The sequence below is a fragment of the Variovorax sp. LjRoot130 genome, from assembly GCF_964253755.1.
Classification (GTDB): Bacteria; Pseudomonadota; Gammaproteobacteria; order Burkholderiales; family Burkholderiaceae_C; genus Variovorax.
On sequence record NZ_CAXURM020000001.1, the window covers coordinates 1,742,994 to 1,795,449 of the forward strand.

At 65.9% G+C, this 52,456-nt stretch carries 59 protein-coding genes, 4 tRNA genes and 4 pseudogenes (2 of these 67 only partly in view); 25 read left to right on the forward strand and 42 right to left on the reverse strand.

Annotated features, from left to right (window positions below; genetic code table 11):
- From ACSQ86_RS08775 to ACSQ86_RS08785, 3 genes and pseudogenes are all read right to left on the reverse strand, one after another.
- A protein-coding gene (locus tag ACSQ86_RS08775; protein ID WP_436306276.1) for an OST-HTH/LOTUS domain-containing protein crosses the window boundary here: on the reverse strand, positions 1-10 show its 5' end (the start). 218 nt of this gene lie to the left of the window's left edge; only the first 10 of its 228 coding nucleotides appear in the window; the start codon lies at positions 8-10; its stop codon lies off the left edge, out of view.
- A gap of 84 nt (positions 11-94) precedes the next feature.
- Positions 95-550, reverse strand: a pseudogene (locus ACSQ86_RS08780) (NYN domain-containing protein); the annotation flags it as partial.
- Between the two features lie 107 nt (positions 551-657).
- Positions 658-1,515, reverse strand: coding sequence for an SIR2 family NAD-dependent protein deacylase (locus ACSQ86_RS08785; protein ID WP_436303350.1), 858 nt, complete (start codon positions 1,513-1,515; stop codon positions 658-660).
- A gap of 558 nt (positions 1,516-2,073) precedes the next feature.
- Here ACSQ86_RS08785 and ACSQ86_RS08790 point away from each other — a divergent pair.
- Positions 2,074-2,706: a hypothetical protein gene (locus ACSQ86_RS08790; protein WP_436308769.1), complete on the forward strand. Its 633-nt coding sequence runs from the start codon at positions 2,074-2,076 to the stop codon at positions 2,704-2,706.
- Positions 2,703-3,263, forward strand: coding sequence for a hypothetical protein (locus ACSQ86_RS08795; RefSeq protein ID WP_436308770.1), 561 nt, complete (start codon positions 2,703-2,705; stop codon positions 3,261-3,263). Before ACSQ86_RS08790 ends, ACSQ86_RS08795 begins: the two co-directional genes overlap by 4 nt.
- 112 nt (positions 3,264-3,375) lie before the next feature.
- Here ACSQ86_RS08795 and ACSQ86_RS08800 read toward each other — a convergent pair.
- From ACSQ86_RS08800 to ACSQ86_RS08825, 6 genes are all read right to left on the reverse strand, one after another.
- Positions 3,376-3,451, reverse strand: a tRNA-Thr gene (locus ACSQ86_RS08800).
- 11 nt (positions 3,452-3,462) lie between these two features.
- Positions 3,463-4,476, reverse strand: a complete 1,014-nt coding sequence (locus ACSQ86_RS08805) for a class 1 fructose-bisphosphatase (RefSeq protein ID WP_436303353.1) — start codon at positions 4,474-4,476, stop codon at positions 3,463-3,465.
- Between the two features lie 30 nt (positions 4,477-4,506).
- On the reverse strand, positions 4,507-7,200 hold the full coding sequence (gene pepN / locus ACSQ86_RS08810; RefSeq protein ID WP_436303354.1) for an aminopeptidase N: 2,694 nt from the start codon (positions 7,198-7,200) through the stop codon (positions 4,507-4,509).
- Complete coding sequence (locus ACSQ86_RS08815; protein WP_436303355.1) at positions 7,187-7,873, reverse strand: HAD family hydrolase; 687 nt, start codon at positions 7,871-7,873, stop codon at positions 7,187-7,189. The genes pepN and ACSQ86_RS08815 overlap by 14 nt, the downstream gene beginning before the upstream one ends.
- Positions 7,873-8,977 (reverse strand): peptide chain release factor 2 gene (gene prfB / locus ACSQ86_RS08820; RefSeq protein ID WP_139191607.1). Its coding sequence is split into 2 segments (ribosomal slippage): positions 7,873-8,895 and positions 8,897-8,977, totalling 1,104 coding nucleotides; the frame shifts between segments, so codons are not numbered across the junction. Before prfB ends, ACSQ86_RS08815 begins: the two co-directional genes overlap by 1 nt.
- A 63-nt stretch (positions 8,978-9,040) precedes the next feature.
- The gene (locus tag ACSQ86_RS08825) at positions 9,041-9,955 is read right to left on the reverse strand and encodes an alpha/beta fold hydrolase (protein WP_436303356.1); all 915 of its coding nucleotides are present in this window, start codon (positions 9,953-9,955) and stop codon (positions 9,041-9,043) included.
- 74 nt (positions 9,956-10,029) lie between these two features.
- Between ACSQ86_RS08825 and ACSQ86_RS08830 the strand changes: the two genes are divergently transcribed.
- The 4 genes and pseudogenes from ACSQ86_RS08830 (at position 10,030) to ACSQ86_RS08845 (ending at position 12,277) form a co-directional block, all read left to right on the forward strand.
- Entirely contained in the window at positions 10,030-11,091 is a 1,062-nt protein-coding gene (locus tag ACSQ86_RS08830) for an aldo/keto reductase (protein WP_436303357.1), read from the forward strand.
- 33 nt (positions 11,092-11,124) lie between these two features.
- Positions 11,125-11,256: pseudogene (locus ACSQ86_RS08835) on the forward strand (Cys-tRNA(Pro) deacylase); the annotation flags it as partial.
- Between the two features lie 19 nt (positions 11,257-11,275).
- Positions 11,276-11,917, forward strand: a complete 642-nt coding sequence (plsY, locus tag ACSQ86_RS08840) for a glycerol-3-phosphate 1-O-acyltransferase PlsY (protein WP_093102094.1) — start codon at positions 11,276-11,278, stop codon at positions 11,915-11,917.
- A gap of 6 nt (positions 11,918-11,923) precedes the next feature.
- Positions 11,924-12,277: a RidA family protein gene (locus ACSQ86_RS08845; RefSeq protein ID WP_093102096.1), complete on the forward strand. Its 354-nt coding sequence runs from the start codon at positions 11,924-11,926 to the stop codon at positions 12,275-12,277.
- Here the strand turns inward: ACSQ86_RS08845 and ACSQ86_RS08850 are convergent.
- Together ACSQ86_RS08850 and ACSQ86_RS08855 are read right to left on the reverse strand one after the other, a co-directional pair.
- A complete protein-coding gene (locus ACSQ86_RS08850; RefSeq protein ID WP_093102097.1) occupies positions 12,271-12,912 on the reverse strand; it encodes a retropepsin-like aspartic protease family protein in 642 nt (213 codons plus the stop codon). The genes ACSQ86_RS08845 and ACSQ86_RS08850 overlap by 7 nt on opposite strands.
- A gap of 7 nt (positions 12,913-12,919) precedes the next feature.
- Positions 12,920-13,405 (reverse strand): YajQ family cyclic di-GMP-binding protein, encoded by a 486-nt coding sequence (locus tag ACSQ86_RS08855; protein ID WP_436303359.1) that lies wholly within the window; start codon positions 13,403-13,405, stop codon positions 12,920-12,922.
- A gap of 44 nt (positions 13,406-13,449) precedes the next feature.
- Between ACSQ86_RS08855 and murB the strand changes: the two genes are divergently transcribed.
- Together murB and ACSQ86_RS08865 are read left to right on the forward strand one after the other, a co-directional pair.
- Positions 13,450-14,502: a UDP-N-acetylmuramate dehydrogenase gene (murB, locus tag ACSQ86_RS08860; protein WP_436303360.1), complete on the forward strand. Its 1,053-nt coding sequence runs from the start codon at positions 13,450-13,452 to the stop codon at positions 14,500-14,502.
- Positions 14,499-15,299 carry a glycine-rich domain-containing protein gene (locus ACSQ86_RS08865; RefSeq protein ID WP_436308771.1) on the forward strand — a complete coding sequence of 267 codons (801 nt, stop codon included), beginning with the start codon at positions 14,499-14,501 and terminating at the stop codon, positions 15,297-15,299. Before murB ends, ACSQ86_RS08865 begins: the two co-directional genes overlap by 4 nt.
- Before the next feature lie 19 nt (positions 15,300-15,318).
- Here ACSQ86_RS08865 and argG read toward each other — a convergent pair whose 3' ends face one another.
- From argG to ACSQ86_RS08885, 4 genes are all read right to left on the reverse strand, one after another.
- Positions 15,319-16,656: an argininosuccinate synthase gene (argG, locus tag ACSQ86_RS08870; protein WP_436290761.1), complete on the reverse strand. Its 1,338-nt coding sequence runs from the start codon at positions 16,654-16,656 to the stop codon at positions 15,319-15,321.
- A gap of 14 nt (positions 16,657-16,670) precedes the next feature.
- Positions 16,671-16,994, reverse strand: coding sequence for a pyrimidine/purine nucleoside phosphorylase (locus ACSQ86_RS08875; protein ID WP_436290760.1), 324 nt, complete (start codon positions 16,992-16,994; stop codon positions 16,671-16,673).
- A 72-nt stretch (positions 16,995-17,066) separates the two neighbouring features.
- Positions 17,067-17,633: a hypothetical protein gene (locus ACSQ86_RS08880; protein WP_436308772.1), complete on the reverse strand. Its 567-nt coding sequence runs from the start codon at positions 17,631-17,633 to the stop codon at positions 17,067-17,069.
- 77 nt (positions 17,634-17,710) lie between these two features.
- Entirely contained in the window at positions 17,711-18,067 is a 357-nt protein-coding gene (locus tag ACSQ86_RS08885) for an ArsC family reductase (protein WP_093102662.1), read from the reverse strand.
- 46 nt (positions 18,068-18,113) lie between these two features.
- Here ACSQ86_RS08885 and folC point away from each other — a divergent pair, with 46 nt between their 5' ends.
- The 9 genes from folC to ACSQ86_RS08930 all read left to right on the forward strand — a co-directional run bounded on the left by folC (position 18,114) and on the right by ACSQ86_RS08930 (position 25,344).
- Positions 18,114-19,409 (forward strand): bifunctional tetrahydrofolate synthase/dihydrofolate synthase, encoded by a 1,296-nt coding sequence (gene folC / locus ACSQ86_RS08890; RefSeq protein ID WP_436290759.1) that lies wholly within the window; start codon positions 18,114-18,116, stop codon positions 19,407-19,409.
- A 61-nt stretch (positions 19,410-19,470) separates the two neighbouring features.
- Positions 19,471-20,319, forward strand: a complete 849-nt coding sequence (locus tag ACSQ86_RS08895; protein WP_436308773.1) for an SPOR domain-containing protein — start codon at positions 19,471-19,473, stop codon at positions 20,317-20,319.
- Between the two features lie 7 nt (positions 20,320-20,326).
- Positions 20,327-20,812, forward strand: coding sequence for a CvpA family protein (locus ACSQ86_RS08900; RefSeq protein ID WP_093102111.1), 486 nt, complete (start codon positions 20,327-20,329; stop codon positions 20,810-20,812).
- 12 nt (positions 20,813-20,824) lie between these two features.
- The gene (gene purF / locus ACSQ86_RS08905; RefSeq protein WP_093102112.1) at positions 20,825-22,345 is read left to right on the forward strand and encodes an amidophosphoribosyltransferase; all 1,521 of its coding nucleotides are present in this window, start codon (positions 20,825-20,827) and stop codon (positions 22,343-22,345) included.
- A gap of 15 nt (positions 22,346-22,360) precedes the next feature.
- Positions 22,361-23,575, forward strand: coding sequence for an O-succinylhomoserine sulfhydrylase (locus ACSQ86_RS08910; protein ID WP_436303364.1), 1,215 nt, complete (start codon positions 22,361-22,363; stop codon positions 23,573-23,575).
- Positions 23,572-24,960, forward strand: coding sequence for a glutamate--tRNA ligase (gene gltX, locus ACSQ86_RS08915; protein ID WP_436303365.1), 1,389 nt, complete (start codon positions 23,572-23,574; stop codon positions 24,958-24,960). Before ACSQ86_RS08910 ends, gltX begins: the two co-directional genes overlap by 4 nt.
- A gap of 34 nt (positions 24,961-24,994) precedes the next feature.
- Positions 24,995-25,070 (forward strand) — tRNA-Ala (locus ACSQ86_RS08920).
- Positions 25,071-25,120: 50 nt separating this feature from the next.
- Positions 25,121-25,196: transfer RNA gene (locus ACSQ86_RS08925), tRNA-Glu, on the forward strand.
- Positions 25,197-25,267: 71 nt separating this feature from the next.
- Positions 25,268-25,344 (forward strand) — tRNA-Asp (locus ACSQ86_RS08930).
- Positions 25,345-25,414: 70 nt separating this feature from the next.
- Here ACSQ86_RS08930 and ACSQ86_RS08935 read toward each other — a convergent pair.
- The 4 genes from ACSQ86_RS08935 to ACSQ86_RS08950 form a co-directional block, all read right to left on the reverse strand.
- On the reverse strand, positions 25,415-25,864 hold the full coding sequence (locus ACSQ86_RS08935) for a hypothetical protein (protein WP_436303366.1): 450 nt from the start codon (positions 25,862-25,864) through the stop codon (positions 25,415-25,417).
- 26 nt (positions 25,865-25,890) lie between these two features.
- Complete coding sequence (locus tag ACSQ86_RS08940) at positions 25,891-26,484, reverse strand: DUF4272 domain-containing protein (RefSeq protein WP_436303367.1); 594 nt, start codon at positions 26,482-26,484, stop codon at positions 25,891-25,893.
- On the reverse strand, positions 26,481-26,930 hold the full coding sequence (locus tag ACSQ86_RS08945; RefSeq protein ID WP_436303368.1) for a hypothetical protein: 450 nt from the start codon (positions 26,928-26,930) through the stop codon (positions 26,481-26,483). Before ACSQ86_RS08945 ends, ACSQ86_RS08940 begins: the two co-directional genes overlap by 4 nt.
- Positions 26,931-26,993: 63 nt before the next feature.
- A complete protein-coding gene (locus tag ACSQ86_RS08950; protein WP_436303369.1) occupies positions 26,994-27,611 on the reverse strand; it encodes a DUF1294 domain-containing protein in 618 nt (205 codons plus the stop codon).
- Positions 27,612-27,795: 184 nt separating this feature from the next.
- Between ACSQ86_RS08950 and ACSQ86_RS08955 the strand changes: the two genes are divergently transcribed.
- From ACSQ86_RS08955 to ACSQ86_RS08965, 3 genes are all read left to right on the forward strand, one after another.
- The gene (locus ACSQ86_RS08955; protein ID WP_436303370.1) at positions 27,796-28,356 is read left to right on the forward strand and encodes a hypothetical protein; all 561 of its coding nucleotides are present in this window, start codon (positions 27,796-27,798) and stop codon (positions 28,354-28,356) included.
- A 218-nt stretch (positions 28,357-28,574) separates the two neighbouring features.
- Positions 28,575-29,363: a CHAP domain-containing protein gene (locus ACSQ86_RS08960; RefSeq protein ID WP_436303371.1), complete on the forward strand. Its 789-nt coding sequence runs from the start codon at positions 28,575-28,577 to the stop codon at positions 29,361-29,363.
- 163 nt (positions 29,364-29,526) lie between these two features.
- Entirely contained in the window at positions 29,527-31,161 is a 1,635-nt protein-coding gene (locus ACSQ86_RS08965) for a hypothetical protein (RefSeq protein ID WP_436303372.1), read from the forward strand.
- A gap of 30 nt (positions 31,162-31,191) precedes the next feature.
- Here the strand turns inward: ACSQ86_RS08965 and merR are convergent, their stop codons facing one another.
- The gene (gene merR / locus ACSQ86_RS08970) at positions 31,192-31,596 is read right to left on the reverse strand and encodes an Hg(II)-responsive transcriptional regulator (RefSeq protein ID WP_436303375.1); all 405 of its coding nucleotides are present in this window, start codon (positions 31,594-31,596) and stop codon (positions 31,192-31,194) included.
- A 66-nt stretch (positions 31,597-31,662) separates the two neighbouring features.
- Between merR and merC the strand changes: the two genes are divergently transcribed.
- The gene (merC, locus tag ACSQ86_RS08975) at positions 31,663-32,085 is read left to right on the forward strand and encodes an organomercurial transporter MerC (RefSeq protein WP_093102129.1); all 423 of its coding nucleotides are present in this window, start codon (positions 31,663-31,665) and stop codon (positions 32,083-32,085) included.
- Complete coding sequence (locus ACSQ86_RS08980) at positions 32,082-32,357, forward strand: GDCCVxC domain-containing (seleno)protein (protein WP_436303376.1); 276 nt, start codon at positions 32,082-32,084, stop codon at positions 32,355-32,357. Before merC ends, ACSQ86_RS08980 begins: the two co-directional genes overlap by 4 nt.
- 41 nt (positions 32,358-32,398) lie before the next feature.
- Here ACSQ86_RS08980 and ACSQ86_RS08985 read toward each other — a convergent pair whose 3' ends face one another.
- The 9 genes from ACSQ86_RS08985 to ACSQ86_RS09025 form a co-directional block, all read right to left on the reverse strand.
- A complete protein-coding gene (locus ACSQ86_RS08985; protein WP_436303377.1) occupies positions 32,399-32,860 on the reverse strand; it encodes a methyltransferase family protein in 462 nt (153 codons plus the stop codon).
- Positions 32,847-33,137, reverse strand: a complete 291-nt coding sequence (locus ACSQ86_RS08990; RefSeq protein ID WP_436303378.1) for a hypothetical protein — start codon at positions 33,135-33,137, stop codon at positions 32,847-32,849. Before ACSQ86_RS08990 ends, ACSQ86_RS08985 begins: the two co-directional genes overlap by 14 nt.
- A 76-nt stretch (positions 33,138-33,213) precedes the next feature.
- Complete coding sequence (locus tag ACSQ86_RS08995) at positions 33,214-34,359, reverse strand: glycosyltransferase family 4 protein (protein ID WP_170855460.1); 1,146 nt, start codon at positions 34,357-34,359, stop codon at positions 33,214-33,216.
- Positions 34,360-34,489: 130 nt separating this feature from the next.
- Positions 34,490-35,314 (reverse strand): methyltransferase, TIGR04325 family, encoded by an 825-nt coding sequence (locus tag ACSQ86_RS09000; protein ID WP_093102137.1) that lies wholly within the window; start codon positions 35,312-35,314, stop codon positions 34,490-34,492.
- Positions 35,315-35,365: 51 nt separating this feature from the next.
- On the reverse strand, positions 35,366-35,716 hold the full coding sequence (locus tag ACSQ86_RS09005) for a copper-binding protein (RefSeq protein ID WP_436303379.1): 351 nt from the start codon (positions 35,714-35,716) through the stop codon (positions 35,366-35,368).
- 35 nt (positions 35,717-35,751) lie between these two features.
- Entirely contained in the window at positions 35,752-36,237 is a 486-nt protein-coding gene (locus ACSQ86_RS09010) for a cupredoxin domain-containing protein (RefSeq protein ID WP_436303380.1), read from the reverse strand.
- Between the two features lie 33 nt (positions 36,238-36,270).
- The gene (locus ACSQ86_RS09015) at positions 36,271-37,683 is read right to left on the reverse strand and encodes a multicopper oxidase family protein (protein WP_093102142.1); all 1,413 of its coding nucleotides are present in this window, start codon (positions 37,681-37,683) and stop codon (positions 36,271-36,273) included.
- A gap of 24 nt (positions 37,684-37,707) precedes the next feature.
- Positions 37,708-39,129, reverse strand: coding sequence for a TolC family protein (locus tag ACSQ86_RS09020; protein WP_436303381.1), 1,422 nt, complete (start codon positions 39,127-39,129; stop codon positions 37,708-37,710).
- Positions 39,126-39,446, reverse strand: a complete 321-nt coding sequence (locus tag ACSQ86_RS09025) for a hypothetical protein (protein WP_436308774.1) — start codon at positions 39,444-39,446, stop codon at positions 39,126-39,128. The genes ACSQ86_RS09020 and ACSQ86_RS09025 overlap by 4 nt, the downstream gene beginning before the upstream one ends.
- Positions 39,447-39,694: 248 nt before the next feature.
- Here ACSQ86_RS09025 and ACSQ86_RS09030 point away from each other — a divergent pair, with 248 nt between their 5' ends.
- The gene (locus ACSQ86_RS09030; RefSeq protein ID WP_436303383.1) at positions 39,695-39,982 is read left to right on the forward strand and encodes a hypothetical protein; all 288 of its coding nucleotides are present in this window, start codon (positions 39,695-39,697) and stop codon (positions 39,980-39,982) included.
- Positions 39,983-40,034: 52 nt separating this feature from the next.
- Here the strand turns inward: ACSQ86_RS09030 and ACSQ86_RS09035 are convergent, their stop codons facing one another.
- The 8 genes and pseudogenes from ACSQ86_RS09035 to ACSQ86_RS09070 all read right to left on the reverse strand — a co-directional run bounded on the left by ACSQ86_RS09035 (position 40,035) and on the right by ACSQ86_RS09070 (position 46,208).
- Positions 40,035-40,406 (reverse strand): copper-binding protein, encoded by a 372-nt coding sequence (locus ACSQ86_RS09035; RefSeq protein WP_436303384.1) that lies wholly within the window; start codon positions 40,404-40,406, stop codon positions 40,035-40,037.
- Entirely contained in the window at positions 40,403-40,873 is a 471-nt protein-coding gene (locus ACSQ86_RS09040) for a DUF411 domain-containing protein (RefSeq protein ID WP_436303385.1), read from the reverse strand. The genes ACSQ86_RS09035 and ACSQ86_RS09040 overlap by 4 nt, the downstream gene beginning before the upstream one ends.
- 40 nt (positions 40,874-40,913) lie before the next feature.
- A pseudogene (locus ACSQ86_RS09045) lies at positions 40,914-41,474 on the reverse strand (HAD-IC family P-type ATPase); the annotation flags it as partial.
- Positions 41,475-41,477: 3 nt separating this feature from the next.
- Positions 41,478-41,753 (reverse strand): annotated as a pseudogene (locus ACSQ86_RS09050) (heavy metal-binding domain-containing protein); the annotation flags it as partial.
- A 35-nt stretch (positions 41,754-41,788) separates the two neighbouring features.
- Positions 41,789-42,253 (reverse strand): Cu(I)-responsive transcriptional regulator, encoded by a 465-nt coding sequence (gene cueR, locus ACSQ86_RS09055; protein ID WP_436308775.1) that lies wholly within the window; start codon positions 42,251-42,253, stop codon positions 41,789-41,791.
- Between the two features lie 232 nt (positions 42,254-42,485).
- Positions 42,486-43,406 (reverse strand): F510_1955 family glycosylhydrolase, encoded by a 921-nt coding sequence (locus tag ACSQ86_RS09060; protein ID WP_093102150.1) that lies wholly within the window; start codon positions 43,404-43,406, stop codon positions 42,486-42,488.
- Positions 43,407-43,494: 88 nt separating this feature from the next.
- Complete coding sequence (gene cueR / locus ACSQ86_RS09065; RefSeq protein ID WP_436308776.1) at positions 43,495-43,974, reverse strand: Cu(I)-responsive transcriptional regulator; 480 nt, start codon at positions 43,972-43,974, stop codon at positions 43,495-43,497.
- A complete protein-coding gene (locus ACSQ86_RS09070; RefSeq protein WP_436308777.1) occupies positions 43,974-46,208 on the reverse strand; it encodes a heavy metal translocating P-type ATPase in 2,235 nt (744 codons plus the stop codon). The genes cueR (ACSQ86_RS09065) and ACSQ86_RS09070 overlap by 1 nt, the downstream gene beginning before the upstream one ends.
- Before the next feature lie 296 nt (positions 46,209-46,504).
- On the opposite strand from ACSQ86_RS09070, the gene ACSQ86_RS09075 reads away from it, so the two are divergent.
- The gene (locus ACSQ86_RS09075; RefSeq protein ID WP_436308778.1) at positions 46,505-47,377 is read left to right on the forward strand and encodes a JmjC domain-containing protein; all 873 of its coding nucleotides are present in this window, start codon (positions 46,505-46,507) and stop codon (positions 47,375-47,377) included.
- Positions 47,378-47,452: 75 nt separating this feature from the next.
- Here the strand turns inward: ACSQ86_RS09075 and ACSQ86_RS09080 are convergent, their stop codons facing one another.
- Together ACSQ86_RS09080 and ACSQ86_RS09085 are read right to left on the reverse strand one after the other, a co-directional pair.
- The gene (locus tag ACSQ86_RS09080) at positions 47,453-48,721 is read right to left on the reverse strand and encodes a c-type cytochrome (protein WP_436308779.1); all 1,269 of its coding nucleotides are present in this window, start codon (positions 48,719-48,721) and stop codon (positions 47,453-47,455) included.
- Between the two features lie 2 nt (positions 48,722-48,723).
- On the reverse strand, positions 48,724-49,440 hold the full coding sequence (locus tag ACSQ86_RS09085; protein ID WP_436303395.1) for a c-type cytochrome: 717 nt from the start codon (positions 49,438-49,440) through the stop codon (positions 48,724-48,726).
- 102 nt (positions 49,441-49,542) lie between these two features.
- Between ACSQ86_RS09085 and ACSQ86_RS09090 the strand changes: the two genes are divergently transcribed.
- Positions 49,543-50,193: a DUF1345 domain-containing protein gene (locus ACSQ86_RS09090; protein WP_093102159.1), complete on the forward strand. Its 651-nt coding sequence runs from the start codon at positions 49,543-49,545 to the stop codon at positions 50,191-50,193.
- On the opposite strand, the gene ACSQ86_RS09095 is transcribed toward ACSQ86_RS09090, so the two are convergent.
- The 3 genes in view from ACSQ86_RS09095 to ACSQ86_RS09105 are tightly spaced (each overlapping or abutting the next) and all read right to left on the reverse strand, a layout consistent with a single transcriptional unit that may run on beyond the window.
- A complete protein-coding gene (locus tag ACSQ86_RS09095; RefSeq protein ID WP_436303396.1) occupies positions 50,190-51,146 on the reverse strand; it encodes a DMT family transporter in 957 nt (318 codons plus the stop codon). The two genes, ACSQ86_RS09090 and ACSQ86_RS09095, sit on opposite strands and share 4 nt — an antisense overlap.
- On the reverse strand, positions 51,143-51,640 hold the full coding sequence (locus tag ACSQ86_RS09100; RefSeq protein ID WP_436290736.1) for a methylated-DNA--[protein]-cysteine S-methyltransferase: 498 nt from the start codon (positions 51,638-51,640) through the stop codon (positions 51,143-51,145). The genes ACSQ86_RS09095 and ACSQ86_RS09100 overlap by 4 nt, the downstream gene beginning before the upstream one ends.
- On the reverse strand, positions 51,637-52,456 hold the 3' portion of the coding sequence (locus ACSQ86_RS09105) for a DNA-3-methyladenine glycosylase 2 family protein (protein ID WP_436303398.1). Its footprint extends 716 nt past the window's final position; 820 of the gene's 1,536 nt are visible here — the last part of the coding sequence; its start codon lies off the right edge, out of view; the stop codon is at positions 51,637-51,639. Before ACSQ86_RS09105 ends, ACSQ86_RS09100 begins: the two co-directional genes overlap by 4 nt.

Here is a 52,456-nt window from a genome sequence, read left to right on the forward strand (position 1 = left end):
CAGGATTCACAGGCGGTGCCTCGATCGGCGCCGCTTCATCGGGTTGATCTTCAGGTAACGCAGGCTCTTCGGCCAGGTTCTCGTAGTAGCGGAACTCGTGGCAGCTCTTGGCCCAGTGGCGATTAGTCGACTTGCGCGTGCCCAAGCCGATGAGCGTCCGGCCCGCGGCCTTGATCTTCTGCGCGACCGGCATGAAATCGCTGTCGCCGCCGACGATGATGATCGTGCCGAGGTGCGAGAAGCGGGCGATGTCTTCCGTGGCGTCCAGGCACAGCTTGATGTCTGCGCCGTTCTTGGCGGATGCGCCCGGCGGGAAGAGCTGGATCAACTCGACCGCACTCTGTAGCAGCGCATCACGATAGCGGCCGTAGTACTGCCAGTTGCAGTACGCGCGGTTGATCGCGATGGGGCCGAACGACGATGCCAGTTCGACGATGGCCTGGACATCGATCAGCGGCTCCTGCACCTTGAAGCGAGCGTCCGGTTTGCTGTAGCTGCCCTCGCCGAACTTCGCTTCGCAGAGGCTCGCGTGCAGATTCTCGAAGTCCCAATAGAGGGCGACCGAGCTGTTTTCTTCATTGTCGTTTCATCGGCAACTCCTGGAGGTTGGTTCGTCCGCGTCGTGTGTACGAGGCGGATGCTACTTCGGGCGTTGGACTACAACAGCCAGTCGGCGCCAAGCACGTCGGCGATTGCGTTCAAGCCTTCGACGGCTCCGATGGCCAGCCCCACGTCGTGCGAGCTCCGCACTTCGGGCTCGCGGGGGTTGATGCGAATCAGCCGACCGCCGAACTGCTGGACGACGCGCTGGCTGAAGTAGCGCACCGAAGGGATCGCCGTGCCCGCGCCGATCTCGATCACCACCGGCCGGCTCACCGACGAGAGCCACCGTTCGAGGCGCTCAGCCTGCGCCTGCTCGCGCGCTTCGATCCACCCGTAGTCGCCGAACATCAGCACGTTCGGCCGCGCAAGGCCGCCGCAACGAGGACACACGGGCGGCGCATTGCGCAGCCGACATGCGTATTCGTCCACGTCCGGCGTGAAGCCGTCCGCGCTCCAGATGTCATCGCTGCACGGAGCCAGGCACTGCAGGTGGTGGATGGACCCATGGCATTCGTGGATCAGCGCCGCATCGAAGCCCGCCTTCTGGAACTGCCCGTCGACATTGCTGGTGAAGACGGCGTAGCCGTGAGCCATCTTCTCGCCCCAATGCTTGAGCAGCGCGAAGCCGGCGTGCGGCGTGGTGCGGCGGTACAGGTTCAGGCGATGGCCGTAGAAGCCCCAGGCCAGCGTCGACTGGGCCTCGAACGCGGAGGGTGAGGCAATGCGGTGGAAGTCGATCTGTGCGCGGGCGAGCGCAGGGTAGGCGTTCCAGAAACCGGCCGTGCCGCGGAAGTCGGGAAGGCCGGAGTCGACGCCCATGCCGGCGCCTGCTGCGATGACGAGGGCGCCGGCTCGATCGAGCAAGGCGGCGGCGCGGTCGGCTGGCGTTTCGCTGGGGAAGGGCTGGGTCATCGGTGTTATGACGCGAATGTCCGCGGTCAGCACACGATAGCGGGTCTGCGCGTGAAATGGTCACGAGGCCTATCAACCCTGAGCTTCCACAATCCCACGGGGAGACCAACAGATGAGCGTTGACGCTCGCGGTCGATCGGAGCGGGGACATGAAGAGACTTCTGCTGCTGGCGGCGTTGCTGTCAGCCTTCTGCTGGCCTGCGATTGCTCAGACGCCGGCCATCTTGCTCGAGGCCTGCAATGCGATGGAGCCGGCAAGCAAACGCCTGGAATGTTTGCGCGCGGCGAACGGGGTGCGCTCGGACTCGGGCGGGTCGTACGGCGGTGTGTCCAACAAGTCGCAACCGGCATATGCGGTGCCGCCTCCCGCAGCCCCCAGTCGCTATGCGCCCGCGACCAGTGCGACGACGCGCTCAAGCGAAGGACCGACCTGCTACGTCGGTCCGCGCGGGGGTACTTACACGATCACGGCGAGTGGGCGGAAGAACTACGGTGGGTGCTGAATACCAGCAGAGCATCAGCAGTTGCACTTAGCTGCCACCCTAAGTCGCCTGCACAATGCTGGGCACTTCTGCACTCGCCTACACCGCCATGCCTTTGCCTACCGACTCAGCCGGCACCCCTGTCGCCGACTGCCCGTGGGTCGGCGAGCGGTACGAGGACGGGCACCGAACCCTCGTGCTGGGCGAGTCCTGGTACGGCAGCTTCCCGGAGACCATCGCCACCGACGACGGCTATATACGCGCGTGGCTGGCCGGGGCGCTACCGAAGGGCATCCGGGAAGTCCTCTATCCCCGGCTATCGGGTGCGGTCGGCCCGTCGCGTGCCGAGTTTTGGCATGGCGTCGCCTTTACGAATTTCGTCATCGCGAGTGTTGGACCGACCCGCTCGAACCGGCCGACCGAGGCGATATACGAAGTCGCGAAAGTTCGGCTGGCGCGCGTGCTGGCCGACCTTCGCCCGGCGCGCGTATGGGTGATCGGCAAGGAGCAGTCCACGCACTCGGGCCCTGTCATCGACGAAGCTGGAATTGTCTGGGCATGGGTGCGCTTCCCGCTGTCGGCGCCCGCCATGACGCACCAGGAGTTGGGCGCGAGCTGGGTTGCGCTACAGGCACTTCCCATGGCTCAACACGAGAAAGGCCATACGTCCCTGCGGGCCCGGCTTAAGAATGACGCAGAACGATCATGACGACGCCAGGGATGCGATGCACCTTCTTTCTGTTGGGGAGGCTTATCCACGCCTATGCCCGACTCGATCACTTCATCGGCCTCCAACTTAATTGGCTCGGCGAGTACAGAGGCCAGCCGGTGGCGAAGCTCCTCCGAAAGAACGTTGCCTTTGCTCGACGGCTCAAGTGCCTGCGACAACTTGCGATAGAGACTTGGGGGCACAGCGATCCCAAGGTGGTCGACGAGTTCAAGGCGTGGTTCAAAGAGGTTGAGCGCGTTCAGGGACAAAGGAACAAGTACGCGCATGGACGATGGGGCTACATGCGCATCAACACCGACGAGATCGAGTTCGTGGAGCTGTCTTGGGAGAGCGATCCCGCCAAGATGAAACCTGCGGTCAAGGTCGCCTTGGAGGACTTCAGGCGTCTTGTCGGCGAGGTAGAGCGCCTCACGCATGGCTTTGTGAGCCTGCAGAAAAAGTTCGAATCACGCGTTCGATACAAGAAGGAATGGGAGGACGCCAATCCTGTGGGGTTCAAGGCCTGGGCGGCGTACCAAGCGATGCTTTCCAACTGATCTACGAGCCAGGGTTTGTACAAGCCCCGCCGCTCGAAATCCTCTTAGGTCGGCCGCCCACGGAAAAGGCCTCGTTGCTATCGAGCTGATAGCAACGAGGCCTTATCTGTATTGGTGCCGGAGAGATGAATCGAACACCCGACCTTCTCATTACGAATGAGCTGCTCTACCGACTGAGCTACACCGGCTAAGCCCGCGATTATAGCGGTTCGTGATACCCGGTCAGGCGCTCGACCTCGTTCTTTGACCCCAACACAACAGCCACGCGCTCGTGCAGCTTGGTGGGCTCCAGGTCGAGGATGCGCTTCTTGCCGTTGGTGGCGGCGCCGCCGGCCTGTTCGACCAGCCAGCTCATCGGGTTGGCCTCGTACATGAGGCGCAGCTTGCCGGCCTTCTCGGGCTCGCGCTTGTCCCAGGGGTACATGAAGACGCCGCCGCGCATCAGGATGCGGTGCACGTCGGCCACCATGCTGGCAATCCAGCGCATGTTGAAGTCCTTGCCGCGCGGGCCTTCCTTGCCGGCGAGGCATTCGTCGATGTAGCGCTTCACCGGGGCGTCCCAGTGGCGCATGTTGCTCATGTTGACGGCAAATTCCTTGGTGTCGGCCGGGATCTGGATGTCCTCCTGCGTGAGCATGAAGGAGCCCTGTTCGCGATCGAGCGTGAATATCGCGACGCCGTTGCCCACGGTCAGCACCAGCGTGGTCTGCGGGCCGTAGATGCAGTAGCCGGCGGCCACCTGCCTGCTGCCGGCCTGCAGGAAGTCAGCCTCCTGCACGCCGGGGGTGTCGTCGGGCTTCTTTAGCACGCTGAAGATGGTGCCGATGCTCACGTTGACGTCGATATTGCTCGAGCCGTCGAGGGGGTCGAACAACAGCAGGTACTCGCCCTGGGGATAGCGGTTGGGCACCACGTGGATGCTGTCCATCTCCTCGCTGGCCATGGCGGCGAGGTGGCCGCCCCATTCGTTGGCCTCGATCAGCACCTCGTTGGCGATGATGTCCAGCTTCTTCTGGATCTCGCCCTGCACGTTCTCGCTCTCGGCCGTGCCGAGCACGCCGCCGAGCGCGCCTTTGTTGACGGCCTGGCTGATGGTCTTGCAGGCGCGCGCCACCACTTCGAGCAAGAGGCGCAGCTGGCCGGGGATCAGGCCATCGGCGCGCTGTTGTTCGACCAGGTAGCGGGTGAGGGAGATCTTGTGTTGATGAGCCATGGTTCCGGTGTTTTCTTCTTGACTAGCTGGCTAGCTCGCGAGGGCACGGGTCACGACCTCATGCGTGTCCTTGCTGAGATCGGGCTTGGCGGCCACGCGCACGATGGCCTCGCGCGCCGCGCTGCGGTACGGCTCGGCCAGCTTGCTCCAGCGGTCGAGCGCGCGCGCGAGGCGGGCCGCGACCTGCGGGTTGATGGCGTCGAGCTCGATCACGCGATCGCTCCAGAACACGTAGCCGGCTGCATCGGGGCGGTGCAGCGCGCCGGGGTTGCCGCTGCAGTAGCTGAAGATCACGCTGCGCGCGCGGTTCGGGTTCTTGAGCGAGAAGTCGGGGTGCTTCATGAGCTGCTTGACCAGCGGCAGGATGTCGCCGCCGCGGTCGGGCGCGCCGGCCTGCAGCGAGAACCACTTGTCGATGACCAGCGCCTCGTCCTTGAAGATCGCGTGGAAGCGCGCCAGCGCCGGCGCCGCCAGCGCATGGCCCGAGGAGACCAGGGCGTTGAGGGCGTTGAAGCGGTCGGTCATGTTGCCCGCGTCCTTGAAGCGCTGCAGCGTCTTGCCGGGCCAGACGGTGTCGCCGGAGGCGCGTGTGGCGAGGCACAGGTAGGTGAGGGCGAGGCCCGCCAGCGCGCGGCGGCCCGAGGACACGGGGTCGGGCTGGTAGCCGCCGGTGTCGCGGTTCTGCTCGTAGGCCTGTTCCCAGTCGGCGAAGAGGCCGGCGGCGAGCTGCGTGCGCATGGCTTCGCGCACGGCATGCACGCGCTGCGGATCGACCACTTCCAGCTGCTCGGCGATGTAGGTTTCCGAGGGCAGGGTGAGCACCAGTTCCTTGAAGGCGGCGTCGAGCTTGGGGTCGCGCAGCACGCGGCGCATGGCTTCGAGATACGCCTCGTTCAGCGGCGCTTCGCTGGCACTGACGGCGGGCGTGCCGATCGCGTGGATCGCGGCGCGCAGCGCCAGGCGCTGGCCGGCTTCCCAGCGGTTGAAGGGGTCCGGGTCGTTGGCCAGCAGCGTGAGCAACTGGGCATCGCTGTACTCGTGGTCGAGGATCACCGGCGCGCTGAAGCCGCGCAGGATCGAGGGCACCGGTTCGGCGTCGATGTTGATGAAGGTGAACTGCTCGCCCGGGTGCGTGAGCACCAGGGTGCGCGTGCCCTGCGTGGCGTTCTCTTCGCCCGCCAGCTGCAGCGGCAGCTCGCGGCCGTCGGCGCCGAGGAGGCCGAGGTTCACCGGGATCACGAAGGGGTCCTTGACCGGCTGGCCCGGCGTCGGCGCGCAGCTCTGCAAGAAGCTCAGTGTGTAGCTGCGCGTCGCGGCGTCGTACACGCCGTGGGCCGCGAGGCGCGGCGTGCCGGCCTGGCTGTACCAGCGCTTGAACTGCGGCAAGAGGCGCGCGAGGTCGGAGTCGGGGTTGGCGTCGGCAATGGCCTGCGCGAAGTCGTCGCAGGTCACGGCCTGGCCGTCGTGGCGCTCGAAGTACAGCGTGATGCCGCGCTCGAAGCCCTTGCGGCCGACCAGCGTCTGCATCATGCGCACCACCTCGGCACCCTTCTCGTAGATGGTGACGGTGTAGAAGTTGCTGATCTCGATGTAGCTGTCGGGCCGCACCGGGTGCGCCATCGGACCCGCGTCCTCGGGGAACTGGGCGGTGCGCAGCACGCGCACGTCCTCGATGCGCTTGACGGCGCGTGCCGAGGCGTCGGCGCACAGGTCCTGGCTGAACTCCTGGTCGCGGAACACCGTGAGGCCTTCCTTCAGCGAGAGCTGGAACCAGTCGCGGCAGGTCACGCGGTCGCCGCTCCAGTTGTGGAAGTACTCGTGGCCGACCACGCTCTCGATGTTGCTGTAGTCGGCGTCGGTGGCGGTGGCCTGGTTGGCCAGAACGTACTTCGTGTTGAAGATGTTCAGGCCCTTGTTCTCCATTGCGCCCATGTTGAAGTCGCTGGTGGCGACGATCATGAAGCGGTCGAGGTCCAGCGGCAGGCCGAAGCGGGCTTCGTCCCACGTCACCGAGTTGATGAGCGAGTTCATCGCGTGCTCGGTCTTGTCGAGGTCGCCGGCGCGCACGTAGACCTGCAGCAGGTGTTCCTTGCCGTTGCGTGCCTTGATGCGCTGCTCGCGCGCCACCAGCTTGCCGGCCACCAGCGCGAACAGATAGCAGGGCTTGCGGAAGGGGTCGACCCACTTCGCGAAGTGGCGGCCTTCGGGCAGCTCGCCCTGTTCGACCAGGTTGCCGTTCGACAGCAGCACCGGGTAGGCGGCCTTGGCGGCGCGGATCGTCACCGTGTAGCTCGCCATCACGTCGGGGCGGTCGAGGAAGTAGGTGATGCGGCGGAAGCCTTCGGCCTCGCACTGCGTGAAGAAGGTGTCCTCGCTCACGAACAGGCCCATGAGCTTGGTGTTCTTCGCGGGCGCGCAGGTGGTGAAGAGCTCGAGCTCGAAGGCATCGGGCAGGTTGTCGATGACGAGCTGCTCGGCCTCCATGCGGAAGGACGCGCCCTGGCCGTCGACCAGCACGCGCGCCAGGTTGAGCTCGTCGCCGTCCAGGCGCAGCGGCTCGGCCGGCACGTCGGGATTGCGGCGCAGGCGCATGCGGTTGAGCACGCGCGTCTTGGCCGGGTCGAGGTCGAAGGTCAGGTCGACGGTGTCGATCCAGTAGGCGGGGGCGCGGTAGTCCTCGCGGCGGATCGCGACGGGTTCGCCTTGGGCATCACGCAAGTGCATCGAGCGTCTCCAGAAAGTTTGATTTTGCGAGTTCGTTGTAGTCGCGCACGGCCGCAATCACATGCGGCCCTGCGAGTTCGGAGGCAGAGTGGGTGCTGCAGACCGCCACCGCGCGCATGCCGCCGCGACGCGCGGCCTCGATGCCGAAGGGCGCGTCCTCGAACACGACGCAGCGCGCCGGCGGCACGCCGATGCGGCGCGCGGCTTCGAGAAAGATCGCGGGTTGCGGCTTGCCGGGCAGGCCCTCGTCGCCGCCCACGATGGCGAGCGGCGCCGGGTCCAGCTTGAGCTGCGACATGGTGAAGGCGATGTTGTGCTTGTCGCCCGCCGTGCCGACCGCGATCTTGAAGCCGCGTGCTACCGCAGCCTTGGCAAAGTCGCTGAAGCCAGTCACTTCGCGAAATGCCGCCCCGAAGAGCTCGCGGTAGATCGACTCCTTGGCGTGCGTGATCTCGATGCTCTCGGCTTCGGTCACTTCGCGGCCCATGAGCTCGCAGGCGCATTCGAAGGCCGTGCGGCCGGTGGTGCGGCGCATGAAGTCCGGGATGTCGATCGCCAGGCCCTTGCGGCGGCCGTACTCGACCCATGCCTTGGCGTGCCAGGGCATGGAGTCGACCATGGTGCCGTCCATGTCGAAGATCAGGGCTTCCGCCTTGTGCGAAGCGCCCTGCATCAGACGCCTTGCTTCAACGAGGCTTCGATGAAGGGATCCAGGTCGCCGTCCAGCACCTTCTGCGTGTTGCTGATCTCGACGTTGGTGCGCAGGTCCTTGATGCGGCTGTTGTCCAGCACATAGCTGCGGATCTGGTGGCCCCAGCCGACGTCGGTCTTGCTGTCTTCCAGCTTCTGCTGCTCTTCCTGGCGCTTGCGCATCTCGTGGTCGTACAGGCGCGAGCGCAGGCGCTTCCAGGCCACGTCGCGGTTGCTGTGCTGGCTGCGGCCGTCCTGGCACTGCACCACGATGCCGGTCGGGATGTGCGTGAGCCGCACGGCCGAGTCGGTCTTGTTGATGTGCTGGCCGCCGGCGCCGCTGGCGCGGAAGGTGTCGGTGCGCACGTCCGCCGGGTTGATCTCGATCTCGATCGAGTCGTCGATCTCGGGGTAGACGAAGATGCTGGCAAAGCTGGTGTGGCGCCCGCCCGAGGAATCGAAGGGCGACTTGCGCACCAGGCGGTGCACGCCGGTCTCGGTGCGCAGCAAGCCGAAGGCGTAGTCGCCCTCGACCTTGATGGTGGCGCCCTTGATGCCGGCCGTGTCGCCGGGAGTCTCGTCCTCGATCTGGGTCTTGAAGCCCTTGCGCTCGGCGTACTTCAGGTACTGGCGCAGCAGCATGCTGGCCCAGTCGCAGGCCTCGGTGCCGCCGGCGCCGGCCTGGATGTCGACGAAGGCGTTCAGCGGGTCGGCCGGGTTGTTGAACATCCGGCGGAACTCGAGCTGCTTGATGTCGGCTTCGAGCTTGGCTGCGTCATCGGCGATGGACTGCAGGCCGTCCATGTCGCCTTCTTCCTTCGACATTTCGAAGAGCTCGGTGTTGTCCGAGAGGCCGCTGGTGAGCCGGTCGAGCGTGACGACCACGTCGTCGAGCGACTTCTTCTCGCGGCCCAGCTCCTGGGCCTTCTTCGGGTCGTTCCAGACGTTGGGATCTTCGAGCGATGCGTTGACCGTCCTCAGACGTTCGGCTTTGGCATCGTAGTCAAAGATACCTCCGTAGATCGACCGTCCGGGCGCTCAGGTCCGCGAGGGTTGCGCCGATTTGGTTGATTTGCTCTGCATCCATGGGGTGTCCTGACGGTGTTCGGGGGGAAACCGGGCATTTTCTCATGCCCGTCAAGCCCCGGTGTCAGGCCAGGAAGTCTTGGATCAACGCGGCCACCCGCGCGGGCTGGTCGTGGTGCAGCATGTGGCCGGCATCCTCGACGCGGGCCAGGCGCACGTCGGGCACGGATTTCAGCCGTTCCTGGAAGTCGGCCAGGGTGTATCGGCCCTTCCACCACTTGCCGAGGCTGTCGTCGGAGGCCACCACCGCCAGCACCGGCGCGGCGATGCCGGCATAGAGCGCCAGCGCCTCGTCGACGCGGAAGATGTTGGCGTTGATGATCTTGTGCGCCGGGTCGCCGAGGATCTCCCAGCGCTCGCCGCCCTCGGGCAGGTGCCGGGCGGCGGACCATTGGCCGGCCAGCCAGTCGGCCTTGTCCTGCGTGAGGCGCGGGTTGGTCTTCATGAGGCGCCGTGCGACGCCCTCCGGCGCCGGGTAGCTGGCCAGGGCCATCTCGCCGCGGTGTAGGCGCTTCAGTTCGTCGATCCACTTGCCGTAGCGCTGGGGCGCTTCGTCCGGCTGCAGCAGCGGCATGCCGAAGCCCTCGAGGTTGACCAGGCGGCGCACCCGCTGCGGCCGAACGCCGCCGTACTGCATGGCGATGTTGCCGCCCATGCTGTGGCCGACGAGGTCGACCGGCGCGTCGCCCGCGTAGTGGTCGAGCAACCAGTCCAGGTCGGCCAGGTAGTCGGGCATCCAGTAGTTGTCGACCCCGCCGCCTTCGGTGAGGCCGAAGCCGCGCCAGTCGGGTGCGATCACGTGGCGTTCCTCGGCCAGCGCATCGACCACGAACTGCCAGGAGGCGGCCACGTCCATCCAGCCGTGGAGCAGGACCAGCGGCGGGCGCTCGGTTGAAGGCTGGCCCCAGACGCGCACGTGGTAGCGGAGGTTGCGGACGGGGATGAATTCGCTGACGAAGGGGCGGAGGGCTTGGTACATCCGGTCGATGATAGGGAGGCAACGCAAGCCGCGCAGTCCAGCGCAGGACACGCACCCGCTGTAGCATTTCGCGCATGCAAAAAATCCAACTCGGTCAGAGCGACCTCCGCGTCACGCCGATCTGCCTCGGCACCATGACTTTCGGCGAACAGGTGGACGAGCCCACCGCCCACGCCATCCTCCACCGCTCGCTTGAACGCGGCGTCGACTTCATCGACACCGCCGAGATGTACGCGGTGCCGGCCCGCAAGGAAACCTACGGCGCGACCGAAACCATCATCGGCAACTGGTTTGCGAAGAATCCCGGCACGCGCGCCAAAACCGTGCTCGCCACCAAGGTCGCCGGCCCCTCGCGCGGCATGCCCTGGGTGCGCGAGGGCGGCGGCATGACGGCGGCCGACATCGTCGCCTCCTGCGAGGGCAGCCTCCGGCGCCTGCAGACCGACGTGATCGACCTCTACCAGATCCACTGGCCCGAACGGCATGTGCCGGCCTTCGGCAACATCTACTACGACCCGGCCAAGGAGAGCTCGCAAACCTCCATCCGCGAACAGCTCGATGCGCTGGCGGGGCTGGTGAAGGCCGGCAAGGTGCGCTCCATCGGCCTTTCGAACGAAACGCCCTACGGCGTGCACGAGTTCGTGCGGCTGGCCGAAGAGCATGGCTTGCCGCGCGTGGCCTCGGTGCAGAACGTCTACAACCTGGTGAGCCGCGCGGCAGAGAACGGGCTGGACGAGACCGTGCACCGGCTCGGCGTTGCTTTCCTGGCGTATTCGCCGCTCGCCTTCGGGCTCCTGACCGGCAAGTACGACAAGAGCGGCATCGTCGGCCCTGATGCGCCCCAGGAGGCGCGCATCGCGCGCTACGAATCGGTGCGCAAGCAGCGCTGGGGCCGGCCCGAGTCGCTGAACGCGGCGCGCCGCTACAACGCGCTGGCGCGCGAGCTCGACATGACGCCGACGCAGTTTGCGCTGGCTTTCTGCTACACCAAGTGGCTGGTGGCGAGCACCATCATCGGCGTGACTTCGGTGGCGCAACTGGACGAGGACATCGATGCCTGGGGCACGACGCTGACGCCGGAGGTGGTGGGCGAAGTCGACAAGCTGCGCTGGGAAATGCGGGACCCCGCCATTTGAGCAAGAAGACCCACGTCAGCGAAACACCCGTGGGAGGCGACGATCCTCGATCTGCCGAAGATCGCGATCAATGGCGGACGGCGGGGCTACCTGGTCGGCATCGACCCGCAGGTTTGCGTCCGGCTGCTCGGCGCAAAACCGGTGCAGTGCGCGCTGGCAGAATAGCCGGCCGCCTGGAGACACCGTGAGTTCTTATCTTCCCTCGCTCATCGCGATCGTTCTGTCCTACCTGCTCGGATCGCTGTCCTTCGCGGTGATCGTCAGCAAGTCGCTCGGCATGGCCGACCCCCGCAGCTACGGCAGCAAGAACCCGGGGGCCACCAACGTGCTGCGCTCGGGCAACAAGGGCGCCGCGCTCGCGACGCTGCTGCTCGATGCGCTCAAGGGCTGGGTGCCGGTGTTCCTGGTCCATCGGCTCGGCGCCGATTTCGGCATGGGGCCTGGCACGGCGGCGCTGGCCGGGCTGGCGGCCTTTCTGGGGCATCTCTACCCGGTGTTCTTCGGTTTCCAGGGCGGGAAAGGCGTCGCGACGGCCGCCGGTGCGCTGGTCGGCATCGAATGGCTGCTGGGGCTGGCGACCGGCACCACCTGGCTGATCATCGCCGTCTTCTTTCGCTATTCGTCGCTGGCTTCGCTGGTGGCGGCCTTCTTCGCGCCGGCCTACTACCTGATCGGCGGCGGCATCGCCTGGCCGTTGCATCCCACGGTGCTGCTGGCGCTGGTGGCGATCAGCCTGCTGCTGATCTGGCGGCATCGCGAAAACATCCGCCGGCTCGTGGCCGGCACCGAGTCCCGGCTCGGATCGAAACCAAAGACACAGGAGTAAACGGCCATGGGCACCATTCAGCGCTTTCACGTCGGCCCGCGCCTCAGCGAGACGGCGGTCCACAACGGCACCATCTACCTCGCGGGCCAGGTGCCCGACGACACCACGCAGGACATCCGCGGCCAGACCTCGCAGGTGCTCGCGATGGTCGACCGCCTGCTGGCCGAGGCCGGCGGCGACAAGTCGCGCATCCTGATGACGCAGATCTTTCTGGCCGACATCACCGACATCACGGCGATGAACGAGGTGTGGGACGCATGGATCCCCGCCGGCCACACGCCGCCGCGCGCGACGGTACAGGCGGCGATGGCCAAGGCGGCCTACAAGATCGAGATTGTCGTGACCGCAGCGGCTCAGTAGCGTTTTTCGAGAACCATCTGGTCGGCGTCGCGCCGCATCGAAAAGCGGCTGATGAAGCTGTTGCCCAGCAGCACATAAGGCATCGGCTGCTGCGAGACCACCGCCTCGACGTCGTAGACCTCGACGTCGCCGACGCGCACGGAGTTGAGGCGCACGCGATAGCCCAGCGCAATGCCATTGGCCGTGCCCATGCGGATCGGCTGCCCCTTGCTGAAATCGAGCCCGATGCGCTGCGCGTCGGCGGCCGACATGGCGATGCTGGTGGCGCCGGTGTCGAGCATGAAGTTGACCGAACGGCCGTTGATGGCGCCCTGCGTCATGAAGTGCCCGCCGCTCGATACCGGCAGCACGATGCGGGTGCCGCCGCCACCGCCCGGACCGGCACCGCCGATGCTGACCGGCGTGTCCATGCGCAGCGCCACGCGCTTGCCGCCGGCCTCGACGGTGGCCTGCTCGCCCGCCAGCGAGAGCAGCTTGACGCCTTGGAAGGTCTCGCCCACGGCCACCGTCTTCGGCGCGCCGCCGTCCACGATCAGGATGGCGCGGCTGCCGATGGTGCCGGTGAGCATCACCGACTGGGCGTGCGCGAAGGTGCATGCCGCGGCCAGCAGCAGCACCGGAAGGATGGGCTTCATGGGCGGCTCAGTCGCGGAAATTGTTGAAGGACAGCGGCATGTCCGGCACGTCCTTCTTGATCAGCGCCATCGCGGCTTGCAGGTCGTCGCGCTTGGCGCCGGTGACGCGCACCGCGTCGCCCTGGATCGCGGCCTGCACCTTGAGCTTGCTGTCCTTGATGAGGCGCTGGATCTTCTTGGCGGTTTCGCTTTCGATGCCGCTCTTGACCTTGATCACCTGCTTGACCTTGTCGCCGCCGATCTTCTGCACGTCGCCCTTGTCGAGGAAGCGCACGTCGACGCTGCGTTTGGTGAGCTTGCTGCGCAGGATGTCCTCGACCTGGACCAGCTGGAACTCGGCATCGCCGATCAGGGTGATTTCCTTGTCCTTGAGCTCGACAGCGGCCGCAGTGCCCTTGAAGTCGAAACGCGTGGCGATTTCCTTGGCCGTGTTCTCGACGGCATTCTTGACCTCGGGCAGGTTGGGCTCGCAGACGGTATCGAAAGACGGCATGGACTCTCCTCGGACTCGCGCTTTGTGAATGCGACAATTCTCCCATGATCGTGGAGCACAACGTACCGCTGCAGCAGCACAACAGCTTCGGCATCGTCGCGCGCGCCCAGCACCTGGTGCGCGTCGCGGGCGAGGCCGACGTGGCGGCGGTCCTGGCGGATGCAGAGTGGCGCGGCGCGCCCAAGTTCGTGCTCGGCGGCGGCAGCAACATCGTGCTGACCGGCGACGTCAAGCCGCTGGTGCTCAAGGTCGAGATCAAGGGCCGCCGGCTCGTGGAAGAGACGCCGCGCGCCTGGATCGTGGAGGCCGGCGCCGGCGAGACCTGGCATGAGGTCGTGCGCTGGACGCTGGAGCAGGGCCATCCCGGCCTCGAAAACCTGGCGCTGATCCCCGGCACGGTGGGCGGCGCGCCGGTGCAGAACATCGGCGCCTACGGCGTCGAGCTGCAGGACCGCTTCGATTCGCTCGATGCCATCGACCTGGAAACCGGCCGAAGCTTCACCCTCGACGCCGCGCAATGCGCCTTCGGCTACCGCGACTCGGTGTTCAAGCACACGGCCAGCGGTGAGAACGATTTCGGCTTGGCCGGGCGGGCGCTGATCACGCGCGTGCGCTTTCGGCTGCCCAAGCCATGGAAGCCGGTGCTCGGCTATCTCGATCTGGAGCGCAAGATGGCTGAAACCGGCAACTTCACGCCCAGCGCGACCGAGATCTTCGACTGGGTCTGCGCCATCCGCACGGTCAAGCTGCCCGACTGGCGCGTGCTGGGCAATGCCGGCAGCTTCTTCAAGAACCCGACCGTCACGCCCGAACAGTGCGCCGACATCATCGCGCGCGACCCGAAGATCGTGCACTACCCGATGGCCGACGGCAGCATCAAGCTGGCGGCCGGCTGGTTGATCGATGCCTGCGGCTGGAAGGGCAAGTCGGTCGGCAATGCCGGCGTCTACGAGAAGCAGGCGCTGGTGCTGGTCAACCGCGGTGGAGCGGCGCACCCGGTGACCGGCGGCGAGGTCATGACGCTGGCCAAGGCGATCCAGACCAGCGTCTACGAGCGCTTCGGCATCCGGCTGGAGCCGGAGCCGGTGGTCGTGTGACGGAGCTGCTGCAGCTCAACTTCCGGCGCCGCATCCAGGCGCTGCTGTGGGGGCGCCGGCTCTTGTGGCTGGTGGGCATCGTGGTCGTGGTGTATTGGCGCACGGGCGCATCGCTGATCGCCTCCGTCATGGTCGGGCTGGTGCTCGGCGGTGCGCTCAAGGCCTGGGAAATGAGCGCGCGACGCCAGTTCGTGCGCGAGGCGATGTTTCCGCGCTTTCTCGGCGCCAAGCTGCGTGCCGCCTACCCGCAGCTGCAGGAGCGCGACACCGATCTGGTGCTGCGCGGTTTGCGCCAGTTCTTCATGGCCCACCTGCGCAGCGACCGCAAGTTCGTGGCGATGCCGTCCAAGGTGGTCGATGCCGCCTGGCACGAGTTCATCCTGCACACCCAGGGCTACCAGCGCTGGTGCGCCGCCGCCTTCGGCGGGCTGCTGCATCACACGCCGGCCGAGGTGCTGGGCCGGGATGCGCGCCGCAACGACGGCCTGCGCCGCACCTGGTTCTGGGCCTGCAAGGAGGAAAGCATCGACCCACGCACGCCGACGCGGCTGCCGCTGCTCTTCGCGCTCGATGCCAAGTTCGGCGTGGAAGGCGGATTCCAGTATGTGCCGAACTGCAAGGTGATAGACCAGCAGGCGGGCTCCGACGCCCATTGCGGCACCAGCTTCAGCGATTCGGGTGGCGGCTCCGGCGATGCGGGAGGCTTCGGCGGCAGCGAATCGTCGAGCGGCGGGGATGGCGGCAGCGGCGACTCCGGTTCGGGCTGCGGCGGCGGTTGCGGCGGAGGCGGCGACTGACCGCGGCCCCCGCTCAGGCTCACTCGCGTTCGTCGTTCTTCAGCTGGGGCAGCGAAGCGCCCTGGCCCGAAGACAGCAGCCCGGCCTGCGTATAGATCGCCAGCTTGTCGCGCGTGTCGACGATATCGAGGTTGCGCATCGTGAGTTGGCCGATGCGGTCGGCCGGCGAGAAGCTCGATTCGCCTTTTTCCATCGTCAGCCGCTCGGGCTTGTAGGTGAGGTTGGGCGACTCGGTATTGAGGATCGAGTAGTCGTTGCCGCGGCGCAGCTCGACCGTGACTTCGCCCGTGACCGCGCGCGCCACCCAGCGCTGCGCCGTCTCGCGCAGCATGATGGCTTGCGGGTCGAACCAGCGGCCCTGGTAGAGCAGGCGGCCCAGGCGGCGGCCGTGGTCGCGGTACTGCTCGATGGTGTCTTCGTTGTGGATGCCTGTGACCAGGCGCTCGTAGGCGATGAACAGCAGCGCCAGGCCCGGAGCCTCGTAGATGCCGCGACTCTTGGCCTCGATGATGCGGTTCTCGATCTGGTCGCTCATGCCCAGACCATGGCGGCCGCCGACGCGGTTGGCTTCCAGCAGCAGCTCGACCAGGCTCGGGTATTCGACGCCGTTGATCGCCACCGGGCGGCCTTCGACGAAGCGCACCGTGACCTCCTCGCGCTTGACTTCGACCTCGTCCTTCCAGAAGGCCACGCCCATGATCGGCTGCACGATCTTCATGCCGCTGTTCAGGTGTTCCAGGTCTTTCGCCTCGTGCGTGGCGCCGAGCATGTTGGAGTCGGTCGAGTAGGCCTTCTCGGCCGACATCTTGTAGGCGAAGCCGGCCTTCTGCATGAATTCGGACATCTCGGCGCGGCCGCCCAATTCGTCGATGAAGACCTGGTCCAGCCAGGGCTTGTAGATCTTCAGCGCCGGGTTGGTGAGCAGGCCGTAGCGGTAGAAGCGCTCGATGTCGTTGCCCTTGTAGGTGCTGCCGTCGCCCCAGATGTGGACGTCGTCTTCCTTCATGGCCGACACCAGCATGGTGCCGGTGACCGCGCGGCCCAGCGGCGTGGTGTTGAAGTAGGTGACGCCGGCGGTGGTCACGTGGAAGGCGCCGGCCTGCAGCGCGGCAAGGCCTTCGGCGGCGAGCTGCGTGCGGCAGTCGACCAGCCGCGCCTTCTCGGCGCCGTAGAGCATGGCCTTGCGCGGAATCTCGTCGTAGTCGGGCTCGTCCGGCTGGCCCAGGTTGGCGGTGTAGGCGTAGGGAATGGCGCCCTTGTTGCGCATCCAGTGCAGGGCCGCGCTGGTGTCGAGGCCGCCGGAAAAGGCGATGCCGACCTTCTGGCCGGCGGGAACGTTCTGAAGAATGGTCGACATGCAGGAATCCCGGTTCAGCCGAAATGGCAGATGTAGCTGTAGGGCTCGCCGCTCACGCGGATCTGGAAGCTCGAGTTGCCCGGCACGCTGAATTTTTCGCCCGGGCCCGAGCTTGCCCATTCGCTGCTGCCGGAGAGCAGGTATTCGCAGCGGCCGCCGGTGCCTTCCATGACTTCGGGCGCGCCGGTGTTGAAGGTGAGGGTGGACGGAAGGATCACGCCCACCGATTTCTTGCTGCCGTCGGCGAGCGTGAGGCTATGGCTCACGCACTTGCCGTCGAAATACACGTTCGCCTTGGTCGCTACCGCGGCGCTGTGAAGGGATTCGGTTGTCGTCATGGGAAGGAAGGCCTGGCGCCGGTGGAAAGCCCGTGATTTTAGGCTGTGCCGGCAGGCCCTCCGGCCCGGGGCTCAGCGCCAGCGGCCGTGGTAGCCGCCGCGATAGCCGCCGCCCCATCCGCGCGAGTAGCCGAGGTTGAGCGAAATGCCCACCGGCGGATAGATGTAGGGCTGCGGATAGTAGGCGGGCGCCACATACACCGGGGCTGGGGCATAGTAGACGGGCGCCGGCTGCGTGTAGACCGGAACCGGCTGGCTGTAGACCGGCGCCGGAGCGCCGCCGCCCGAGACCACCACGCCCGGCTCAGGCACCACGTTGTTCCAGTCGGGCTGGCCGCCGTCGACGGGGCTCGGCGCCAGCTGGGGCTGAGGCGCCACGGGCGAGGTGGTGGCGACGCCGTAGCCGCCGACCTCGATCGGGATGCTGGCGCCGGGGCGGGTGTCACTGACCGTGGTGTAGTGCCGGCCGCCGTACTCGTAGGTGACGTTGTAGCGGGTGGTGCCGGTCGCTTCGTGCGAGGGCGTGGCCGAGATCACGCGGGCCCAGACCTGCTCCGCCTGGGCCAGGCTGGCGGTGCCGGCCAGCGCTGCCAGGAGCGAAAGGGCCGTGAGGTTGCGAATGGTTTTTTGCGTGCGCATGTCGGAACTCCTGAGGGTTGGGGCGCAGGCCCCGCTGAAGCCGGTTGGACGCAAGCCGCTGGCCAGGGTTCAACCGTTTACACGGCGTGGTCTTTCTTCCATTGGGCGGCGTCGAACCCTGTGCTAACGCCGTGTTGCGGGCCCCAGTTGACCACCGGGCGCTTGATCAGGCTGGGGTTGGCGAGCAGCGCCGCACGCGCCGAGGCGGCATCGACCACCGACGCGCGCGTTTCGTCGTCGAGCCGCCGCCAGGTGGTGCCGCGGCGGTTGACCAGGGCCTCCCAGCCGGGCGCGCGCAACCACTGGTCGAGCTCGTCCTCGGGCACGCCTTCTTTCTTGAAATCGTGGAATCGGTAGGCCACGCCGTGCTCGTCGAGCCAGGCGCGGGCGCGTTTGACGGTGTCGCAGTTCGTGATGCCATAGAGCGTTGTCATCCCGCGATGATGCCCGCGCGGCGGGTCGGCGACAATTCCGGGCTCCATGAAAAGCCTTGCCGACTGGCTCGCGCACGCCGAGCGCCTGCATCCCAAGAACATCGAGCTCGGGCTCGACCGCGTGCGCGCGGTCGCCCTGAAGCTCGGCCTCGCATTCGACTGCCCGGTGATCACCGTGGCCGGCACCAACGGCAAGGGCTCGACCTGCGCGATGCTGGAGTCGATCCTCGCCCATGCGGGCTACCGCACGGCGGTGTTCACTTCGCCGCACCTGGTGCGCTTCGAGGAGCGGCTGCGGCTCTCGGGCGAGGCGGTCGACGGCAATGCGCTGTCGGCGCATTTCGAGGCGGTGGAGCAGGCCCGCGGCGAGGTCGCGCTGACGTATTTCGAGTTCACGACGCTGGCCATCCTGCTGTGCACGGCGGCGAGCAAGCCCGACGTCGCGATCCTCGAAGTCGGCCTGGGCGGCCGGCTGGATGCGGTCAACATCGTCGACGCCGACTGCGCCGTGATCACCAGCATCGACCTGGACCACATGGATTTTCTCGGGCCGGATCGCGAAAGCATCGGCTTCGAGAAGGCCGGCATCATGCGCGCCGGCCGCCCTGCGATCGTCAGCGACCCGATGCCGCCGCAAAGCGTGATCGATCATGCAGAAGCCATCGGCGCCGACCTCTGGCGCGTGGGCCGCGACTTCAACGTCTCGGGCGACAAGCAGCAGTGGGGCTGGAGCGGGCGCGGCCGGCGCTACAGCGGGCTGGCCTACCCGGCACTGCGCGGCGCCAACCAGCTGGTCAACGCGGCCGGCGTGCTGGCCGCGCTGGAATCGCTGCGGCAGCGGCTGCCTGTCACCGCACAGGCCGTGCGCACCGGCCTCGCGATGGTCGAGCTGCCGGGGCGCTTCCAGATCGTTCCGGGCGAGCCGGCGCTGGTGCTCGACGTGGCGCACAACCCGCACGCGGTCGCGGCGCTGACGGAGAACCTCGACGCGATGGGCTTCTATCCGACCACCCATGGCGTGTTCGGCGTGATGGCGGACAAGGACCTGGCGCCCATGTTCGCCCGCATCGGGCCCTTGATCGACCGCTGGTACTTCACCGATCTGCCCACCGCGCGCGCGGCCAAGGCGGCCGATCTGCTGGCCCGGTGGCAGGCGCAGAACACGCGCGCCGATGCCTCCGCCAGCGTGCACGCCGCACCGATGGAGGCACTGCAGGCGGCCATCGATCGCGCGGGCCCCGCTGATAGAATCGTCGTCTTCGGATCGTTCTTCACAGTGGGTGGTGTGCTCGAGCACGGAACACCTCGTCTCGGGGCCAGGCACTTGTCGCCGGGCTCCTGATTGGCCTGATCTCCGGCGCCTTTTCCAACTCACGCTGCACTCCATCAGGGAAACGAATTACATGGCGTTCTTCAAGTTCCGCAGCCGCGGTCCGCAGGCCAACGAAGGGCGAAACGCCAGCGTCGCAGCGGCGCCGGCGGAAAGTATCGAGGCGATGCGCCGCCGCGCGCGGCACCGGCTTCTGGGCGCCGCGGTGCTGGTGCTGGTCGGCGTGATCGGCTTCCCCTTGTTGTTCGACACCCAGCCTCGCCCCGTGTCGGTCGACATCCCGATCGAGATTCCGGATCGCAGCAAGACCAAGCCGCTCGCCCCGCCTTCGACGCCCGCGCCCACATCGACCACCGCGCCGTCGACCGGCGCGAGCACCGGTGCCACCGCGCCCTCCGGCGGCGGCATGATCACCGAATCGGCGGACGGCGCCGAGATCCCGCCGTCCAGGCCGGCACCCGCGGCGCCGCCCGCCGACACCAAGCCGGCCGCACCGGTTGCCGAAGCGAAACCGGAACCCAAGCCGGAGCCCAGGCCGAAGCCGGAGGCCAAACCCGAAGCGAAGGCCGAGGCCAAGCCCGACAAGCCGCCCGCCAAGCCGGCCGACGACGGCAATCGCGCCCGTGCCTTGCTCGAAGGCAAAGCCGCCGCCGCAGCAGCAGCCAAGCCCGCCGTCGCAGCCGACGAAAGCGGCCGCTTCGTCGTCCAGGTCGGCGCCTTCGCCGATGCCGACAAGGCGCGCGAGGTGCGGCAGAAGCTGGAAAAGGCCGGGCTCAAGACTTACACCAACGTCGCGAAGACGGCCGATGGCGAGCAGCGTACGCGTGTGCGCGTCGGCCCCTTCGGCACACGCGCCGAGGCGGACAAGGCGGCGAGCCGCGTCAAGGGCTTGTCTTTGTCGGCCTCCGTCCTCAGCTTGTAGAACTGGCGTGGCGCTCTTCGACTGGATCGCCATCGTGTTGCTGGTGGTGTCGATGCTGTTCGGCCTGGTGCGCGGCCTGGTGTTCGAGGTGATTTCGCTGGCGGGCTGGGTGGCGGCCTTCTTCTGCGCGCAGTGGCTGGCGGACGATGCGGGGGCCTGGCTGCCCTTCGGAGACCCGGCGGCCACCTGGCGCTATGCGGCCGGATTCGTGCTGGTGTTCGTGGCGGTGGCTTTCGGCGTGGGGCTGGTCGCAGCGATCACGCGCAAGCTCATCGCGGCCGTGGGGCTGCGGCCGGTGGATCGCGTGCTGGGCGCGGCCTTCGGCGTGGCGCGCGGGGCGGTCGCCCTGCTGGCCATGGCAGTCGTGGTTCATTTGCTGGCGTTGGGCGACAGTGTCTGGTGGCACGAATCGCGCAGCGCCATTGTTCTCGATGCGGCATTGCAGGGCCTGAAACCCGCGCTGCCTGAAAAGTTGGCAAGCTACCTGCCCTGAGAGGATCGCTTCATGTGTGGAATCGTCGGCGTTGTCAGCAACGCACCCGTCAACCAGCTGCTCTATGACGCGCTGTTGCTGCTGCAGCACCGCGGCCAGGACGCGGCCGGCATCGTCACCCTGCTGGAACGCAAGTTCTTCATGCACAAGGCCAAGGGCATGGTGCGCGACGTGTTCCGCACGCGCAACATGCGGGCGCTGCCGGGCAGCGTCGGGCTGGGGCAGGTGCGCTATCCGACTGCCGGCAATGCCTACAGCGAGGAAGAGGCGCAGCCCTTCTACGTGAACGCCCCCTTCGGCATCGTGCTGGTGCACAACGGCAACCTCACCAATGCGCATGCGCTGCGCGCAGAGCTGTTCTCGACCGACCATCGCCACACCAATACCGAGAGCGATTCCGAAGTGCTGCTCAACGTGCTGGCGCACGAGCTCGACCGCGCGACGCGCGACGGCATGCTCACTTCCGAGACGCTGTTCGCCGCCGTGCGCAACGTGCACCGGCGGCTGCGCGGCTCCTATGCCGTGGTGGCGCTGATTTCAGGCCACGGTCTGCTCGCGTTCCGCGACCCTTACGGCATCCGGCCGCTGGCGATGGGCCGCAACGCCGACGGCACCGTGATGGTGGCCAGCGAGTCGGTGGCGCTCGAAGGCTCGGGCCATGTGTTCGAACGCAACATCGCGCCTGGCGAGGCCGTGTTCGTCGACCTGCAGGGCCAGGTGCACGCCGAGCAGTGCGCCGAGGCGCCGACTCTGAACCCGTGCATCTTCGAATTCGTCTACCTCGCGCGGCCCGACTCGGTGCTCGATGGCATCTCGGTCTACCAGGCGCGGCTGAACCTGGGCGAAACGCTGGCCAAGCGCGTGGTCTCGACGGTGCCGCCGAACGAGATCGACGTGATCATCCCGATCCCCGAATCGAGCCGCCCGAGCGCGACGCAGCTGGCGCACCTGCTGGGCGTTCCGTACCGCGAAGGCTTCGTGAAGAACCGCTACGTGGGCCGTACCTTCATCATGCCGGGGCAGGGCGTGCGCAAGAAGTCGGTGCGCCAGAAGCTCAACGTGATCGCGAGCGAGTTCAAGGGCCGCAACGTGCTTCTGGTCGACGACTCGATCGTGCGCGGCACCACCAGCCGCGAGATCGTGCAGATGGCGCGCGAGGCCGGCGCACGCAAGGTCTATCTCGCCAGCGCGGCGCCGCCGGTGCGCTACCCCAACGTCTACGGCATCGACATGCCGACCAAGGACGAGCTGGTTGCGCACGACCGCACCATCGAAGAGATCCGCGAGCTGATCGGCTGCGACGCGCTGATCTACCAGGACGTCGAAGGCATGAAGCGCGCCATCCTGAAGGCCATGCCGGGCACGGCGGGGACGCTGAAGCTCGACGGCTTCGATGCCTCGTGCTTCGATGGCGTCTACGTGACCGGCGACATCGACACCGAGGCCATCACGCGCATGAACGGCAACCGTCCCCGCATCGAGGAAACCGAGGAAGACTCCTCGCGCCTCGCGCTGCCCAATCTGAGCGAATAGAAGAAGAACCACGACGTGACCGATCGATCCCTGCCCCCCGGCCTGCACCGCGACACGCTCGCGGTGCGCACGGCGCTGGAACGAAGCCAGTACGGCGAGAACTCGGAGGCGCTCTTCCTCACGAGCAGCTTCGTGCAGCCCGATGCCGAGACCTCGGCGCGCCGCTTCGCTGGCACCGAGGAGGGCTTCACCTATACGCGCACCTCGAACCCGACGGTGGCGAGTTTCGAGCAGCGCCTGGCCGCGCTCGAAGGCACCGAAGCCGCGATCGGCGCGTCCAGCGGCATGGCTGCGATCCTCATGATGTGCATGGGGCTGCTCAAGGCCGGCGACCACGTGGTGTGCTCGCGCTCGGTGTTCGGCTCCACGCTCAACCTGATCGGGCGCGAGTTCGGCAAGTTTGGCGTCGAGACCACCTTCGTCTCGCAGACCGATGTCGCCGAATGGAAGGCGGCCATGCGGCCGAGCACCAAGCTGCTCTTCGCCGAGACGCCGACCAACCCGCTGACCGACGTGTGCGACATCCGCGCGCTGGCCGATCTCGCGCACGATGCAGGTGCGCTGCTCGCGGTCGACAACTGCTTCTGCTCGCCGGCGCTGCAGCGGCCGACCGAGCTCGGGGCCGACCTCGTGATCCATTCGGGCACCAAGTACCTCGAAGGGCAGGGCCGCGTGCTGGCCGGGGCCATCTGCGGCCCCGCGAAGCTCGTCAACGACGTATTCGGCCCGGTGGTGCGCACCGCGGGCATGGCGCTGTCGCCCTTCAACGCCTGGGTCGTTCTCAAGGGGCTCGAAACGCTGGGCATCCGCATGCAGGCGCATTGCGCCGCTGCGCTCGCGCTCGCGCAATGGCTCGAAACGCAGCCGGGCATCACGCGCGTCTACTACCCGGGCCTGGCCTCGCATCCGCAGCACGAGCTCGCGATGCGCCAGCAGTCGGGGCAGGGCGGGGCGGTGGTGTCCTTCGACGTGCAGGGCGGCGATCCCACAGCGGCGCGCGCCAACGCTTTTCACGTGATCGACAGCACGCGCGTGCTGAGCATCACCGCCAACCTGGGCGACACCAAGACCACCATCACCCATCCGGCCACCACCTCGCACGGCCGCCTCACCGAGGCGCAGCGCCAGGCGGCCGGCATCGGCCAGGGCCTGGTCCGCGTGGCGGTCGGGCTGGACCATATCGACGACATCAAGGCCGACCTGCTGCGCGGCTTGAGCACCCTCGCATGACGCAAAAGACCCGCACCCGCTTCGCTCCCTCGCCGACCGGCTTCATCCACCTCGGCAACATCCGCTCCGCCCTCTACCCATGGGCCTTCGCGCGCTCCACGGGCGGCGACTTCGTCCTGCGCATCGAGGACACCGACGTCGAGCGTTCGTCGCAGGCGGCCGTCGACGTGATCCTCGAAGGCATGCAATGGCTGGGCCTCGATCATGACGAGGGCCCCTACTACCAGATGCAGCGCATGGACCGCTACAAGGCGGTGCTGGCCGAGCTGCAGGCCGCGGGCCAGCTCTATCCCTGCTACATGAGCGTGGCCGAGCTCGACGCGCTGCGGGAGAAGCAGATGGCCGCCAAGCAGAAGCCGCGCTACGACGGCACCTGGCGCCCCGAGCCCGGCAAGACGCTGCCCCCAGTGCCCGAAGGCGTGCAGCCGGTGCTGCGCTTTCGCAATCCGCAGGGCGGCGTGGTGGCCTGGGACGACAAGGTCAAGGGCCGCATCGAGATCGGCAACGACGAGCTCGACGACCTCGTGATCGCGCGCCCCGACGGAACGCCCACCTACAACTTCTGCGTGGTGGTCGACGACATCGACATGGCCATCACGCACGTGATCCGCGGCGACGACCACGTCAACAACACGCCGCGCCAGATCAACATCTTCCGTGCGCTCGGCAAGGAGCCGCCGGTCTATGCCCACCTGCCGACCGTGCTCAACGAGCAGGGCGAGAAGATGAGCAAGCGCAACGGCGCCAAGCCCGTCACGCAGTTCCGCGACGAAGGCTTCCTGCCCGATGCGATGGTCAACTACCTCGCGCGCCTCGGCTGGAGCCATGGCGACGACGAGATCTTCACGCGCGCGCAGTTCATCGAGTGGTTCAACCTCGACCACCTGGGCCGCAGCGCGGCGCAGTTCGACGAGGCCAAGCTGCGCTGGGTCAATGCGCAGCATCTGAAGGCGATGGCCGACGACGCGCTGGCGCCGCTGGTCGCGTCGCAACTGCAGAAGCGCGGCATCGCTGCCGACGATCGGCTGCCTGCGATCTGCGGCCTCTTCAAGGACCGCTGCGACACCACGGTCGCGCTCGCGAACTGGGCCGCGGCCTTCTACGCCGACGTCGCGCCGAGCGAAGCCGATCGCGCGCAGCATGTGACCGAGGCCGTGCGCCCCGCGATCGCCACGCTGGCCGACAAGCTCGCAAGCGTCGCGTGGGACAAGGCCGCGATCGCAGCCGCCATCAAGGAAGTGCTGGCCGCGCATGGCCTCAAGATGCCCGCGCTCGCGATGCCGGTGCGCGTGCTCGTGATGGGAACGCCACAGACGCCGTCGCTCGACGCGGTGCTCTCGCTCTTTTCTCGTGAAACAGTCGTCACGAGATTGAAAGCAGCCTGATTTTTCAGGCTATAATTTGAGGCTCGACACCCAAGGGGGTATAGCTCAGCTGGGAGAGCGCTTGCATGGCATGCAAGAGGTCAGCGGTTCGATCCCGCTTACCTCCACCATCAGGGCGTCGAGAAACAAGCGCTGATCGCAGCGCGGTTCCGAAGGTTTTGACCCTATCGTCTAGAGGCCTAGGACACCACCCTTTCACGGTGGCTACCGGGGTTCGAATCCCCGTAGGGTCGCCAGTTTTCACCGCTCGGTGAAGCGGGCACAAGTCGCAGCACTTGGCTCCATATGGAGCGAACGTTGTCTACCAGGAGTGGTAGTTCAGTTGGTTAGAATACCGGCCTGTCACGCCGGGGGTCGCGGGTTCGAGTCCCGTCCACTCCGCCAGATTCCTCAAAGAGATCAATGGGTTGCAGCTTCATCGCTGTGACCCATTTTTGTTTTTGGAATCTTGGCACTATGCATGCGACGAGTTGAAGGTGCCGCGCTCCAGGATGCCTGTGCGCGCCAAGGGCACACGAGTGCAAAAGTCCAGCGGGAAGACATGCTGACGGCCGAGCCCAAGCCGCTTCAGGCTGCGCCGGATTTCGGATGGCGAATCATTCTTCGAAAACAGGACGCGACCTCCCGTGGTCAGAAGCGCAACCGCCGCTATGTCGAGGCCGGCATGTGTGTCGCAGAACATCACGCCAGGATAGACACGCCCGTTGGCCAGCTTGAGGACAGCGGCCACACTGAGTGAGAAGCCGTCGGCCGGCACTTCGGAGGTTGGCACGGGCTTCACCCAGGTTTCGTCCTGTTCGTCGACTTCCTCTTCGTCCATGGCGAACTCCCACACGGGGAACGCCTCGAGGTCCGAGGCCGTGAGTTCGTCGACCGGCTTGCGTGTGGCGATGGTGGCTTGCATGCGTTGCGTTCCAAGGGAGAGGTCTGTCAGGTGTCAGTTGTGATCTCATTCCAGGACTGAGCTTCGTACCCGACGAGCCAATTGATCGCGTGGTGACGTTCCTGTACGACCTCGATGTCCACCGCCGGCTCACTTGCACGGTGGCTTGGCTCTTTCGTCCTCTGCCTTGCGAGTGCGTGGAGCGTTTGAAGGTCGACCGCTGCGTCGAACAGTTCGTCCTCCGATCGAAGGCGAGCGGATTCGCGAAACACGGCAAGCGACTGATCTCCGTACGGCGGCAGCAGTTCCTCCAGCGTTCCGAGGCGGCACTGCTCCGCAGGAGACGGTATCTCCTCAATCTTGCAGAGAGCCCACAGGAGAACGAGGAGCCGCTCGCTTTGCCACGACATGTTGGCAACTTGCTTGGCGTTGCGGGCATCCATTCCAAGCAAGGAACGCTCTTCCGGCGTGAGCGCCGTTTCGAGATTCGACTCGTGCAACCATGCAACAAGCTCGGCTGCCGGTGCTCCAAAGCTCGCGGCTACGGCAGCACCCAAGGCAAGTGTGCGGTCCAGCACCTCGCCAAGCGAGCGCGGTACGTCGCCTTCTTCACCCCCGATCTCAATCGACCGCTGTGTCATGACACCAAAGGGCCAAACCGCCGAGCGACCAGTACGACGAAGAGAAGGACCCAGATCGCCGACCCCATGACGGCGGCCAGCCAGTCCTTCCATCCGATGGAGCCTGGGTACATGCGACCGAGAACAATGGGACTCGATGCGGCTTCATAGAGCGACCAACCTCCTATGGCAACGAAGATGGCCAGGCCCCACGTGCTGCCGCTTGAGGCTGAGTTGTAGGCAAATGCCGCGACGGCTGTGACGGCAACGAACCAAACCACGCTGATCCACAGGAACCCCTTTGCCATTTCGCTCTTCTCTTCCCCTTGCACCGATGGCTCGACCTTCTCCACGGCCAAGAGTAGGGCGGGCAGGGGTTTGCCTCCTAGCAGCGAAGCCGCAAGCAGCACGGCGCGAACGCCAGACCAAATGAGAAAGATATACAGCACCAGACTTGTTGATGGCATGCGAGAAACCCAATGTTTGACATGCGCGGCTGGCCGAGCATAGGCGACGTTCAGGATTCGACCTCAGGCTCGCGCCCACAATGAACTACCCAGCGGAGAGCACAAAGCCACGAAGCCAAGCGCATTGAGAACGACCGTTGCCCAGAATACGCTGCGGAACTCAGCCTTGGTGGACTTGTGACGCAAGAGCTGTTGCGCGAGGAGCGCGCCTGGCCATCCGCCAGCAAGGGCCAGAAGGTGAAGAGTGCTTTCCGACGTGCGCCAAGCTTGGCGGCGTGCAGCCGACTTGTCGACTGCGTATGCCAGGAACGTCAGCGCACTGCCCACGACGTAGACAGCGGCAAACCAGAGAGGCGGTCTCCAGAGCAAGCTGACTGCGACGAACAGGATCAAGAAGACAGGAATGGCGAACAGCGAGGCGGTTCCCCACTGTGCCGGAGGTTCGCCACGCGCATTGGGGCGCCTGCGGACGGGCTGCACGGGCGCAACGTTCTTTGCACGCTTCTTGCCCTGAGGCCCGAGTTCAATCTCGAACGAGAACACCTGATTGATCTGCGGCCGGCCAGTTCGGGCCTTGAACGCCTTGACGTGGACGAAGATCTCTTGTCCGCCTTGACTGGACTCGATGAATCCGAAGCCGCGTTCGTCGTTCCATGTCTTGAGAGTTCCTTCAAAGCGCATGTCGGGAGTCGTGATGAGGGCCTAGCGCTTGGCGTGAGGAGCGGGCGACGTGGAAGTACTCGTGCGAGACGGGCGGGATGACAGGATAACTTGGCGTCCAGCTCGAAGAGATCCTCGAATCAGTAGTTAAGTTCTACCTTTGTGCGGCCGAGCATTTTTCGGTCGCGGCTGCGCGAATCCTCTGTTGCCAAAAATTGACGAGTTGCCCGAGTTTCCCGTGCAGAAGACGTGCGCATCAGCGCTGCTCGCCCCACACTTGAGCCTGTCGCAAAAAGAGGCTGCCATGGAAAATCTGGATCTGGAAACGATCGAGAAAGCAAGAACCGCCATCGAAGAGGTGATTGCGGGTCGAAGTCTTGGGGTGCAGGCCGTGCCCTACTTTGCTCCCACCGATCTGGGCGTCCTCCCTTCATCCCAGCAGGAGGCGGAACTTCGGCTCAAGGAAGAGAACGATTACGGCAATCGCGTACGTGCCGGCATCCACATGAGCCTGAGTGCCGCAGAGGCCGCGCTGCGGGTTGCCGAGACCTTGCTGAGGGACGCCGCCTACTTCACGCTGAGCGAGCGCAAGCAGGAGCTCGCCAAGTGCGCGAACCGCGCGCGAAGGGCAAGCGCCTCCGCATCGCATGCGGCGGCCGTTCTTGCCGGGGAAGAAGCCCCGAAGACCGATGCGATGATGGAGATCAAACGGCTCGGGTCCGCCATGTTTCAGCGTTTCGGCCAGGTCCCCGAAGACAAGCCCTAGGCCGCCGGCAATACCGAGGGATTGAGCGCTTCTTTCAACCTTCCTTCGGCGAACTGGTTGATGTGGTCGAAGGCGATGCCGAAATGGCGCCCGAGCTGAGTGCGCCGCTGCTGGCGCTCGGCGAGCAGATCGGTGCGGCATTCCGGGATACGCCGTTTGCCAGATGAATTTCCGTGAGGGCAAACCTAAGCTGAGTCCGCACCAGCAAGGAGAAGCCCATGGAATATCCCGGACGCGTCGTCAAGCTCGGGGAGGTGGATGCCTCGGTCGTTCAGGCCGTGCGCGGCCAGCTCGATCGAATGATGGCGGGCGAAAGCAATCTCGATCCGCAGGGCACCGCATTCGACGCCGACATGAAGCGCGTGGTCAAGCTCTTCCAGGCCCGCCATGTCGATCCGGCAGGCCGTCCGTTGAAGCAGGACGGCGAGATCGGCTCGCTGACCTGGGGCGCCCTGTTCGGCCTGGACACCATCGCATCCGACAACGTTGCGGGCAGTGATCTGCTGGCGCAAGTGCTGGCGGTCGCGGCAGGCGAAGAGGCGAAGGAAGTGCGCGAGATCCCGATGAACTCGAATCGCGGCCCCGACGTCGAAAAGTACCTCGCGCGGACAGGGGCGTCACCCGGCTTGCCGTGGTGCTGCGCCTTCGTCTACTACTGCTTCGACGAGGCGTCGAAGAAGCTGGGCCGGCCGAAGAATCCCATGGTGCGCACCGCCGGTTGTCTCGATCACTGGAACAAGGCGCCTTCCAGAGGCGCGGCACGCATCCGCGCGGCCGAGGCCACGGACGACCCGACGTTGGTGAAGCCCGGAATGATCTTCATCATGGACCACGGAAAGGGCCGCGGCCACACCGGCCTGGTCGATGCGGTCGAAGCCGGCATGCTGAACACCATCGAGGGCAATACCGATGCGAGCAAGACGCGCGAAGGCGGCGGCGTCTACCGGCTGACCCGCAAGGTAGGGGAGATCAACAAGGGCTTCATCGACTACACGCTGGTCGGCTGAGAGGAGGCCGTTGTCGCATGTTTGCTAGCCATTCGGCGCCCATCGAATGGTGGATGCGCGCGCCGATTGTCGTGCGTAGGATTTCTCGATCGCCTTTGCCATCAGTGGCCGGTCGAAGAAGAGCACTGTGTGCTTATGTCCACCAAAGAAGAGTGAGGATGTCATGGTCAAGCCCAGCGCAACGGGGAATTCGTCTGCCCACGGGATCAAGATCGCCATCAAGTCCTTCGGGCCCACCAGCGAAGAACTGGCGTCGATCGGCGAGCGCTTGTCGCTCAATCCCGCGCTGCTCGACTACGTCGGGCATTCCAGGGCACGGCTCCTGTACGTCGAGGCGCTGGAGGAAGCCGATCCGGCCAAAGGCGGCAGGCCCAAACCGCCGAGCGCGTTCCGTGCCACCCTGTATGACGACAAACGTCATCGCACAATCTTGGCCGAAGGGCTGCTCAGCGCGCCGCGCAAACTGTCGCTGACCGAATCGGCCCTTCCCCCGCCGCCGTCGGATGCCGAATTCGCCGCTGCCGTCAAGATCGTGCGCCGTGATGCAGCCTTGGGTGCTGCTCTCGCTGGCGGCCAGTCAGAGCCATACCAGCCGATCCCGGCTCTTTCGCTGACCGAGTTGCCCGACGGAAGCATCGAACGCCGTATCGCCGTCGGCTTGCTCCCCCGGGGCCCCAACGCGGAGCACGAGATCGTCGCTGTCGATCTAGCGGCGCGCGCAGTGACTCGATTCGAGGGGCGTGCGCCTGGCAACGCGCGTCCTCACGGAGGCGGGTTGTGCGGCGTGCCGCATGATGCCAATCAGGCCACGGCCGCCAAGGGCACGGCCGGCCAAGTCTGGGTGACAGTGACTCAAGGCGGCCAGACCCTGTGGCGCTTCCTCGCCGTACGCCCGGCCGCGTCAAGTGGCACTAACGGCTCGGGCATCGAACTGCGCTTCGTCGACTACAAGGGCAAGCGCGTTCTGTACCGAGCCCATGTGCCGATCCTGAACGTCAAATACGACGCGGACGCCTGTGGTCCCTATCGCGACTGGCAATACCAGGAAGGAATGATCCAGGCACAAGGCATCGACGTGGCACCGGGCTTCCGTCTCTGTTCGGCGCCCGCCTCGACCATCATGGACACGGCCTCCGACACCGGGAATTTTCTCGGGGTCGGCATCTACGTGCGCGGCAACGAGGTAGTCCTCGTGAGTGAAATGGAAGCGGGCTGGTACCGCTACGTCAGTGAGTGGCGCCTTGGCACCAACGGCACCATTCGACCGCGCTTTGGTTTTGCCGCCGTCGAGAGCCAGTGCGTGTGCAACGTGCACCATCACCATGTCTACTGGCGCCTGGACTTCGATATTCGGACCGCGGGCAACAATCAAGTGCGAGAGTTCAATGATCCGCCCTTGGTCGGATCGAGCAAGTGGCACACCAAGTCATTCGAGATCCGCAGGGCGCGCGACTTTGCGCGCAAGCGCAAGTGGCGCGTGGAGAACACCGTCAGCCGGGAGGGCTACGACATCATCCCGAACGCGAGCGACGGGGTCGCCGGCGCCGAGCCAGATGCGCCCTTTGGTCGCGGAGACGTCTGGATACTGCGCTACCGGGGTAGCGAGATCGATGACGGTTCCGTCGCGATTGGCCCGCCGTACGAGGCCGACATCGATCGATGGGTCAATGGCGAGGCCATATCGAACCACGATGTCGTGGTCTGGTATGGCGCGCATTTCACGCATGACGTGAACCATGCCGGCCCGGCCCACCCTGATCACATCGTTGGGCCCGACCTGAAGCCAGTCAACTGGTAGTTGCGGCAGATACTCCTCTCAACGCACTAGCTAGCCCTGCAGCGCGGCGATCAATGGGCAAGACACCCTGCCGCGGCTCGCGCAGCAGTCGTCCACCAACTTGGCCAGGACCGACTCGATGCGATGCAGGTCCGCCAGCTTGGCACGCACATCGGCGAGTTTTTGCTCCGCGAGTTGGCGCGCCTCGTCGCAATGCGCGCCATCGTCCAGGGTGAGCAAACCGGCGACCTCGTCGAGGCTGAAGCCCAGGCGCTGGGCAGACTTGACGAATCGGACCCGCGCCACATCGGCCTTGCCGTAGCGCCGGATGCTGCCGTATGGCTTCCCCGGTTCCGGCAGCAGTCCCTTGCGCTGGTAGAACCGAATAGTCTCCACATTGACGCCGGCCCTCTCAGCGAAGGCGCCGATCCTCAGGGTGTCAATCTCCTGTTCCATGCCGCTTGACTCCGTACTTGGGTACGGGAGTATTGTGAACTTATCGAACAGCCAAGGACCCGATCAATGGAATGGATCACGCGTGTGGCCGACAAGGCCGGTGCCTTGGGCAGCGTTGTCTCTGCAGCGTCGTGCCCGGCCTGCTTTCCGGCCCTGGCGGGCCTCGGCGCCGCCGCAGGCCTGGGCATCTTCAGCGCGTACGAGGGCCTGTTCCTCAACACCCTGCTCCCACTGTTCGCGGCCGTCGCGCTGGTCGCCAACGCCGTCGGCTGGTTCAGCCATCGTCAGTGGCATCGCAGCCTGCTGGGCATGATCGGCCCGGCGATCGTGCTCGCGGCCATGCTGCTGTTCTTCGGCCAGTGGTGGACCGCCAGGCTGCTGTACACGGGGCTGGCCTTCATGGTCGGCGTCTCGCTGTGGGATCTTTTGTCGCCCGCGAACAAGCACTGCAGCACAGATGGCTGCGGGACCGGGCAGGCGCGCCCATGACGGGAGGACAGAACTCGCGCAGCGCCTTGGTTCTCGACTCGGTGCTGACATGCCCGCACTGCGGCCACTCGAAACGCGAGGACATGCCCGTCGACGCCTGCCAGTTTTTCTATGAATGCGAGAGCTGCAAGACCCTGCTGCGACCGCAGCCCGGCGATTGCTGCGTGTTCTGCTCGTTCGGCTCGGTGAAGTGCCCGCCGGTCCAGGCGCGGAGGCAATGCTGCGGGGAGGGCCTGGGCGCCATCCCCGCAGATCGTGCCCAGATTACTTGACCGCCGCCACGACGTAGCCATTGGATGGAGGGGTTTGTGCCTCACAGCCACCGGCGAACCCTTTCCTTGTATGCGGCGTACTCTGGACCAAACAGCGAGGACAACGCGCGCTCCTCAGGCTTGATCTGGAATTCGTTGATGTAGAGCACGAACACGGGCACAAAGAGCAAGGTCCACACGTTTGACAAGTACACGGCCCACGCAAGCAGGTAGAGCAGAAGGCTGAGGTACATGGGATTGCGTGTGAAGCGAAAGGCAGCGTTGGTGACCAGAGACGATGTAGCCATAGGCTTGATTGGATTCATCGTGGTTCTTGCTCGCCAGAAGGAGACCATGCCCGAGACGCCGAAAACCAGGCCAACTGAAGCAAGAACAAGGGCAACCGATACGCGAGGGCCAGACGGCACTTCAAGCGGCGCGACCAGTGAGGACACGAGCCACATGAGGACGCCGAAAAGCAGCGCCACTGCAGGAGGCGGGACCTTCAGCTCAAGCGAGTTCATGGGGCTGCAACAACGCACGCTGCTCGTGCTCTTTACGCACTCCGTACGGGGTCCTGCCCCGCGGCTTGTACACCGACAGCACGGCGGGCACGAGCAACACCAGCAGGCCGACGGCGGCGATCAACTCCATCGCGAGATAGGCGGCGCGCGCCATTTGAGCGTTTTGACTGGTCACACCGGCAATGGCGAGAGCCAGGAAGCTGGCGATCGCGCCGAGCAAGCCGACCGAGGAGACGACATGTACGATGAGCGCGAACTTGCGGAGGCGGGGTGTCATGTCGTCACGTATATTGGGGTGATGCCGAAGCTGTGGAACGAGACGATCGAAGCGCACCGTCGCGACCCGCGCGGCCCTATTGGCGGCGCTGCCGTGCTCCCAGCACGCGGCGATATGCAGCGAGGTAGTTCGCCATCATCTGTGCCGCCGAGTACTGCAGAGCGTTCTCCAATCCCAAGGCGCGCATCTCCTCAAATCGCCCAGCCGCCTGCTCGATGGCCTGGGCCATGGCTTCGGGATTGTGTGGATCCACGTAGCACACGCCAGGGCCTCCGATCTCATTCATCGGCGCCAGGTCGGACGTGAAGACCGGGCAGCCGCAGGCCTGCGCCTCGATCAACGGCCAGCCGAACCCTTCCTGCAGGGAAGGGAACAACAAGGCCGTGGCCCTGGCGTAGAGCGCGCGCAGTTCCTCATGGGAGACGTGTTGCAAGGTCCTTATCCGATCCGCAACGCCATGGTGGGATGCCAAGTCGATCAGGTCTGTCTCCAAACTCGGCCCCACGAAAACCAGGTGCTGCACGATAGGAGGGCCGCCGCATGCAGCAGCACGCTGCTGCAGCGCAATGAACGTCTCGACGACCGCCTTGCGATTCTTGCGCGGCAAGTCCGAGCCGACATGGATCAGGTACTTGTCGTTTGCGCACAACCCGAAACGCTCGATCAGTGCGTCGGCTTCCTCTGGCTGGACAAGATAGAAGCTGTCGTTGAGGCCGTTGAGCACCGTTGTCACCCTACGCTCATCCGCGAACTTCAAGCCCAGCAGCTCACGTCGCGTCATGTGCGAGACGCAGGCGATCAGGTCGGCCTTCGCAAGTCCCGACGCGATGAGCCGCTGGAACACGCGTCCGCTCCAACCGACGTTCCACCCTTGCACCATGCCTCTGGCGGCCTGCACGGCGATGACATCGTGGCAGGTGATGACCGTCGGGCTGCTTTTCACCCAGCGCACGTACATACTGTTGGAGTGATCGCAAATGTGAACGACGTCCGCCCAACGCGACTGCGTAGCAAGCGTAGGGATGAAAAGGACGAACTTGTCCAAGTAGCCAAGCCACTTCCACAAGAGGGACGTTTGTGGCACGCGCTGCAGCCACCGCTTAGGCGTGAGGATGCGCAGCTCGCAACCCTGGTTCGACAACTCACGCTCAAGGACTCGCATGAAAGCTCGCATGCTGGTCTGATTGTCAGGCACATAGTTGCCTATCAGCAGGATCTTCATGGGTTGGCGGCCCTCATCGATGCCACCGGACCGCGCAGTCGCTGCAGGCCTCGATGCATTCGGTGCATCTTTCATGTGGCATCTCGATCTCCTTGGGATGTGCCGAAACTCCGGCGAGCGGGGCGGCTGATTACGACTCGGCCGCGAAATACAGACCTGTGAAGGACGGAAATGAGCGTTCCGGGTAGCCCGGCAGGTACAGCGACCGCTCGTGGACTGCCCATCGATCCCGAAGGTGGTAGCCCAGTGCTTCGATGCTGCGTATCAATCGATCGCGGTTGAAAACATGCATGGGTGCAAAACAGCCTTCGCTGATGTTCTGCGTGGTGACGAAGTCATCGCCTTCGTAGAGCGGCAGCTTGTTGAGAAGGATGTGCATGGGCGCCTCAAGGCATCGCTTGAGCAGATCGCTCGGCCGCGCATCTTCCATGTAATGAAGAGCACCTGATGAGATCCAGATGTCAGCGCCGGCGCTGGTCAGGCCCTCTTCCAGATCGTCGGTGAAGCTCAGTGCCATCGCCCCGCGTTCTGCAGCCAGCCTGCGGCCGATGGCGACCATTGCCGGAACTTCGACGATGCGCCATGTCAGCGCCGATGGCATATCGATGTATGACCGATACGCGTGGTAGTGAACGCCGACCGAGCCGCCGATATCGAGCACGCTCGCGGCGCCGTGACGAAACGCTCGGTCAAGCCACCACATCATCGGATAGTCATAGGTAAATACCTGCCGGGTCCGGACCTCGACATACTCGGTGGCCAATGTGTCGTGATTGAATCCCGGATTCGGCGGCAGCCATTCGCGCGCGGCCGCAAAGCTCTCGAACACCCCAAAATAGAAGCCGAATCCTTCCTTGGCGAGGAATTGCTGCCGCCGCCACCGCAGCAACGCGGGTCGAGCGACCGGTCCTTCCAGTAGCTCGCGCATGATCTGCGCAGCACTCGCGTGTGTCATGGGAACCTCCTTTCCGGAAGTTGCGCCGTTGCGAGCGGCGCACTCTGAGGCCTAGCGCGCCGCTTCGAGCTTGGTGATGGTGAATTTGCCGTCGATCTTCTCGGCCTGGAAACGGATCTTGTCCCCGGCCTGGACCTTGTCCAGCATAGCGTCGTCCTTCACTTGGAAGACCATCGTCATGCCAGGCATGTCGAGACTCTTCAGAGGACCATGCTTGAGCGTGAGCTTCTTGCTTTCCTTGTCCACCTTGCGGACCTCGCCCTCGGCGAGGTCGCTGGCAGCGGACGATGGCGCAGCACCTGCAGTCGGTGCGGCGGTGCCACTGCCAGTCTGTGCGGAGGCCAAACCTGGGAGGGCGAGCGCAGTAATGGTGGCGGCGAGAGCGGTACGAATGTCGATCATGTGAGTTCCTTCGATGGAGTGGGGCGAGGGTGGCGCTACTTGCGAGCGGCCTTGGTTACGTTGACGGCGCCTTTCATTCCGGCGTCGTAGTGACCCGGCTGCAGGCACGCGAAGTCGACTTTCCCGGCCTTGGTGAACTGCCAGATGATCTCGCCCGCCTTGCCGGCGGCGAGCGTCACCATGTTCGGATCGGCGTGTTCCATCTCCGGATTCTTCTTCATGACTTCGTAGTGCTCCTTCAGCTCCTTCTCGGTGCCAAGCACCAGCTCGTGCTTGAGCTTGCCGGAGTTGGTGACCACGAAGCGCACGGTCTCTCCTTGCTTCACATCGATGCTGGCCGGGCTGAAGCGCATGCCGTCGGTCATGTCGACCTTGACCGTGCGGGTCGCCTTGGCGACGACGCCGGGCTTGCCGATGCGCTCTTCGGAGTGGTGGCCGCCGGCATGCGTGCCGGCGGCATGGACGCCTGTTGTAGCCAAAGCGCTCAACGCAGCCAAAGCGGTGTAGCGGAGGGTTTTCATGAAAGTCCTTTCAGAGGGTGGTTAAAGAAGAAATCAATGGCCCGAGTGACCGCTGGGCTTGCGGACCTGGACCTCGATGTTTTTGGCGGGCATGTTTTGCGCGGGCATGGCAGCTGAACCGGCGCCCTTGGCGCGCGGTGCCTCGGGCATCGTCGCGTTGAATTCGTACGCGACCTGGCCTTTGGGATGCTTGAACCAACCTGGGTTCGAGTAGTCGCCGGGCCTCTGTCCCCTGCGCACCTTGACGACGCTGAACATGCCGCCCATCTCGACGGAGCCGAACGGGCCTTCGCCGCTCATCATTCGCGCGGTGTTGTCGGGCAGCGGCATCTCCATCTCGCCCATGTCGGCCATGCCGCGCTCGCCCATCACCATGTAGTCCGGGACCAGCTTGGTGATCTTCTTGACCACGTCACGGTGGTCCACGCCGATCATGGTCGGCACGTCATGGCCCATCGCGTTCATCGTGTGGTGGCTCTTGTGGCAATGGAAGGCCCAATCGCCCTCTTCGTCCGCAAGGAACTCGATCTGGCGCATCTGGCCGACCGCCACATCGGTCGTCACTTCGTGCCAGCGGCTGCTCTTCGGTGTCGGGCCGCCATCGGTCCCCGTGACCACGAACTCGTGGCCGTGCAGATGCATCGGGTGGTTCGTCATCGTCAGGTTGCCGAAGCGGATGCGCACCTTGTCGTTCAGCCGCACGTTGAGCGAATCGATGCCCGGAAAAATGCGGCTGTTCCAGGACCACAGGTTGAAGTCCAGCATGGTCATGATCTTGGGCGTCGCGCTGCCGGGCTCGATGTCGTAGGCATTGAGCAAGAAGACGAAGTCGCGGTCGACCTCGTCGATCAGCGGGTGCCTGGCCTTGGGATGCGTGACCCAGAAGCCCATCATCCCCATCGCCATCTGCGTCATCTCGTCCGCATGCGGGTGGTACATGAAGGTGCCAGGGCGGCGCGCGACGAACTCGTAGACGAAGGTCTTGCCGGGCTGGATGGCCGGCTGCGTCAGGCCGGTCACACCATCCATGCCGTTGGGAATGCGCTGGCCGTGCCAGTGGATGCTGGTGTGCTCGGGCAGTTTGTTGGTGACGAAGATGCGCACGCGGTCGCCCTCGACCACTTCGATGGTGGGCCCCGGCGACTGGCCGTTGTAGCCCCACAGGTGGGCCTTGAAGCCGGGCGCCATCTCGCGCACCACGGGCTCGGCCACCAGGTGGAACTCCTTGACGCCGCTGTTCATGCGCCAGGGCAGCGTCCAGCCATTGAGCGTGACGACGGGGTTGTATGACCGCCCGGTGGATGGCGCCAGCGGCGGCATCGTGTCGGGTTTCGTCTGGAGCACGGGCTCGGGCAAGGCAGCCATCGCCACCTTGCCGACCGAAGCGGCGGCGATGGCGCCCGTGATGGCGCCTGCACCGCTGAGAAAGTTGCGTCTGTTTGTCATGTTGATCCGTAGAAGGAGCGCCGCTCAGTGAGCGGCAGCGGCCGCAGGCGGTGCGCCTGCGCTGGCCGTCGGTGCCGTCATGGCCGAGGGCTTGCCGATCACGGACGCCGCAAGCGCTGCGTCCGCCAGCCAGAACTGCTGCTGCGCGTTGATGGCGTTGTTCACGCTCGCGATCTGGTCGCGGGCCTCGGCCAGCAGTTCGAAGACGCCGATCAGCATCCCGTTGTAGCGAAGCACGTTCTCGTCGGCCATGGCCTGGCGCAGCGGCACGATCTCGTCGCGGTAGTGGCGCGCGATGTCGTAGGCCGTGCGATAGGCGGAATAGCCTTCGCGCAGCTGCGAGGTCGCGCCGCGCACGGTGGCGTCGTAGCGGTTGGCCGCAGCGAGCGCCTGGGCGTTCAGCGCGTTGCGCTGGGCGGATCCCCAGTCGAAGAGCGGCAGCCGGATGTCGAGCTCGAAACCGCGCCGCGTCCCTCGGGTGCCCGCCGCGTTGTCGAACACCGTGTCCCGCCGGATGCCGGCCTCCACGTCGATGAAGGTCGACAGCAGGTTGATGCCCTGCGACTTCCCGGCGACGTCGAGTTGCGCTCGGGCTTGCTGCACATCCAGGCGTTGCTCGCTGGCGGTCGCAGCCACGTCGCGTGCTTCGCGAGGTGCCTTGGGCAGATCCGGCAGGCGCTCAGGCAGCTTCAGCTTGGCCGCCTGGGCATCGTCCAGGCCAAGGGCGCGGACCAGCTCTTCACGCGCGGCCGTAGCCGCGTGTCGCGCCGATGCAAGCTGCGTCGTGGCGTCTGCATAGAACACCTGCTGGCGTGCGCGCTGCAGCTTGCTGAAATTGCCGACGAGCTGCATGCGCCGTGCGAGTTCGGCGCTGGCCTCGGCCGACTCCTTGACCTGCTCTGCATACTGCAGCGACTGCTGGGCCGCCACGGCACGCACCCAGGCTTGCCGCACCTGCGTGACCTGGTCCACCACCGTGCCGCTCAACTGCACTTGCGCTTGCGCGGCCTGGCTTCGGGAAATCGAAAGCCGCTGGGGCAGCAGGATGAGATCGACCAGTCCGAAAGACAGCAAGCGCCCGATCTCGAGCTCGTCGCCGAGGCGCATGCGCTCGAAGCTGAACACGGGGTTGGTCAGCCGGCTCGTCTGGTTGGCCGCAGCAATGTCGGCCCAGCTTTGCGCGATGAGCGCCTGGACTGCAGGACTGTTCGCAAGTGCCAGGCGGACTGCATCATCCTGAGAAAGCGGCTTGCCGAGCAACTCCTCGGAAAGCGCCGTGCGGGCCTCCCGCTGCTCCCTGGTTCGACTCAGTTCGAGTTTCCCCCCGGTGAACTGCGAGGCGGAGGAATTCGTCTCCTTCAGCGCATCGTCGATTCCAACGGAAGCACAGCCGGCGAGGAATGCAGCGGCGAGTGCGATCGAGGCAATCTGCAGCGTTCGCCTCACGGCTTTTCCTTCGGGGGTGCTGCCATCGGCGTGGACATCGAATGCCCGGCGTGCGGGTCATCGGTTTCGCCGGCACCCTCCTTGGCGTAGGCGCGCCAGCCTCCGCGTTGATAAACGGTCTCGTTGGCCTCCTTCCAGGGAATGGGCTTTTCTTCGGCGAAAGGCTTGTAGCCCTCCATGGCCGAGCGGAAAGAAAGCGGTGCCGCGGCTTCGGTGGCGGCCGCGGTGTTTGGCGCAGGGCTGGTCTGAGCGCCCGCTGCAAGAGCAGCCAGGGCGGGCAAGGCAGCCAGCCATCGGGCCGGCAAGAAAGTGAACATGGGATCCTCGCGATGTTCATGAACGGCATGTCGTCAGCGAGCCCGCGAAGGGCGTGACGACACGAGCGATGCATGCGCGTCCGCGCGCCGGCAGCCGAGCTGCCGGACGCTGGACGCGGTTACGCGCGAGGAGGTTTGTGAGGAACGCTGGGCGAGACAGTCGCCATCGCGTGAAAAGGCTCTGCAAGGTCGGCCTGCGGGAGACCGTGAAGAAGGGATGTCCCGAGCGTCGGCATCATCGCGACCGAATGACACGCCGCGCAGTTGCCACATTTGTGGAACGCATCGGACTGGTCGTCCTGCGCGCTCTGAGCGACGTGATGGTCCTCGCCATCGTCGCCGCTCACATTCACGTGATGATGCTCGACGCCTTGCGGCGAGGCATGGTCGCGCTGGCTGTGATCGTGCACCACGCCGGCACTCATCTGCGCCGGCTCAGGTGCGCAAAACGCCATGGCCGCAGCCGCGTAGCCCTGAAAGGGCACTGCGAGCATCATGAGCCACAGCAGGATTGCGCGAAAGCTGACCATCGCTGAAATTGTAGTGGGCTTGTCAGGGGTTTGGCTATTCACCTAAGCCAGATACTGGCTACCGACCGCGTGCACGCGCGGGTTTGTTAGCAAGTTCCATGTGTGTGATGGTTGGCCTACCTTTCACGATTTCCGCCTGAAAGCGCACCTTGTCGCCGGGCTTTACCGCATCGAGCATCTTCTTGTTTCCGACGTCGAAAGCCATGGTCATCGCAGGCATCGCGAGATTGGGCAAATCCTCATGCTCCAAGACGATTTCACCGGATTCACGAAGGACGCGTTCGACAATGGCGTCCGTCAGCGGGAGCGAGGCAGTCTGACCGGGCTTGGCCGATTGCTTGGTCACTGACATCGCATTCGGGGATGTCTGCGTCTGGGCGCCGGCGGCCGTGAGCACCAGGCCGAGAGCCAGGAAAGAAGCGAATCTCATCCTGCGCCTCCAACGGTTGAACTGCCCGGGTAACTGGCAAAGACGCTATCCCGGCCTCGGCGATCAATGAGCAGCACCTTGTAGGGCTCGCGGCGGTTGCCGTACTCCATGCCAGGCGAACCAACGGGCATGCCAGGTACAGCGAGGCCGACGGCTTGCGGCTTCGTCGCCATCAGGCGCTTGATATCGGCCGCGGGCACATGACCTTCCAGGACATAGCCCTCCAGCGTCGCGGTATGGCAACCTGCCAAGCGCTCCGGCATTCCGAAGCGCCTGCGGATGCTGGACATGTCCGGAGTTTCCGTCACCCGCACGGAAAAACCGGCGGCCTTCAAATGGTCGACCCAAGCGCTGCAGCAACCGCACTCCGGGTTCTTGTAGACCTGGATCGGAGCAGCTGCAAGGGACTGGCCTGGCTGCAGGAAGGGGGTCGCTCCGATTGTGAAGAGGAATGAACGTCTTTTCATGTGAGTCCTTCGAGTGCGCTTGCTCGGTGGCGCCAGCGGTTTAGTCGATCACTCTGCTTGTGCGCAGACGCAGCGAGTTGGCAATGACGCTGACAGAAGACAGCGCCATCGCAGCCGCCGCAATCACCGGCGACAGGAGTATGCCGAAGAACGGGTAGAGCACGCCCGCCGCGAGCGGTATGCCGGCCGCGTTGTAGACGAAGGCGAAGAAGAGATTGGTTCGGATGTTCTTCATCGTCGCCTGTGACAGGCGACGGGCCCGCGCGATGCCCATGAGGTCGCCGTGTAGCAGCGTCACGCCTGAGCTCTCCATCGCCACGTCGGTGCCGGTTCCCATCGCGATGCCGACGTCCGCCGCGGCCAGTGCAGGGGCGTCGTTGACGCCATCGCCAGCCATGGCCACGGTGCGGCCTTCGGTCTTCAAGCGCTGGACGACCGACGACTTGTCCTGCGGGAGAACGTCTGCGATCACCTCGTCGATGCCGAGCTGGCGCGCGACGGCTTGCGCAGTGATTCGCCCGTCACCCGTGAGCATGACTACCCGTATGCCTTCCGCACGCAGCGCCGCAATGGCGGTCGCCTCGGTCGCGACGACCGGCTCGAGCGCCATTCCACAGATAGGGCAGCTTCCAGGCCCCATCTGACGAACCTGTGGGTGCATGGGGCAGGTGTACTCGACGTTCGCACCGCCGCCCGTCTTTATCGCAGCGCCGCGGTGACCACCAGACCCACCTCCGGCATCCCGGCCATCAGCACCGTGGTCTCGATGATCGTGTTGTCCGTGCGAAGCTTCCTCGGGAGTCGCGATGGGCGCGGTCGGATGGCGGGAATGTGGATTCATTGAGACCTCTTGTATTGTCAGTCTCGACCCTCCAACCATAGGAAGGTCAACAGGCTTCTGGTATCGGCCGCAGGCTAGGTCGCTAGGACTTGAGCCTTGGACCTGTGATGGCAGTCTGCGAACCCGCTGAGCTCGGCGAGTTCGTCGATGATGGGGCAGTCCGGCCGCTGGTCTCCCTGGCAGCAGTCCGCCAGCCGCTCCAGCGTGCGCTTCATGCTTTCCATCTCTTCGATACGCCGGCTGAGGTCGTCGGCATGCGTCAGAGCAATGCGTTTGACGTCGGAGCTTGCGCGGCGCTTGTTCCGCCACAGCTTCAACAGCTCAGAAATCTCGGCCATGCTGAAGTCGAAAGAGCGTCCGCGCCGAATGAACCGCAGCATGTGCACATCCTTCTCGGTGTACTGGCGATAGCCCGAGTCCGTGCTGCCGACCTTGGACAACAGTCCAAGCGATTCGTAGTGACGGATCATCTTGGCATTGACCCCGCAACGGGCGGATGCCTGACCGATATTGAACGGCCCATCAAAGGTGCTGCACATCACGCACCTCCTTTCCAGCGCCGCGACGCATGCTGTTGCTCATCGACATCTCCTGTCTTTAGATTTCCGATTCAGGAAATATCAACTCTCCCATCATGGGAAGGTCAATCCGACATGTACGAACCCCACCTTTTTTCAGGGTTAAGCAGGCCTTGGGGACTACTTGAGCGGCAATTTCAGGATGCTTCCGCTTGCTGCCGCAGATGCATCAACATGCCCCGACACATGTGAGTCACTCATGGGTCGTTCCGCCCTTCGCGATCTGCGTCCAGGTCCGACCCTGGTCCTTGCTGAGAAACACGCTTCGCTTGAAGGTGGCGATCGCGATCTCTTCGCGCCGAACAGGGTTCTGCGCGATGTACGCCACAGCATCGTCTGTCGGCGCTGGGATCGGCACCTCTTCGGCCTTGGCCCTGGCCTTCAATACGATCCTCGCCAGCACCGCCTTGTCGGCATAGGTACTGAACCACAAGTGCTGCCCATCCAGATCGAAGCTTTCGGCAGTCACCATGCCGCCGACCAGCCGCTCGAAGCTCTCCGCCGAATTCCGGGACAGATAGAGTCCCTCGTCCGTGCCCGCGGCGACGACGGCAGCGTTGGTGGGATGCACGGCCAGGCTATGGAGCCAGCGCCCCAGTCCCTTGGCCGCGGCGCGTCGCCACCTGAGGCCGTCGGTCCGCGTGTGGTAGATGCCGACTTGGCTCATGCGGGTGTTTGCCTCTTTGTTGGCCACGTACACGGCGTTGGTCGCGAAGCTGGTTGCCAGTATGTGGAAGTCCGACTCGCCCGTGAGCCCGAGCTGCTGCCAGGTTTTGCCGCCGTCGCTGCTCTTGATCAGGCCAAAGGGATCGGTCAGCTCGGAACCCGGCGCCGGGTGCCCGCTGCTGTACAGCGCATCGCGCGTGGCGGAGAAGCCCATGTAGTCGTGCGCCGGCCCCTCCGCCTTGGACCAATGCCCGTCCGCGTACACGGCAAGGCCATGGTGGCTGGGGATCAGGAGCTGCTTTCCGTCAGCGCTATAGGACAGCCCGTGGACGTGAGTCAGGGTCACCGGTTGGCCGGCGCGAACCGGCGGCGCCGCGAGGACGCCAAGTGCGCATGCGAGCATCCAGGCGTGGAGAGTCTGTCGTTGGGCGAGGCTCGCACGAATCATCTGAGGCCTCCGGTCCTCGTCATGATGATTTGTGTATCGGCAGGTAGAACAGTTCCTCGCCACGCAAACCAGCTTCTTGATCCGGCACCTAGACTGTCGAGTCCACCTGCAAGATTTGGCGCTTGGCAGCAACAGGATGGCGGCCCGCAAATCCGGTGAGGTCGGCGAGCTCGTCAATGATCGGACAGTCTGGCCGCTCGTTTCCCTGACAGCAATCCGCCAGCCGCTCCAGCGTGCGCTTCATGCTTTCCATCTCTTCGATGCGCCGGCCGAGATCTTCCGCATGTGCGAGCGCGATGCGCTTGACGTCAGCGCTTGCACGGCGCTTGTTCTGCCACAGCTTCAGCAGCTCGGCAATCTCGGCCATGCTGAAGCCGAGCGTGCGCCCTCGCCGGATGAAGCGCAGCGTGTGCACATCGTTCCCGGTGTACTGGCGGTAGCCCGAGTCCGTCCGGCTGATCTTGGGCAACAGGCCGAGAGATTCGTAGTGCCGGATCATCTTGGCGTTGACCCCCGAGCGGGTGGCTGCATCGCCGATGTTGAACGGCCCCGCAAAAGTACTGCTCATCACGCACCTCCTTTCCAGCGCCGCAGGAGCAGCGCATTGCTCACCACGCTCACGCTGCTGAAGGCCATCGCCGCGCCGGCGATCACCGGGCTCAGCAGGCCGAAGGCCGCGAGCGGGATGCCGACCACGTTGTAGACGAAGGCCCAGAACAGGTTCTGCCGGATCTTGGCGTAGGTGCGGCGCGAGATGTCGATCGCGTCGCTCACCAGCGCCGGGTCGCCGCGCATCAGCGTGATGCCGGCCGCATGCATCGCGACGTCGGTGCCGGTGGACATCGCGATGCCGACGTCGGCCGCGGCCAGCGCCGGCGCATCGTTGATGCCGTCGCCCACCATCGCAACGCGCTGGCCCTCGGCCTTGAGCTGCGCGACCACGGCGGCCTTGTCTTCGGGCAGCACCTCGGCGCGCACGGTGTCGATCTTCAGCAGCTTCGCCACCGCCTCGGCGCTGCCGCGGTTGTCGCCGGTGACCAGCGCCGTGCGGATGCCCTGCGCGTGCAGTTGTTCGATGGCGGCCGCGGCATTCGCCTTCGGCGCATCGCCGAAGGCAAGGAGGCCGATCAGCTTCGGACCTTCGCTGACGTCGGCCAGCCAGGACACGGTGCGGCCTTCGGCCTGCAGCTGCGAGGCGCGCGCGTCGAGCTTGCCCAGCGGCACCGAGAGCTCGCGCATGAAACGCGTGCTGCCCAGACGCAGCGCGCGGCCCTCGACCGTGGCCGCCATGCCGCGCCCGGCCGCGGCGCGCACTTCGCCGGCGCGCGGGATCGCGAGGCCCATCTGCTGCGCTCGCGCGAGCACCGCGCGCGCCAGCGGATGCTCGCTGCCCGCCTGGATGGCTGCGCTTGCGCGCAGCAGGGCGGTTGCATCGCCGTCCACCGCTTCGAAGGCCGCCAGTTCCGGCCGACCTTCGGTCAGCGTGCCCGTCTTGTCGAAGGCAACGATCTTCACGCTGTGCGCCACTTCGAGCGCCTCGGCGTCCTTGATCAGCACCCCGTGGCGCGCGGCCACGCCGGTGCCGGCCATGATCGCGGTCGGCGTCGCCAGACCCAGCGCGCAGGGGCAGGCGATCACGAGCACGGCCACCGCATTGAGGATCGCGGCTTCCCAGTCGCCCGTGCCCAAGCCCCAGCCGAGCACGGTCACGAGCGCGATGCCGATGACGATCGGCACGAAGACGCTGCTGACCCGGTCGACCAGGCGCTGGATCGGCGCCTTCTTCGCTTGCGCGGATTCGACCAGCCGCACGATGCGCGCGAGCGTCGATTCCGCGCCCACCGCGGTGGTCCGGACGACGAGCAGGCCCTGGCCGTTGACGGCACCGCCGGTCACCGCGTCGTCCACCTGTTTGGCGACCGGCAGGCTTTCGCCGGTGATCAGCGACTCGTCGACCTCGCTCGCGCCCTCGGCCACGAGGCCGTCCACCGGCACGCGCTCGCCGGGCCGCACGACCACCAGGTCGCCGACCTGGACCTGCCCGAGCGCGACGTCCCGGTCCACGCCGTTGCGGCGCACGCGGGCGCGCTCCGGACGCAATGCATTCAAGGCGCGGATCGCCTCGGTGGTCTGGCGCTTGGCCCGCGTCTCCAGCCACTTGCCCAGAAGCACCAGCGTGATCACCACCGCCGAGGCCTCGAAGTACAGATGCGGCGGCATGCCGTGGCCCGCATGGGTATAGAGCAGGTAGACGCTCAGCCCGTAGCCGGCCGTGGTGCCGAGGGCCACCAGCAGATCCATGTTGCCGGCGCCAGCCTTCAGGGCTTTCCATCCGGCGCGGTAGAAGCGCGCTCCGAGCCAGAACTGCACCGGTGTCGCCAGCGCGAGCTGCAGCCAGCCGTCGAGCATCCACGCGCTGCCGAACAGGAGGCCCAACATCGGCAGCATCAGCGGCGCCGAGAGCAGGGCCGCCACCGCGACCGGCCACCAGTCGGGCCAGCGGCGAGCGACCGTGGCCGGCGCAACGGGCGCCTCCTCCTCGACCTCGTGCGCGGCATAGCCCGCCTTCTGAACGGCGGCGATCAGGCTGTGCACGTCGAGCGAGCGGTCGGCGAACGCGACCTCTGCCTTCTCTGTGGCCAGGTTCACCGTCGCGGAAGCCACGCCCGGCACTTTGGCCAGCGCCTTCTCGACGCGCGAGACGCAGGATGCGCAGGTCATGCCCTCGATCTGCAGACTCAGCGTCTGCTCGCCGGCGTCGTGGCTCGATGCGGGCGGCCGTAGCGCCAGGCTGTCGTTCATGAACTCTCCTATTTCCAGACGGTGTTGCAGCTGGCAAGGAGCTTCAACCTTCCCATGATGGGAGAGTCAAATGATCTCACGGGACAACCTTGTTCCGTGCGCGGTCTACGGGTGGTCCGTTCTCGCCGGCTGCCGTTTAATCTGGCTGTGGAAAGGTAAACGAAAGTATTAGACGCGACGAAGCGCGCCGGGGAGATGCGATGGGAGATTGCACCGCGATTGCCATGCCGTCCTCTGCAACCCATAGGCTGTGGATGGATGACCCTGCAAGTTTTTCGACCTACAGGATTGCTACGTTGCATCACAACCTGCACGAGCATCCTCTGTTTCAGATGCGCGAACTCGCGAAGCTCGCCAAGGAGCTCGTCCCGTTCAGCCAGTGCCGGTTCATGCGGCCGGACATCACCCCGGCTTCCAAGATCGCGCACGACAGCCTGCATCCGGACGGGCGCAGCATCGACGAGTGTTTCGAGCGCATCGAAGAGCTGAATTCGTGGCTCGCCCTCTACAACATCGAAGTCATTCCGCGCTACCAGGCCTTGCTGTTCGATATCGTCGACACCATGCGCTTCTATGTGGAACGCGAGCAGCCGGACATCTTTCGGGTGAACGGCTTCGTCTTCATCACGGTGCCGCCCTCGGTGACGCCCTTCCACATCGATCGCGAGAACAACTTCTGGCTGCAGTTGCATGGGCGCAAGACGCTGTACGTCTGGGACCATGCGGATCGCAGCATCGTGCCGGCCGAGGCGGTGGAGGATTTCATCGTCACCCATTCGCTCAGGAAGGTGCGCTTCAAGGAGGAGTTCAGGCCTCTCAGCCACGAGTTCAACGCCCGTCCGGGAGACGGCGTCTATTTCCCGAGCACCTCGCCGCACATGACGAGTTCCGATACCGCCTGGACCTCCCCGGGTGACCGCGTGTCGATCTCGGTCGGCGTGACCTTCTACACCTCGGTCACGCGCATGACCGCTCGCGTCCACCAAGTGAACCGGGTCTTGCGCAGGTGCGGCCTCTCGCCCGCCTACCCCGGCGAGTCGCCCGCGGCGGACGCACTCAAGGCGCCCGTGGGCCGGCTGATCGGTGCGGCGCGATCTTCGATCGTCAAGAGGATCGGGCCGGCCGCGCGCTTCAAGCTGTCGACGGCGCCGCCGCCGGGCTCCTACTAAGAAGCACTACCCGCCCCCCATGCTTCATGCGCCAGGGTCGGGCCTGCCCGATGAACAACTACTGAGCGCGAAGCCTCAGCGGCGCATCGTTTCCCGCCGCGTGACCGGCGGCGCGTTGTTGCCCCACGAGCCGCGGATGTAGGTCAGCACGGCGGCGATGCCGTCGTCGTCGAGCACATGGCCGAAGGGCGGCATGCCGTAGGGCCGTGGATTGCCGGCGGTGGAGGGCAGGAAACCGCCGTGGCGCAGTGCCTGCACCAGGTTGACCGTTGAATCCATCTTGACCGTGCGGCTGCCCGCCAGAGCCGGGTAGGCACCCTCGGCGCCTTGGCCCGCGTCGCCATGGCAGTAGGCGCATTGCTGGTCGTAGATCTTGGCGCCGCGCGCCATCACGCCGGCATCGCGGCGCGCGGGCGCTGTCGCTGTCGCTGCAGCAGTCGGCGCGCGTTCGGGCAACTGCTTCAGGAACACCGCCATCGCCTGCAGATCGGCCTCGCTCAGGTGCTGGGTGCTGCGGTACACCACGTCGGCCATCGGCCCCATGACCGAGCCGCGCGGCGAAGTGCCGTTCTTGAGCAGGGCGACCACGTGCTGCGTGTCCCAGTCGGCCACGCCGGCCTCGCGCTTCGAGTTCAGCGAAGGCGCATACCAGTTCTCGACCGGGCCGCCCGCGAGGCCCAGCTTCTCCTCGGTGGCGCCCAGCACGTTGCGCGTGCCGTGGCAGGCGATGCAGTGGCCGAGGCCGTCGACCAGGTAGGCGCCGCGGTTCCATTCGGCCGGCTTCGCCGGATCGGGAACGAAGCCGCCGGGCGAGAAGAAGAGCGCGCGCCACACCGCGAGTGCCGCTTGCGTGTCGTAGGGAAAGCGCAGCTTGTGCGGCGTGTTCGGCGCCGGCGCGGGCGGCACGGTCCGCAGGTAGGCGTAGATCGCGTCCGAATCCTCGCGCGACACGCGCGTGAAGTTCGGATAGGGGAAGGCCGGGTACAGCAGGCGTCCGTCCTTCGAACGTCCGTTGTGCATGGCGCGCCAGAAATGCGCCGCGCTCCAGCTGCCGATGCCGGCGCTTTCGTCGGGCGTGAGGTTGCTTGCGTGCACGGTGCCGAAGGGCGTGTCGATGCCGAGCCCGCCGGCATAGGGCGCGCCGCCGCGCGTCGTGTGGCAGCCGGCGCAGTTCCCGGCCAGCGCGAGATAGCGGCCGCGTTCGACCTGGGCCGGCGTGGCACTGAAGGCTGCAGGGACGTCGGGCAGCTTGTCTTCGCCGCGCAGGTTGAACGCGACGATCGCAAGCGCGGCCAGCACCAGCAGCGCGAGTACCCCAAGCAGCGCGTAGAGGAGGCGTCGCATGGCTAGGGCCCCATCGCGCTGCAAGGGATCGGCAGGGGTCCCGGCAGCGCGGATGCGGGCTTGGGATTCGCCGGCACCGGCTGCAGGGCCAGCCAGCTCGCCACCGCGTTGATGTCGGCCGGGTTCAGCTTGCGTCCCACCTTGGCCATGCAATCGGGCGGCAGCGCATGGCGGCCGTTGTTGAGCCAGTCGCCGAGCTGCGACGCGAGGTAAAGGCGAGGCAGGCCGAGCAGCGAGGGAATGGCGGGCGCCACACCGGTGAGCGCTTCGCCATGGCATTGCGCGCAGGCCGGAATGCCGCGCCGCGCATCGCCCTGGAGGGCGAGGGTCTTGCCGTGCTGCAGGCTTTGCTCCGACGCGTCGGAGCGGGTCGGCACGGGTGGATAGGGCAGGTCGAGCCCGGCGAAGTAGCCTGCGATCTCGCGCAGGTAGGCATCCGAGAGGTGACGCACCATGTGGACCATGTCGCTGTTGAAGCGCCGGCCGTCGCGAAAGCTCAGCAGCTGGTTGTAGAGGTAGCCCTCGGGCTTGCCGGCCAGGCGCGGGAAGTAGCCCGCGTTGGTGCTGGCGCCTTCGCGGCCGTGGCAGGCAATGCAGGCTGCCACGCGCTGCTCGATGGTGTCGGGGACGCGGGTGGGTGTCGCGGCGGCGGCAGGCGGCAGCGGCGCGAGACTGCAGGCGGCGAACAGCAAGGCGCGCCAGTAGCGTGGGATGTTCATGGGTTGCGCGCGATTCTCCCCGCATGGCCACCGGGAGAACAGGCTCAGTGCGCGCTCCGGCGACCGGATCAGTTTGCAGTCGCAGGGCGCTACAGTGCCTGCATGCGCATCCTTTTTTCGCGGATGGTCGGCTGGCAGCGCCTGCTGTGCTGCGCGGTCATCGGCCTGGCGGCGGCCCTGCTGCCCTGGCCGCTGGACGGCATTGCGCGCGGCCTGCTGGGCTGGTGCTTCGGCGCTGCCTTGTACCTGCTGTCGGCCTGGTGGCTGGCCGAAATCTCGGATGCCGAGAGCACGCGGCTGCGCGCGCAGTCGCTGGACCAGCCCAGCGCGCTGATCCTGGCGAGCATGTTGAGCGTGGTCGGCGCCAGCGTGGTGGCGATCGCGATGCTGCTGCAGCAGGTCAAGCAGATGGGCGGCGTGGAGCGCGCCGGCCATATCGCGCTCGGGCTGGTCGCGCTGGCGGGCTCCTGGCTCATGATCCACACGATCTACGGCTTTCATTACGCGCACCGCTACTACCAGGTGGAACGCGGGCGCAAACACCCGGGGCTGGATTTCCCCGGCAAGCTGGACCCCGACTACTTCGACTTCCTCTACTACGCCTTCGTGGTCGGCATGTGCTCGCAGGTGTCCGACGTGCAGGTCAGCTCGCGCGAGATGCGGCGCATCACGCTCGTACACAGCGTGCTGTCCTTCGCCTTCAACATGCTGGTGCTGGCGCTGTCGATCAACGTGGTGGCCGGCGTGATCTAGGCGGGGGCGCGCTGCCGGCGTCCCAGCTTGACCAGCCCGGTCGACAAGGCCACGCCGCAGACGATCACCACTGCGCAGATCAGCATCCACTGCGTGATCTCCTCGCCGAGGAACACGGCGCCGTAGAACAGCGCGAACACCGGCACCAGGAAAGTCACGGTCAGCGCGCGCGCCGGCCCGGCGGTCTCGATCAGGCGGAAGAACAGGATGTAGGCCAGCCCGGTGCAGGCGGTGCCCAGCACGATGAGCGCGAGCCAGGCCTGCAGGCTTGGCATCGTCGCCGGCCAGAGCCAGAGGGCCGGCAGCGCGAGCGCCAGCGTGGCGCCGATCTGGCTTCCGGTTGCCGTTGCAAGCGCCGGCACGCCGCTCAGGTGCTTGCGCGTCAGGCTGGCCGCGAAGGCATAGCAGATGCAGGCCGCGAGGCAGGCGCCGATGGCCCAGCGTGCGGCGGCCTCATCGGCCCCCGATTGCAGGCCCGCGCTGCGGCCGGCCAGCATCGCGACGCCGGCGAAGCCGATCACGAGGCCGATGCTGCGCGAGCGATCGGGCCGTTCGCCGAAGAAGCGCCAGGCCACCAGCGCGCCGAACATGGGCACCGTCGCATTGATCACCGCGGCCAGGCCGCTGTTGATGGTGAGCAGCGCGAAGCAGAAGAAGGCGAAGGGCAGGCCGGAGTTGAGCACGCCGATGCCCAGCGCGGGCTTCCAGTATTGCCTGAAGCTGGACCATTGGCCGCGCATGAACAGGAGCGGCAGCAGAAACAACATCGCGATCGCGACGCGCACCGCGGCCGTCGGCAGCGCGCCGAATTCGGCGGCGCCTACACGCATGAACAGGAAGGAAGCGCCCCAGAGCATGCCCAAGAGCACCAGATCGACCAGCCAGCGGCGGTTGGCCGGGCGTGCGGCGGTTGGCAGCGGAGCAGCGGCCGTCGTGCACTCGCCTTCGCTCACAGCGCACCTTCCAGTTCGAGCAGCGCGCTCTTGCGTTCGAGCCCGCCCGCATAGCCGGTCAGCGAGCCGTTGGTGCCCAGCACGCGGTGGCAAGGGACGATCACGCTGATCGGATTGCGGCCCACGGCGGCGCCCACCGCGCGCACGGCGGCCGGCTTGCCGATGCCGGCGCTCAAGGCGCCGTAGCTGATGGTGCGGCCCGCCGGAATGGCGAGCAGGGCTTGCCACACCGCCTGCTGGAAGCCGGTGCCGTGCGAGAGGTCGAGCGGCAGGTCGAAGTGCTGGCGCTTGCCGGCGAAGTAGTCGGCGAGCTGCGCGGCCGCCTCGCGCAGCACCGGGTGCTCCGCATCTGGCTGCCAGCCGCTCGTGTCAGGCCAGTGGCGTTGCCGGTCGAACCAGACGCCGGCCAGGCCTTCGTCGGTGGCGGCCAGCGTGATGCCGCCGAGCGGGCTCTCGATGTGGGTGCTGTAGATGGTGGTGTTCTTGAATTTCATGGCTGATCGGAAGGAAGTGCTGCCGTGGCATCGGCAGCGGGTAGAGGACTGTGCCAGGCGCGCAGCACCGCGTAGCTGCGCCAGGGGCGCCAGGCTTGCGAGGCTTCGGTTGCGGCGCGTGCAGAGGAGACGCCGAGCGCCTTCTGCAGCGCGACGTCGCCGGCCGGGAAGGCATCGGGCCAGCGCAGCGCGCGCATCGCGATGTACTGCGCGGTCCAGTCGCCGATGCCGGGCAGGGCCTGCAGGGCGGCGAGCGTCGCGGGCACGTCGGCGCCGGCATGCAAGGCCAGCCGGCCGGCTTGCACCTCGCGGGCGAGCGCGCTCAACGCGGCCTGTCGTTGCCGCACGATGCCGAGCTGGCCCAGCGCATCGCCGCTCGCGCCGGCGATGGCCGCGGGCGTGGGGAACAGGCGGTCCAGCCCGGCGATCGGCGTCGCGATCGCTTCGCCGAAGGCCTGCACCAGTCGCGTGCCCATGGTGCGCGCCGCGGCCACCGTGATCTGCTGGCCGAGCACGGCGCGCGCCGCGAGCTCGAAACCGTCGACCGTGCCCGGCACGCGCAGCCCGTCGCCATGCGGAAAGCTCGCATGCAGCGCACTGTTGATCGCCATCGGCTCGGCATCCAGGTCGAGCATGGCGCGCACGCGGCTGATCACGATCGGCAGCACCGCGGCCAGCGAATCGCCGACGCGCAGCAGCAACTGCTCGCGCTGCGCGTCGAAGCGAAGCTGGAGCCAGCCCGCATGCACGTGTTCGCCCTGCACGACGCGCAGCGTGCGCGCCAGCTGCGGCGTGCCGCCGGCATCGGTGATCGAC

What these genes read in the sequence shown, in the direction of transcription:
- ACSQ86_RS08785 (WP_436303350.1), bottom strand. Translation starts at nt 1,515, where the DNA reads ATGACCCAGCCCTTCCCCAGCGAAACGCCAGCCGACCGCGCCGCCGCC.
- ACSQ86_RS08790 (WP_436308769.1), top strand. Translation starts at nt 2,074, where the DNA reads ATGCTGGGCACTTCTGCACTCGCCTACACCGCCATGCCTTTGCCTACC.
- ACSQ86_RS08795 (WP_436308770.1), top strand. Translation starts at nt 2,703, where the DNA reads ATGACGACGCCAGGGATGCGATGCACCTTCTTTCTGTTGGGGAGGCTT.
- ACSQ86_RS08805 (WP_436303353.1), bottom strand. Translation starts at nt 4,476, where the DNA reads ATGGCTCATCAACACAAGATCTCCCTCACCCGCTACCTGGTCGAACAA.
- pepN (WP_436303354.1), bottom strand. Translation starts at nt 7,200, where the DNA reads ATGCACTTGCGTGATGCCCAAGGCGAACCCGTCGCGATCCGCCGCGAG.
- ACSQ86_RS08815 (WP_436303355.1), bottom strand. Translation starts at nt 7,873, where the DNA reads ATGCAGGGCGCTTCGCACAAGGCGGAAGCCCTGATCTTCGACATGGAC.
- ACSQ86_RS08825 (WP_436303356.1), bottom strand. Translation starts at nt 9,955, where the DNA reads ATGTACCAAGCCCTCCGCCCCTTCGTCAGCGAATTCATCCCCGTCCGC.
- ACSQ86_RS08830 (WP_436303357.1), top strand. Translation starts at nt 10,030, where the DNA reads ATGCAAAAAATCCAACTCGGTCAGAGCGACCTCCGCGTCACGCCGATC.
- ACSQ86_RS08845 (WP_093102096.1), top strand. Translation starts at nt 11,924, where the DNA reads ATGGGCACCATTCAGCGCTTTCACGTCGGCCCGCGCCTCAGCGAGACG.
- ACSQ86_RS08850 (WP_093102097.1), bottom strand. Translation starts at nt 12,912, where the DNA reads ATGAAGCCCATCCTTCCGGTGCTGCTGCTGGCCGCGGCATGCACCTTC.
- ACSQ86_RS08855 (WP_436303359.1), bottom strand. Translation starts at nt 13,405, where the DNA reads ATGCCGTCTTTCGATACCGTCTGCGAGCCCAACCTGCCCGAGGTCAAG.
- murB (WP_436303360.1), top strand. Translation starts at nt 13,450, where the DNA reads ATGATCGTGGAGCACAACGTACCGCTGCAGCAGCACAACAGCTTCGGC.
- argG (WP_436290761.1), bottom strand. Translation starts at nt 16,656, where the DNA reads ATGTCGACCATTCTTCAGAACGTTCCCGCCGGCCAGAAGGTCGGCATC.
- ACSQ86_RS08875 (WP_436290760.1), bottom strand. Translation starts at nt 16,994, where the DNA reads ATGACGACAACCGAATCCCTTCACAGCGCCGCGGTAGCGACCAAGGCG.
- ACSQ86_RS08880 (WP_436308772.1), bottom strand. Translation starts at nt 17,633, where the DNA reads ATGCGCACGCAAAAAACCATTCGCAACCTCACGGCCCTTTCGCTCCTG.
- ACSQ86_RS08885 (WP_093102662.1), bottom strand. Translation starts at nt 18,067, where the DNA reads ATGACAACGCTCTATGGCATCACGAACTGCGACACCGTCAAACGCGCC.
- folC (WP_436290759.1), top strand. Translation starts at nt 18,114, where the DNA reads ATGAAAAGCCTTGCCGACTGGCTCGCGCACGCCGAGCGCCTGCATCCC.
- ACSQ86_RS08895 (WP_436308773.1), top strand. Translation starts at nt 19,471, where the DNA reads ATGGCGTTCTTCAAGTTCCGCAGCCGCGGTCCGCAGGCCAACGAAGGG.
- purF (WP_093102112.1), top strand. Translation starts at nt 20,825, where the DNA reads ATGTGTGGAATCGTCGGCGTTGTCAGCAACGCACCCGTCAACCAGCTG.
- gltX (WP_436303365.1), top strand. Translation starts at nt 23,572, where the DNA reads ATGACGCAAAAGACCCGCACCCGCTTCGCTCCCTCGCCGACCGGCTTC.
- ACSQ86_RS08935 (WP_436303366.1), bottom strand. Translation starts at nt 25,864, where the DNA reads ATGCAAGCCACCATCGCCACACGCAAGCCGGTCGACGAACTCACGGCC.
- ACSQ86_RS08940 (WP_436303367.1), bottom strand. Translation starts at nt 26,484, where the DNA reads ATGACACAGCGGTCGATTGAGATCGGGGGTGAAGAAGGCGACGTACCG.
- ACSQ86_RS08945 (WP_436303368.1), bottom strand. Translation starts at nt 26,930, where the DNA reads ATGCCATCAACAAGTCTGGTGCTGTATATCTTTCTCATTTGGTCTGGC.
- ACSQ86_RS08950 (WP_436303369.1), bottom strand. Translation starts at nt 27,611, where the DNA reads ATGCGCTTTGAAGGAACTCTCAAGACATGGAACGACGAACGCGGCTTC.
- ACSQ86_RS08960 (WP_436303371.1), top strand. Translation starts at nt 28,575, where the DNA reads ATGGAATATCCCGGACGCGTCGTCAAGCTCGGGGAGGTGGATGCCTCG.
- ACSQ86_RS08965 (WP_436303372.1), top strand. Translation starts at nt 29,527, where the DNA reads ATGGTCAAGCCCAGCGCAACGGGGAATTCGTCTGCCCACGGGATCAAG.
- merR (WP_436303375.1), bottom strand. Translation starts at nt 31,596, where the DNA reads ATGGAACAGGAGATTGACACCCTGAGGATCGGCGCCTTCGCTGAGAGG.
- merC (WP_093102129.1), top strand. Translation starts at nt 31,663, where the DNA reads ATGGAATGGATCACGCGTGTGGCCGACAAGGCCGGTGCCTTGGGCAGC.
- ACSQ86_RS08980 (WP_436303376.1), top strand. Translation starts at nt 32,082, where the DNA reads ATGACGGGAGGACAGAACTCGCGCAGCGCCTTGGTTCTCGACTCGGTG.
- ACSQ86_RS08985 (WP_436303377.1), bottom strand. Translation starts at nt 32,860, where the DNA reads ATGAACTCGCTTGAGCTGAAGGTCCCGCCTCCTGCAGTGGCGCTGCTT.
- ACSQ86_RS08990 (WP_436303378.1), bottom strand. Translation starts at nt 33,137, where the DNA reads ATGACACCCCGCCTCCGCAAGTTCGCGCTCATCGTACATGTCGTCTCC.
- ACSQ86_RS08995 (WP_170855460.1), bottom strand. Translation starts at nt 34,359, where the DNA reads ATGAAGATCCTGCTGATAGGCAACTATGTGCCTGACAATCAGACCAGC.
- ACSQ86_RS09000 (WP_093102137.1), bottom strand. Translation starts at nt 35,314, where the DNA reads ATGACACACGCGAGTGCTGCGCAGATCATGCGCGAGCTACTGGAAGGA.
- ACSQ86_RS09005 (WP_436303379.1), bottom strand. Translation starts at nt 35,716, where the DNA reads ATGATCGACATTCGTACCGCTCTCGCCGCCACCATTACTGCGCTCGCC.
- ACSQ86_RS09010 (WP_436303380.1), bottom strand. Translation starts at nt 36,237, where the DNA reads ATGAAAACCCTCCGCTACACCGCTTTGGCTGCGTTGAGCGCTTTGGCT.
- ACSQ86_RS09015 (WP_093102142.1), bottom strand. Translation starts at nt 37,683, where the DNA reads ATGACAAACAGACGCAACTTTCTCAGCGGTGCAGGCGCCATCACGGGC.
- ACSQ86_RS09025 (WP_436308774.1), bottom strand. Translation starts at nt 39,446, where the DNA reads ATGTTCACTTTCTTGCCGGCCCGATGGCTGGCTGCCTTGCCCGCCCTG.
- ACSQ86_RS09030 (WP_436303383.1), top strand. Translation starts at nt 39,695, where the DNA reads ATGACACGCCGCGCAGTTGCCACATTTGTGGAACGCATCGGACTGGTC.
- ACSQ86_RS09035 (WP_436303384.1), bottom strand. Translation starts at nt 40,406, where the DNA reads ATGAGATTCGCTTCTTTCCTGGCTCTCGGCCTGGTGCTCACGGCCGCC.
- ACSQ86_RS09040 (WP_436303385.1), bottom strand. Translation starts at nt 40,873, where the DNA reads ATGAAAAGACGTTCATTCCTCTTCACAATCGGAGCGACCCCCTTCCTG.
- cueR (WP_436308775.1), bottom strand. Translation starts at nt 42,253, where the DNA reads ATGTGCAGCACCTTTGATGGGCCGTTCAATATCGGTCAGGCATCCGCC.
- ACSQ86_RS09060 (WP_093102150.1), bottom strand. Translation starts at nt 43,406, where the DNA reads ATGATTCGTGCGAGCCTCGCCCAACGACAGACTCTCCACGCCTGGATG.
- cueR (WP_436308776.1), bottom strand. Translation starts at nt 43,974, where the DNA reads ATGAGCAGTACTTTTGCGGGGCCGTTCAACATCGGCGATGCAGCCACC.
- ACSQ86_RS09070 (WP_436308777.1), bottom strand. Translation starts at nt 46,208, where the DNA reads ATGAACGACAGCCTGGCGCTACGGCCGCCCGCATCGAGCCACGACGCC.
- ACSQ86_RS09080 (WP_436308779.1), bottom strand. Translation starts at nt 48,721, where the DNA reads ATGCGACGCCTCCTCTACGCGCTGCTTGGGGTACTCGCGCTGCTGGTG.
- ACSQ86_RS09085 (WP_436303395.1), bottom strand. Translation starts at nt 49,440, where the DNA reads ATGAACATCCCACGCTACTGGCGCGCCTTGCTGTTCGCCGCCTGCAGT.
- ACSQ86_RS09090 (WP_093102159.1), top strand. Translation starts at nt 49,543, where the DNA reads ATGCGCATCCTTTTTTCGCGGATGGTCGGCTGGCAGCGCCTGCTGTGC.
- ACSQ86_RS09100 (WP_436290736.1), bottom strand. Translation starts at nt 51,640, where the DNA reads ATGAAATTCAAGAACACCACCATCTACAGCACCCACATCGAGAGCCCG.